Annotated in this window: 47 protein-coding genes and 1 tRNA gene (2 of these 48 only partly in view); 22 read left to right on the top strand and 26 right to left on the bottom strand. The window is 69.2% G+C overall.

Annotation, left to right across the window (positions count from 1 at the left end; translation table 11 throughout):
* The 5 genes from VDQ83_RS09770 to hutI all read right to left on the bottom strand — a co-directional run.
* Nucleotides 1–562, bottom strand: partial view of an acyltransferase family protein gene (locus VDQ83_RS09770; RefSeq protein ID WP_455434761.1) — the 5' portion only. It extends 548 nt beyond the left edge of the window; 562 of the gene's 1,110 nt are visible here — the first part of the coding sequence; it begins with the start codon at nucleotides 560–562; its stop codon lies beyond the left edge, outside the window.
* A gap of 314 nt (nucleotides 563–876) precedes the next feature.
* Nucleotides 877–2,544 carry a urocanate hydratase gene (gene hutU, locus VDQ83_RS09765; RefSeq protein ID WP_455434760.1) on the bottom strand — a complete coding sequence of 556 codons (1,668 nt, stop codon included), beginning with the start codon at nucleotides 2,542–2,544 and terminating at the stop codon, nucleotides 877–879.
* On the bottom strand, nucleotides 2,541–3,389 hold the full coding sequence (hutG, locus tag VDQ83_RS09760) for an N-formylglutamate deformylase (RefSeq protein WP_455434759.1): 849 nt from the start codon (nucleotides 3,387–3,389) through the stop codon (nucleotides 2,541–2,543). Before hutG ends, hutU begins: the two co-directional genes overlap by 4 nt.
* Before the next feature lie 115 nt (nucleotides 3,390–3,504).
* Nucleotides 3,505–5,049: a histidine ammonia-lyase gene (gene hutH, locus VDQ83_RS09755; protein WP_455434758.1), complete on the bottom strand. Its 1,545-nt coding sequence runs from the start codon at nucleotides 5,047–5,049 to the stop codon at nucleotides 3,505–3,507.
* Nucleotides 5,046–6,248: an imidazolonepropionase gene (gene hutI / locus VDQ83_RS09750; RefSeq protein WP_455434769.1), complete on the bottom strand. Its 1,203-nt coding sequence runs from the start codon at nucleotides 6,246–6,248 to the stop codon at nucleotides 5,046–5,048. The genes hutH and hutI overlap by 4 nt, the downstream gene beginning before the upstream one ends.
* 63 nt (nucleotides 6,249–6,311) lie before the next feature.
* On the opposite strand from hutI, the gene VDQ83_RS09745 reads away from it, so the two are divergent.
* The 3 genes from VDQ83_RS09745 (at nucleotide 6,312) to VDQ83_RS09735 (ending at nucleotide 10,636) form a co-directional block, all read left to right on the top strand.
* Nucleotides 6,312–7,709 (top strand): formimidoylglutamate deiminase, encoded by a 1,398-nt coding sequence (locus tag VDQ83_RS09745; RefSeq protein ID WP_455434757.1) that lies wholly within the window; start codon nucleotides 6,312–6,314, stop codon nucleotides 7,707–7,709.
* Between the two features lie 40 nt (nucleotides 7,710–7,749).
* A complete protein-coding gene (hutC, locus tag VDQ83_RS09740) occupies nucleotides 7,750–8,481 on the top strand; it encodes a histidine utilization repressor (RefSeq protein ID WP_455434756.1) in 732 nt (243 codons plus the stop codon).
* A gap of 166 nt (nucleotides 8,482–8,647) precedes the next feature.
* On the top strand, nucleotides 8,648–10,636 hold the full coding sequence (locus VDQ83_RS09735) for an SDR family oxidoreductase (protein WP_455434755.1): 1,989 nt from the start codon (nucleotides 8,648–8,650) through the stop codon (nucleotides 10,634–10,636).
* A gap of 133 nt (nucleotides 10,637–10,769) precedes the next feature.
* On the opposite strand, the gene VDQ83_RS09730 is transcribed toward VDQ83_RS09735, so the two are convergent.
* From VDQ83_RS09730 to VDQ83_RS09720, 3 genes are all read right to left on the bottom strand, one after another.
* On the bottom strand, nucleotides 10,770–11,792 hold the full coding sequence (locus VDQ83_RS09730; RefSeq protein WP_455434754.1) for a restriction endonuclease: 1,023 nt from the start codon (nucleotides 11,790–11,792) through the stop codon (nucleotides 10,770–10,772).
* Between the two features lie 228 nt (nucleotides 11,793–12,020).
* The gene (locus VDQ83_RS09725) at nucleotides 12,021–12,653 is read right to left on the bottom strand and encodes a phasin family protein (RefSeq protein ID WP_455434753.1); all 633 of its coding nucleotides are present in this window, start codon (nucleotides 12,651–12,653) and stop codon (nucleotides 12,021–12,023) included.
* Between the two features lie 85 nt (nucleotides 12,654–12,738).
* A complete protein-coding gene (locus tag VDQ83_RS09720; protein WP_263394695.1) occupies nucleotides 12,739–14,010 on the bottom strand; it encodes a patatin-like phospholipase family protein in 1,272 nt (423 codons plus the stop codon).
* 86 nt (nucleotides 14,011–14,096) lie between these two features.
* On the opposite strand from VDQ83_RS09720, the gene VDQ83_RS09715 reads away from it, so the two are divergent.
* Entirely contained in the window at nucleotides 14,097–14,816 is a 720-nt protein-coding gene (locus tag VDQ83_RS09715) for an FFLEELY motif protein (RefSeq protein WP_317852718.1), read from the top strand.
* Nucleotides 14,817–15,249: 433 nt separating this feature from the next.
* Here VDQ83_RS09715 and VDQ83_RS09710 read toward each other — a convergent pair whose 3' ends face one another.
* Nucleotides 15,250–15,525 (bottom strand): polyhydroxyalkanoic acid system family protein, encoded by a 276-nt coding sequence (locus tag VDQ83_RS09710; protein ID WP_145706328.1) that lies wholly within the window; start codon nucleotides 15,523–15,525, stop codon nucleotides 15,250–15,252.
* Between the two features lie 119 nt (nucleotides 15,526–15,644).
* On the opposite strand from VDQ83_RS09710, the gene VDQ83_RS09705 reads away from it, so the two are divergent.
* Nucleotides 15,645–16,442, top strand: a complete 798-nt coding sequence (locus VDQ83_RS09705; protein ID WP_455434752.1) for an FHA domain-containing protein — start codon at nucleotides 15,645–15,647, stop codon at nucleotides 16,440–16,442.
* On the opposite strand, the gene msrQ is transcribed toward VDQ83_RS09705, so the two are convergent.
* Complete coding sequence (msrQ, locus tag VDQ83_RS09700; protein WP_455434751.1) at nucleotides 16,411–17,046, bottom strand: protein-methionine-sulfoxide reductase heme-binding subunit MsrQ; 636 nt, start codon at nucleotides 17,044–17,046, stop codon at nucleotides 16,411–16,413. The genes VDQ83_RS09705 and msrQ overlap by 32 nt on opposite strands.
* A 94-nt stretch (nucleotides 17,047–17,140) precedes the next feature.
* Nucleotides 17,141–18,109, bottom strand: a complete 969-nt coding sequence (gene msrP / locus VDQ83_RS09695) for a protein-methionine-sulfoxide reductase catalytic subunit MsrP (RefSeq protein ID WP_263394691.1) — start codon at nucleotides 18,107–18,109, stop codon at nucleotides 17,141–17,143.
* Between the two features lie 150 nt (nucleotides 18,110–18,259).
* Here msrP and serC point away from each other — a divergent pair, with 150 nt between their 5' ends.
* From serC to aroA, 3 genes are all read left to right on the top strand, one after another.
* Nucleotides 18,260–19,345, top strand: a complete 1,086-nt coding sequence (gene serC, locus VDQ83_RS09690; protein WP_455434750.1) for a 3-phosphoserine/phosphohydroxythreonine transaminase — start codon at nucleotides 18,260–18,262, stop codon at nucleotides 19,343–19,345.
* 78 nt (nucleotides 19,346–19,423) lie between these two features.
* The gene (pheA, locus tag VDQ83_RS09685; protein ID WP_309920683.1) at nucleotides 19,424–20,599 is read left to right on the top strand and encodes a prephenate dehydratase; all 1,176 of its coding nucleotides are present in this window, start codon (nucleotides 19,424–19,426) and stop codon (nucleotides 20,597–20,599) included.
* Between the two features lie 438 nt (nucleotides 20,600–21,037).
* Nucleotides 21,038–22,351 carry a 3-phosphoshikimate 1-carboxyvinyltransferase gene (aroA, locus tag VDQ83_RS09680; RefSeq protein WP_455434749.1) on the top strand — a complete coding sequence of 438 codons (1,314 nt, stop codon included), beginning with the start codon at nucleotides 21,038–21,040 and terminating at the stop codon, nucleotides 22,349–22,351.
* Between the two features lie 82 nt (nucleotides 22,352–22,433).
* Here the strand turns inward: aroA and VDQ83_RS09675 are convergent, their stop codons facing one another.
* Nucleotides 22,434–22,652, bottom strand: coding sequence for a flagellar basal body-associated FliL family protein (locus VDQ83_RS09675; protein WP_263394687.1), 219 nt, complete (start codon nucleotides 22,650–22,652; stop codon nucleotides 22,434–22,436).
* Between the two features lie 106 nt (nucleotides 22,653–22,758).
* The gene (locus VDQ83_RS09670; protein WP_455434748.1) at nucleotides 22,759–23,418 is read right to left on the bottom strand and encodes an energy transducer TonB; all 660 of its coding nucleotides are present in this window, start codon (nucleotides 23,416–23,418) and stop codon (nucleotides 22,759–22,761) included.
* Nucleotides 23,419–23,572: 154 nt separating this feature from the next.
* Between VDQ83_RS09670 and serS the strand changes: the two genes are divergently transcribed.
* The 4 genes from serS to VDQ83_RS09650 all read left to right on the top strand — a co-directional run bounded on the left by serS (nucleotide 23,573) and on the right by VDQ83_RS09650 (nucleotide 27,837).
* Nucleotides 23,573–24,853 carry a serine--tRNA ligase gene (gene serS, locus VDQ83_RS09665; RefSeq protein ID WP_455434747.1) on the top strand — a complete coding sequence of 427 codons (1,281 nt, stop codon included), beginning with the start codon at nucleotides 23,573–23,575 and terminating at the stop codon, nucleotides 24,851–24,853.
* Between the two features lie 598 nt (nucleotides 24,854–25,451).
* A complete protein-coding gene (locus VDQ83_RS09660) occupies nucleotides 25,452–26,438 on the top strand; it encodes a LysR family transcriptional regulator (RefSeq protein WP_179564979.1) in 987 nt (328 codons plus the stop codon).
* Nucleotides 26,439–26,615: 177 nt separating this feature from the next.
* Nucleotides 26,616–26,705 (top strand) — tRNA-Ser (locus VDQ83_RS09655).
* A gap of 484 nt (nucleotides 26,706–27,189) precedes the next feature.
* On the top strand, nucleotides 27,190–27,837 hold the full coding sequence (locus tag VDQ83_RS09650; RefSeq protein ID WP_145706360.1) for a response regulator: 648 nt from the start codon (nucleotides 27,190–27,192) through the stop codon (nucleotides 27,835–27,837).
* A gap of 539 nt (nucleotides 27,838–28,376) precedes the next feature.
* On the opposite strand, the gene VDQ83_RS09645 is transcribed toward VDQ83_RS09650, so the two are convergent.
* The gene (locus VDQ83_RS09645) at nucleotides 28,377–31,958 is read right to left on the bottom strand and encodes an Rne/Rng family ribonuclease (RefSeq protein ID WP_455434746.1); all 3,582 of its coding nucleotides are present in this window, start codon (nucleotides 31,956–31,958) and stop codon (nucleotides 28,377–28,379) included.
* Nucleotides 31,959–32,353: 395 nt separating this feature from the next.
* Between VDQ83_RS09645 and VDQ83_RS09640 the strand changes: the two genes are divergently transcribed.
* Nucleotides 32,354–33,346 (top strand): RluA family pseudouridine synthase, encoded by a 993-nt coding sequence (locus VDQ83_RS09640; protein ID WP_455434745.1) that lies wholly within the window; start codon nucleotides 32,354–32,356, stop codon nucleotides 33,344–33,346.
* A gap of 50 nt (nucleotides 33,347–33,396) precedes the next feature.
* Here the strand turns inward: VDQ83_RS09640 and VDQ83_RS09635 are convergent, their stop codons facing one another.
* The 4 genes from VDQ83_RS09635 to VDQ83_RS09620 all read right to left on the bottom strand — a co-directional run bounded on the left by VDQ83_RS09635 (nucleotide 33,397) and on the right by VDQ83_RS09620 (nucleotide 37,047).
* On the bottom strand, nucleotides 33,397–35,187 hold the full coding sequence (locus tag VDQ83_RS09635; protein WP_455434744.1) for a DUF3300 domain-containing protein: 1,791 nt from the start codon (nucleotides 35,185–35,187) through the stop codon (nucleotides 33,397–33,399).
* A gap of 132 nt (nucleotides 35,188–35,319) precedes the next feature.
* Nucleotides 35,320–36,141 (bottom strand): zinc transporter ZupT, encoded by an 822-nt coding sequence (gene zupT, locus VDQ83_RS09630; protein ID WP_263394682.1) that lies wholly within the window; start codon nucleotides 36,139–36,141, stop codon nucleotides 35,320–35,322.
* A 115-nt stretch (nucleotides 36,142–36,256) separates the two neighbouring features.
* Nucleotides 36,257–36,700, bottom strand: coding sequence for an energy transducer TonB (locus VDQ83_RS09625; RefSeq protein WP_455434743.1), 444 nt, complete (start codon nucleotides 36,698–36,700; stop codon nucleotides 36,257–36,259).
* 5 nt (nucleotides 36,701–36,705) lie between these two features.
* Nucleotides 36,706–37,047, bottom strand: coding sequence for a 4a-hydroxytetrahydrobiopterin dehydratase (locus tag VDQ83_RS09620; protein ID WP_455434742.1), 342 nt, complete (start codon nucleotides 37,045–37,047; stop codon nucleotides 36,706–36,708).
* Between the two features lie 91 nt (nucleotides 37,048–37,138).
* On the opposite strand from VDQ83_RS09620, the gene VDQ83_RS09615 reads away from it, so the two are divergent.
* Together VDQ83_RS09615 and VDQ83_RS09610 are read left to right on the top strand one after the other, a co-directional pair.
* Nucleotides 37,139–37,735 carry an NfuA family Fe-S biogenesis protein gene (locus VDQ83_RS09615; protein WP_263113380.1) on the top strand — a complete coding sequence of 199 codons (597 nt, stop codon included), beginning with the start codon at nucleotides 37,139–37,141 and terminating at the stop codon, nucleotides 37,733–37,735.
* 16 nt (nucleotides 37,736–37,751) lie between these two features.
* Nucleotides 37,752–39,458, top strand: a complete 1,707-nt coding sequence (locus VDQ83_RS09610; RefSeq protein ID WP_455434741.1) for a hypothetical protein — start codon at nucleotides 37,752–37,754, stop codon at nucleotides 39,456–39,458.
* A 340-nt stretch (nucleotides 39,459–39,798) separates the two neighbouring features.
* Here VDQ83_RS09610 and VDQ83_RS09605 read toward each other — a convergent pair whose 3' ends face one another.
* Nucleotides 39,799–40,260: a c-type cytochrome gene (locus VDQ83_RS09605; protein ID WP_455434740.1), complete on the bottom strand. Its 462-nt coding sequence runs from the start codon at nucleotides 40,258–40,260 to the stop codon at nucleotides 39,799–39,801.
* 7 nt (nucleotides 40,261–40,267) lie between these two features.
* Nucleotides 40,268–40,666 carry a c-type cytochrome gene (locus VDQ83_RS09600; RefSeq protein WP_263394678.1) on the bottom strand — a complete coding sequence of 133 codons (399 nt, stop codon included), beginning with the start codon at nucleotides 40,664–40,666 and terminating at the stop codon, nucleotides 40,268–40,270.
* 216 nt (nucleotides 40,667–40,882) lie between these two features.
* On the opposite strand from VDQ83_RS09600, the gene VDQ83_RS09595 reads away from it, so the two are divergent.
* The 3 genes from VDQ83_RS09595 to VDQ83_RS09585 are packed head-to-tail and all read left to right on the top strand — an operon-like array spanning nucleotide 40,883 to nucleotide 48,608.
* Nucleotides 40,883–42,007: an efflux RND transporter periplasmic adaptor subunit gene (locus VDQ83_RS09595; RefSeq protein WP_455434739.1), complete on the top strand. Its 1,125-nt coding sequence runs from the start codon at nucleotides 40,883–40,885 to the stop codon at nucleotides 42,005–42,007.
* Nucleotides 42,007–45,525, top strand: a complete 3,519-nt coding sequence (locus VDQ83_RS09590) for an efflux RND transporter permease subunit (protein ID WP_455434738.1) — start codon at nucleotides 42,007–42,009, stop codon at nucleotides 45,523–45,525. Before VDQ83_RS09595 ends, VDQ83_RS09590 begins: the two co-directional genes overlap by 1 nt.
* On the top strand, nucleotides 45,522–48,608 hold the full coding sequence (locus VDQ83_RS09585) for an efflux RND transporter permease subunit (RefSeq protein ID WP_455434737.1): 3,087 nt from the start codon (nucleotides 45,522–45,524) through the stop codon (nucleotides 48,606–48,608). The genes VDQ83_RS09590 and VDQ83_RS09585 overlap by 4 nt, the downstream gene beginning before the upstream one ends.
* A 197-nt stretch (nucleotides 48,609–48,805) precedes the next feature.
* Here VDQ83_RS09585 and VDQ83_RS09580 read toward each other — a convergent pair whose 3' ends face one another.
* From VDQ83_RS09580 to ykgO, 6 genes are all read right to left on the bottom strand, one after another.
* Nucleotides 48,806–50,101: a TraB/GumN family protein gene (locus tag VDQ83_RS09580; RefSeq protein ID WP_455434736.1), complete on the bottom strand. Its 1,296-nt coding sequence runs from the start codon at nucleotides 50,099–50,101 to the stop codon at nucleotides 48,806–48,808.
* A complete protein-coding gene (locus VDQ83_RS09575) occupies nucleotides 50,094–50,630 on the bottom strand; it encodes an N-acetyltransferase family protein (protein ID WP_455434735.1) in 537 nt (178 codons plus the stop codon). Before VDQ83_RS09575 ends, VDQ83_RS09580 begins: the two co-directional genes overlap by 8 nt.
* Before the next feature lie 12 nt (nucleotides 50,631–50,642).
* A complete protein-coding gene (locus tag VDQ83_RS09570; protein ID WP_263394672.1) occupies nucleotides 50,643–51,545 on the bottom strand; it encodes a carbon-nitrogen hydrolase in 903 nt (300 codons plus the stop codon).
* Nucleotides 51,546–51,836: 291 nt separating this feature from the next.
* Nucleotides 51,837–52,874, bottom strand: coding sequence for an agmatine deiminase family protein (locus VDQ83_RS09565; protein ID WP_455434734.1), 1,038 nt, complete (start codon nucleotides 52,872–52,874; stop codon nucleotides 51,837–51,839).
* Nucleotides 52,875–52,991: 117 nt separating this feature from the next.
* The gene (locus tag VDQ83_RS09560; protein ID WP_263394670.1) at nucleotides 52,992–53,318 is read right to left on the bottom strand and encodes a hypothetical protein; all 327 of its coding nucleotides are present in this window, start codon (nucleotides 53,316–53,318) and stop codon (nucleotides 52,992–52,994) included.
* 128 nt (nucleotides 53,319–53,446) lie between these two features.
* Nucleotides 53,447–53,572 (bottom strand): type B 50S ribosomal protein L36, encoded by a 126-nt coding sequence (gene ykgO / locus VDQ83_RS09555; RefSeq protein WP_005913193.1) that lies wholly within the window; start codon nucleotides 53,570–53,572, stop codon nucleotides 53,447–53,449.
* A 172-nt stretch (nucleotides 53,573–53,744) separates the two neighbouring features.
* On the opposite strand from ykgO, the gene cmk reads away from it, so the two are divergent.
* The 4 genes from cmk to VDQ83_RS09535 all read left to right on the top strand — a co-directional run.
* On the top strand, nucleotides 53,745–54,416 hold the full coding sequence (gene cmk, locus VDQ83_RS09550; protein ID WP_455434733.1) for a (d)CMP kinase: 672 nt from the start codon (nucleotides 53,745–53,747) through the stop codon (nucleotides 54,414–54,416).
* Nucleotides 54,417–54,654: 238 nt separating this feature from the next.
* Entirely contained in the window at nucleotides 54,655–56,334 is a 1,680-nt protein-coding gene (rpsA, locus tag VDQ83_RS09545) for a 30S ribosomal protein S1 (protein ID WP_263394668.1), read from the top strand.
* 78 nt (nucleotides 56,335–56,412) lie between these two features.
* The gene (locus VDQ83_RS09540) at nucleotides 56,413–56,718 is read left to right on the top strand and encodes an integration host factor subunit beta (RefSeq protein WP_010342890.1); all 306 of its coding nucleotides are present in this window, start codon (nucleotides 56,413–56,415) and stop codon (nucleotides 56,716–56,718) included.
* Nucleotides 56,719–56,802: 84 nt separating this feature from the next.
* Nucleotides 56,803–56,808 carry the 5' end (the start) of a hypothetical protein gene (locus VDQ83_RS09535; protein WP_455434732.1) on the top strand. It continues 294 nt past the right edge of the window, so only the first 6 of its 300 coding nucleotides appear in the window; it begins with the start codon at nucleotides 56,803–56,805; its stop codon lies off the right edge, out of view.

The following is a 56,808-nucleotide window of genomic DNA, read 5'->3' as shown; positions in this document are numbered from 1 at the left end:
CGGTGAAGAAGTAATGGATCTTGGAGCCGACGAAGGTGCCCGGCAGTGCCGCGCGTTGGGTCATCAGGGCGAACACGGCGACCAGCGCCACGATCAGCAGCGCCGCATTGCCGCGGCTGCCGAGCGACCACAGCGCCGCCCACAAGCCGACGAAGACCACGTAGAACTGCACTTCGGGCGGAATGCTCCACAGCGCCGAGACATTGCCGGAGAACAGCAGGTGGCGGGCGAGGTTGCGATGGGTGATCGCGTAGACGAAATTGGAGTCGACCAGGTTGTAGATCAGGTACGACCCGATCACCACCGTGAGATAGGCGGGGGCGATGCGCGAGAAGCGGGAGATGCCGTAGCGCGCCACCGCGGTGTAGTCGAACGGCTTTTCGCCGTAGAGGAACGCCATCAGGAAGCCGCTGAGGGTGAAGAACACCATGACCCCCATCTCGCCGGGGTGCAGCGGGCTGATCGCGAAGAAATGCTCCTCCGCCAGGTGCGCATAGACCACCAGCAGCGCGGCCATGCCGCGGATGCCGGTGAGCGAATCGATCCGTTGTTCCTGACCCATCGAGGGCATCTCCGTGACAATGGCGAGTCAATCGCATCCATGCCCCGCGCCCGCACGCTGCCTCGAGCGGCGCGCGGCCAGAAGGCATAGCGTTATTTCATGAGTCGATCAACGTCGACGCGTTGGCGCGCACCCGGCCAACGCAGACCCGCTTACATCGTGGCCGGATTGTAGGGGATCCAGGCGTAACGGCAAGCAACAGCGGTCGCGCTTCGCGACCGGCGCCCATCGCGGCGCGTGCCGGGCTGGCGATCGATGGGGCCCGGGGCCAGGCGGTGCCTGGCTCCGGACGGCGCGAGCGGCCTTGGCGCGGTTCAGCCCAGGATGCCAGGCAGATCCAGTCCCTTTTCCTTCGCGCAGTCGAGCGCGATCGGGTAGCCGGCGTCCGCGTGCCGCATCACGCCGGTGGCGGGGTCGTTCCACAGCACGCGGGCGATGCGCTTGGCCGCCGCCTCGGTGCCGTCGCAGACGATGACCATGCCGGCGTGCTGGGAGAAGCCCATGCCGACGCCGCCGCCATGGTGCAGCGAGACCCAGGTGGCGCCGCTGGCAGTGTTGAGCAGGGCGTTGAGCAGCGGCCAGTCGGAGACGGCATCGGAGCCGTCGGCCATCGCTTCGGTCTCGCGGTTGGGCGAGGCGACGCTGCCCGAATCCAGGTGGTCGCGGCCGATCACCACCGGCGCCTTCAGCTCGCCGTTGGCGACCATCTCGTTGAACGCCAGGCCCAGCCGGTCGCGATCGCCCAGGCCGACCCAGCAGATCCGCGCCGGCAGGCCCTGGAACTTGATCTTCTCGGCGGCCATGTCCAGCCAGCGGTGCAGATGCGGGTTGTCCGGGATCAGTTCCTTGACCTTGGCGTCGGTCTTGGCGATGTCCTCCGGATCGCCGCTCAGCGCCGCCCAGCGGAACGGGCCGATGCCGCGGCAGAACAGCGGGCGGATGTAGGCGGGCACGAAGCCGGGGAAGTCGAAGGCGTTCTCGACGCCTTCTTCCAGGGCCATCTGTCGCAGGTTGTTGCCGTAGTCCACGGTCGGCACGCCCAGCGCGTGGAAGGCGAGCATGGCGCGGATGTGGTTGGCCATCGAGTCGCGCGCGGCGGCCTCGACTTCCTTCGGCGCGCTCGCGCGCTTTTCGTCCCACTCTTCCACGCTCCAGCCCTGCGGCAGGTAGCCGTTGACCGGGTCGTGCGCGGAGGTCTGGTCGGTCAGCAGGTCCGGCTTGACCCCACGCACCAGCAGTTCGTCCAGCACGTCGGCGACGTTGCCGAGCAGGCCGACCGACAGCGGCTTCTTCGCCGTGCACGATGCCTCGATCAGGCGCAGCGCTTCGTCCAGGTCGTCGGTCCAGGTATCGAGATAGCCGGTGCGCAGGCGCATCTCGATGCTGCTCTTGCGGCATTCCACCGCCAGGCACGAGGCGCCGGCCATCACCGCGGCCAGCGGCTGCGCGCCGCCCATGCCGCCGAGGCCGCCGGTGAACAGCCACTTGCCGGCCAGGCTGCCGGCGTAGTGCTGGCGGCCCATCTCGACGAAGGTTTCGTAGGTGCCCTGGACGATGCCCTGCGCGCCGATGTAGATCCAGCTGCCGGCGGTCATCTGGCCGTACATGGCCAGGCCCTTTTTATCCAACTCGTTGAAGTGGTCCCAGGTGGCCCAGCGCGGCACCAGGTTGGAATTGGCGATCAGCACGCGCGGCGCATCTGCGTGGGTGCGGAACACGCCGACCGGCTTGCCGGACTGCACCAGCAGGGTCTGGTCGTCGTCCAGGCGCCTGAGCGCGGCCACGATCGCATCGAAGGATTCCCAGTCGCGCGCGGCGCGGCCGATGCCGCCGTACACCACCAGTTCCTGCGGGCGTTCGGCCACGTCCGGATCCAGGTTGTTCATCAGCATGCGCAGCGGCGCCTCGGTCAGCCAGCTCTTGCAGCTGAGGGTGCTGCCGGTGGGCGCGTGGATCGTGCGGGTGGTGTCGAGGCGGGTCATGCGGCGCTCCGGGAGTGGGCGAAGTGGAGACAGGACGCGAGCACCTGCTGCAGCGTGCGGCGCAGCGGCGCGGCGTGGTCGGGGTCCAGCGGCGTGGGCCAGGTGCGCTCGTCCACGCGCGCGGGTTCGTGCATATAGCCGCGGCAGGCCAGTTCCATCTGCAGCGTGTGCACGCCGCCGGGAACATCGCTGTAGTGGCGGGTGATGTAGCCGCCCTTGAAGCGTCCGTTGCGCACATGGCCCATGCCGCTCGCCGCGCACAGCCGCTCGACCGCATCGGTGAGCGCAGGGTCGCAGCTGGTATCGGGCGCACCGGAACGGCCGGCGCTGCCGATGTTGAACTGCGGCAGCTCGCCGTCGAACAGGTGCGGGATATGCGAGCGGATCGAGTGCGCGTCGTACACCACCACGGTGCCGTGGATCGCGCGCAGGCGCGCGATCTCCGCGGCCAGCGCGGCGTGGTAGGGCGCGAACCAGGTGTCGCGGCGGCGGGCGATCTCGGCCGCGTCCGGGCCATGCCCGTCGCGATACAGCGACTGGTTGTCGAAGGTGGTCAGCGGGCACAGGCCAGTGGTGTTCTGGCCTGGGTACAGCGAGACGCCGCTCGGGTCGCGGTTGAGATCGATCACCGAGCGCGACACCGCCGAGCGCAGCGTGGTGGCGCCCATGTCGCCGGCGAACGCGTACAGCTCGTGCACCCACCAGTCCGCGTCGCGGCGGGCCAGCCACGGCGAGACGAAACGCGCGGCCAACGCGTCGGGCAGTTCGGTGCCGGTGTGCGGGAAGCTGACGATCAGCGGCGCATCGCCGCGGTGGACGCTGAGCCAGTCGGGCAGGGATGTCATGAAAGCCTCGCTTTGCTTCTTTTGTAGGAGCGGCTTCAGCCGCGACCGGATGTCACTGGTGACGGCCGGTCGCGGCGGATCCCGAAAAGGGGACAAGAGCCGCTCCTACAAGGGGTCATGATCCGGACATTGCATCGGGCAGCGACACATCGACCGCGCCCGCCAGCGCACCATCGCGCACCAGCGCCGTGGCGGCGAGCATGTCCGGATGGAAGTAGCGGTCGTCCTGCAGCGCCGGCACCTGCGCGCGCAGCAGCGCGCGCGCCGCTTCCAGTGCGGCGCTGGAGGTCAGCGGCGCATGGAAATCGCAGCCCTGCGCGGCGGCGAGCAGCTCGATGCCGACCACGTTGGCCGCGTTCTCGGCCATCGCCAGCAGGCGCCGCGCGCCGTGCGCGGCCATCGACACGTGGTCTTCCTGGTTGGCCGAGGTCGGGATCGAGTCGACGCTGGCCGGGTAGGCGCGCTGCTTGTTCTCCGACACCAGCGCCGCGGCAGTGACCTGCGGAATCATGAAGCCGGAGTTGAGCCCCGGCTTGGGGGTCAGGAACGCCGGCAGCCCGGACAGCGCCGGATCCACCAGCATGGCCACGCGGCGCTCGCTGATCGAGCCGATCTCGCACACGGCCAGCGCCAGCATGTCGGCGGCGAAGGCTACCGGCTCGGCGTGGAAGTTGCCGCCGGACAGCGCCTCGCCGGTGTCGCTGAACACCAGCGGATTGTCGGACACGCCGTTGGCCTCGATCGCCAGCGTAGTCGCGGCCTGGCGCATCACGTCCAGCGCCGCGCCCATCACCTGCGGCTGGCAGCGCAGGCAGTACGGATCCTGCACGCGCACGTCGTTGTCGCGATGCGAGTCGCGGATCGCCGAGCCCTGCATCAGCGCGCGCAGCGCCGCGGCGGTGGCGATCTGCCCGTGCTGGCCGCGCAAGGCATGGATGCGCGGATCGAACGGGGTATCCGAGCCCTTCGCCGCCTCGGTCGACAGCGCGCCGGCGACCAGCGCGGCATGGAACACGCGCTCGATCTCGAACAGCCCGGCCAACGCGTAGGCGGTGGAATACTGGGTGCCGTTGAGCAGCGCCAGGCCTTCCTTCGCGCCCAGCGCCAGCGGCTGCAGCCCGGCCTGCGCCAGCGCTTCGTGCGCCGGCAGGCGCCGGCCGCCGACGAAGGCCTCGCCGACGCCGATCATTACCGTCGCCAGATGCGCCAGCGGCGCCAGGTCGCCGGAGGCGCCGACCGAGCCCTGGCACGGCACCACCGGCACCACGTCGTGGCGCAGCAGCGCTTCCAGCAGGGCCAGCGTGGACGGACGCACGCCCGACGCGCCCTGCGCCAGGCTGGCCAGCTTCAGCGCCATCATCAGCCGCACCACCGGCGCCGGCATCGGCTCGCCGACCCCGGCCGCGTGCGACAGCACGATATTGCGCTGCAAGGTGTCCAGGTCCTCGCGCTCGATGCGCACGCTGGCCAGCTTGCCGAAGCCGGTGTTGATGCCGTACACCGGCGCGCCCTTGGCGACGATCGCTTCCACCGTCTGCGCGCTGCGCAGCACCGCCTCGGCGCAGCCGGGGTCCAGGCGCACGCCGGCGCCGCGGTACACGTCGCGCCATTGCGCCAGGCTCACCGCGCCGGGGCGCAGCAGGATCTCGTGGTCGTTCATTGTCCCCTCCAGATGCGCGCATGCAGCGGGTTGAAGCCCATGCGGTAGACCAATTCGGCCGGTTGTTCGATGTCCCAGATCGCCAGGTCGCACTGCAAGCCGGCGCGCAGCCGGCCGACCTGCTCATGGCGTCCCAGCGCGCGCGCCGCCTCGCGGGTGAAGCCGGCGATGCATTCGGCCACGGTCATGCGGAACAGCGTCGCCGCCAGGTTCATCGCCAGCAGCGGGCTGGTCAGCGGCGAGGTGCCGGGATTGCAGTCGGTGGCCAGCGCGCGCGGCACGCCGGCGGCGCGCAGCGCGGCGATCGGCGGCAGCTGCGTGTCGCGGGTGAAATAGAACGCGCCCGGCAGCAGCACCGCGACGGTGCCGGCGGCGGCCATCGCGGCGACGCCGGCGGCGTCCAGGTATTCGACGTGGTCGGCCGAGAGCGCGCCGTAGCGCGCGGCCAGCGCCGCGCCGCCCTGGTTGGACAACTGTTCGGCATGGATCTTCAGCGCCAGGCCGTGGCGTTGCGCGGCCTGGAACACCTGCTCGGTCTGCGCCGGGCTGAAGGCCAGGTGCTCGCAGAACACGTCCACCGCCTCGGCCAGGCCCTGCGCGGCGACTGCGGGGATCATCCGTTCGCAGACTTCGTCGATGTAGGCCTGCGCGTCGACGCCGGGCGGCACCGCGTGCGCGCCGAGGAAGGTCGGCGCCACCACGACCGGGCGCAGTTCGCCCAGCCGCCGCGCCACGCGCAGCAGGCGCAGTTCGTCGTCCAGGGTCAGCCCGTAGCCGGACTTGATCTCCACCGTGGTCACGCCCTCGGCCAGCAGCGCGTCCAGTCGCGGCAGGCTGGCGGCGAGCAGCGCGGTTTCGTCGGCGGCGCGGGTGGCGCGCACGGTCGAGACGATGCCGCCGCCGGCGCGGGCGATGTCGGCGTAGCTGGCGCCGAGCAGGCGTTGCTCGAACTCGCCGGCGCGGTTGCCGGCGTAGACCAGATGGGTATGGCAGTCGATCAGGCCGGGGCCGATCCAGCGCCCGCCGCAGTCGACGCTGTGCAGCGCGGCCAGCGGTGCCGGCAGCGCCGCGGCGGCGCCGGCGTAGACGATGCGGCCGTCGCGGCAGGCGACCACGCCGTCGCGGACCAGCCCCAGGCCGCCGTCCTCGGCGTCCAGCGTCATCAGGTGGGCGTTGTGCCAGAGCGTGTCGCAGGGCATGGTCACGGGCAGGCTCGTCGGTTATTTTGTATATACAATATTGTGGTCGACGGAGGGTGTCCAGTGCAGACCCTGGCGCAGCAACAGGCGGGCGGGAACGAGGCGGCGAGCGGTTTCTGGTGCGCGCAGGCGCTGTTGCCGGAAGGCTGGGCGCGCGACGTGCGGATCGAGGTTCGCGGCGGGCGCATCGCCGCGGTGCAGGCCGGCGTGGCCGCGGTGCCAGGCGACTCCACGCTGGCGATCGCGGTGCCCGGGCTGGGCAACCTGCACAGCCACGCCTTCCAGCGCGGCATGGCCGGGCTGACCGAACTCGGCGGCCGCAGCGGCGACAGCTTCTGGAGCTGGCGCGAGCTGATGTACCGCTTCGTGCAGCGGCTGGATCCGGACAGCATGCAGGCCATCGCCGAGCAGGCCTACGTGGAGATGCTCGAGGCCGGCTTCACCCGCGTCGGCGAATTCCACTACCTGCACCACGCCGCCGACGGCCGGCCGTATGCCGACCGCGCCGAGATGGCGCAGCGCCTGGCTGCCGCGGCGCAGACCAGCGGGATTGGTTTGAGCCTGCTGCCGGTGTTCTACGCGCATGCGGACTTCGGCGGCGCCGCGCCGAACCCGGCGCAGCGGCGGCTGATCCACGACGTGGACGGCTACGCCGACCTGCTGACCGCCAGCCGCCGCGCCTTGCGCGGCCTCGACGACGCGGTGCTCGGCATCGCCCCGCACAGCCTGCGCGCGGTCACCCCGGACGAACTGGCCGCGCTGCTGCCGCTGTGCGACGGCCCGGTGCACATCCACATCGCCGAGCAGACCCGCGAGGTCGACGCCTGCCTGGCCTGGAGCGGGCAGCGGCCAGTGCAGTGGCTGCTCGCGCACGCGCCGGTGGATGCGCGCTGGTGCCTGGTCCATGCCACCCATGTCGATGCCGGCGAAGTGCAGGCGATCGCCGCCAGCGGCGCGGTGGTCGGCCTGTGCCCGATCACCGAGGCCAACCTCGGCGACGGACTGTTCCCGATGCGCGCGTTCGTCGATGCCGGCGGGCGCTTCGGCGTCGGCTCCGATTCCAACGTGTTGATCGATGCGGCCGAGGAACTGCGCCTGCTCGAATACGGCCAGCGCCTGCAGCTGCGCGGACGCAACGTGCTCGCCGGCGACGCCGCGGCCTCCAGCGGCCGCTTCCTGTTCCAGTCCGCGGCGCAGGGCGCGGCGCAGGCATTGGGCGTGGAGCAGGGCCTGCGCGTGGGCGCGCCGGCCGACCTGGTCGAACTGGATCCCGCGCACCCGGCGCTGTGCGCGCGCAACGGCGATGCTTTGCTCGACAGCTGGATCTTCGCCGCGCGGCGCGGTGCGGTGCGTTCGGTCTGGCGCAACGGCCGCGCGCTGGTGCGCGACGGCCGCCATCATCGCCGCGACGCGGTCGCCGCGGCCTACGCGCGGGCGCTGACCGCGCTGTTGGACGCATGATCCGGCGCCGTCCGCTGCGCGCCGCAGCGCAGGCGCGCCGATGAGCCAGCCCCGGCCCGCGGCGACGCTCAACCACCGCATCCGCAGCGACATCGAAGGCCGCATCCGCAGCGGCGAATGGCCGCCGGGCCATCGCATCCCGTTCGAACACGAACTGATGGCGCAGTACGCCTGCTCGCGGATGACGGTCAACAAGGTGCTGGCGATGCTCGCCGACGCAGGCATGATCGAGCGCCGGCGCCGCGCCGGCTCGTTCGTGGCGCGGCCGCATCCGCACATGGAACAGGTGGCGCTGGAGATCCCCGACATTCCGGTCGAGGTCGCCGCGCGCGGCCACGCCTACCGTTTCGAACTGATCGAGCGGCGCCAGCGCGCGCCGCGTTCCGAGCTGCCGCAGGAGGCCGAGGTCGCTGCCGCCGGCACGCTGCTGTCGCTGCACTGCCTGCATTTCGCCGACGGGCGCCCGTTCGCGCTGGAGGAGCGGGTGATCAATCCGGTGGCGGTGCCGGAAGCGCTGCAGATGGATTTCGCGGTGACCGTGCCCGGCAGCTGGCTGCTGCAGCACGTGCCGTGGACCCGTGCCGAACACCGCATCAGCGCGGTCGGCGCCAACCCCGCGCAGGCGGCGCGCTTGCTGGTCGCGGCCGGCACCGCCTGTTTGCTGATCGACCGGCAGACCTGGCGCGGCGAACAGGCCGTCACCTTCGTGCGCCAGGTGTTCCTCGGCGACACCTACGACCTGGTCGCGCGGTTCTCGCCGGGCGCGCGCTGAGCCCCCGCGGCGCGGCGTCGATCGGCTGCGTCGGCGGCGTCCGATGCTGCGCCGCCGCACGCTCGCGCCGCAGCACGCGTTTGTCCTGCCTGCCGCACTCTGGCAAGTTAGCGTCCAGGACGGACGCGGCGAGGGGCCACGGCCGCAGAACGAGGGATGGTTCGGCATGACGTATTTCGTTACGGGCGCCACCGGTTTTATCGGCCGTTATCTGATGGCCAACCTGATGCGGCGCAAAGGCCTCATCCACGTCCTGGTCCGCAAGGAGTCGCAACGCAAGTTCGATGCGCTGGTGCGCGAGCAGGGCTGGGACGCCAAGCGCCTGGTGGTGCTGCACGGCGATGTCGGCGCCGATTGCTGCGGCCTGGGCGAGGCGCAGCGGCAGGCGCTGCGCGGCAAGGTCAAGCACTTCTTCCACCTGGCGGCGCTGTACGACCTCACCGCCAAGGCCGAGGCGCAGCGGGTGGCCAATCTCGACGGCACCCGCAACGCGCTGGAACTGGCCGCGCAACTCGATGCCGGCATCTTCCACCACACCAGCTCGATCGCGGTGGCCGGGCTGTATCCGGGCATCTTCCGCGAGGACATGTTCGAAGAGGCCGAAGGCCTGGACGATCCCTACCTGCGCACCAAGCACGACGCCGAGGCGCTGGTGCGCGCGGAAACCCGGATCAAGTGGCGCATCTACCGCCCTGGCATGGTAGTCGGCGATTCGCGCACGGGCGCGATCGACAAGATCGACGGGCCGTATTACTTCTTTCCGCTGATCAAGAAGCTGCGCCAGTTGTTGCCGCCGTGGGCGCCGATGCTCGGCATCGAGGGCGGGCGCATCAACCTGGTGCCGGTGGATTTCGTCGCCGACGCGATGGACCACATCGCGCACAAGCCCAAGCTCGACGGTCACACCTTCCACCTCACCGATCCTGAGCCATTGCGCGTTGGCGAGGTGCTCAACGTGTTCTGCCGCGCCGGCCACGCGCCGGAGATGACCTTGCGGGTGGACGCGCGGATGTTCGCGTTCGTGCCGTCGGGCATCCGCGCCGCGCTCGGCGGCCTGCCGCCGATCCGCCGCTTCACCGGCATGCTGCTGCGCGATTTCCGCATCCCGCGCGAGGTGCTGAAGTTCATCACCTATCCCACGCGCTTCGACAGCCGCGAGACCGAGCGCGCGCTGAAGGGCAGCGGCATCGCCGTGCCGCGCCTGGAAGACTACGCCTGGCGCCTGTGGGACCACTGGGAACGGCACCTGGATCCGGACCTGTTCGTCGATCGCACGCTCAAGGGCAAGGTGCGCGGCAAGGTGGTGCTGATCACCGGCGGGTCCTCCGGCATCGGCCTGGCCACCGCGCAGCGCGTGGCCGAGGCCGGCGCCACCACGATCATCGTCGCCCGCGGCGAGCAGGATCTGTTCGCCGCGCGCGATGCGATGAACGCCAAGGGCGGCAAGGTGTTCGCCTATACCGCCGACCTGTCCGACCTGGCCGGCTGCGACGCGCTGCTCAAGACCGTGCTGGAGGCGCACGGCCACGTCGACGTGCTGATCAACAACGCCGGCCGCTCGATCCGCCGCTCGATCGAACTCAGCTACGACCGCTTCCACGATTTCGAGCGCACCATGCAGCTGAACTACTTCGGCAGCCTGCGCCTGATCATGGGCGTGCTGCCGGGCATGACCGGGCGGCGCAAGGGCCACATCATCAACGTCAGCTCGATCGGCGTGCTGGCCAATTCGCCGCGTTTCTCCGCCTACGTGGCGTCGAAGGCGGCGCTGGACGCGTGGAGCCGCTGCGCGCAGGGCGAACTGTCCGGCAAGGGCATCAGCTTCACCACGGTCAACATGCCGCTGGTGAAGACGCCGATGATCGCGCCGACCAAGATGTACGACAGCGTGCCCACGCTGAGCGTGGACGAGGCCGCGGACCTGATGGTCAAGGCGATCATCGAGCGCCCGAGCCGGGTGGCCACGCGCCTGGGCATCTTCGCCGCGCTGGTCAACGCGGTCGCGCCGAAGGCCTACGAGGTGGTGATGAACACCGCCTTCGAACTGTTCCCCGACTCGGCCGCGGCCAAGGGCGACCGCAAGGCGCTGCGCGAAGCCAAGCCGAGCCAGGAGCAGATCGCGTTCGCCGCTTTGATGCGGGGGGTGCATTGGTGATGAGCCGGGATTTGCGCGTCGGGATCGGGGATTCGCAAGAGCGTGGCGCCTGCGAATTCATCGTCCCGCTGTCTGCATCCGGCGCGGCGAATCCGCTTTTACCAATCCGGAATGCCCAATCCCGAATCTCGGCTCAGAACGTTCTACATTGCCGCCAGCGGACCGGCTCGTCGTGGCCGGGACGCGGATTGAGTTGGATGCGCACGGTGCGCAGCGCGGGATAGCGTTCCACTTCCTTGCAGATCAGCGGCAGCACCTGTGCGTCGTCGCCGCTGCGGTCGATCACCAGCGTCATCTGGGTCTGCCAGATGCCGCGGATCACCCCGGGTGTCCTGGCCATGGCCTTGGAAACCGCCCGGCGATGGCCGGCTTCGGTGGCGGCGTCGGGTTCTGCGGCCGACGGCGCGGCCTCGGGCGCTGCGGTGGGGTGTGTTGCGGCGGCGACCGGCGCAGGGCCTGGCGTGGCGACCGGTGTCGGCTTGGGCGCGGCGGACGTGGCCGCAGCAGGCGCGGGCGCTGCAGGAGCGGTAGGAGCCGGGGTGGTGCCAGGCGCGGGCAGGGCGGCGCTGGACGCGGCATCGGCGTTGCGCTGCTGCAGCGCCAGCCCGCCCAGTCCGACCAGCAGACCCAGGGTCAGCGCGGCCAGGGCGGCGATGGCGGTATGCCGCTGCGCGCGCCGGCGGGAAGCGCCGATCACGCCGTCCTCCAGTTCGCTGGGCAGGTAGCGCTTGAGCATCGGCCAGATGCGGCGGCCGTCGAGGATCTCCACCGACTGCTTGTCGGCGGCGGCGATGCCGTCGCGCTGCACCTTGCCCTCGGTGACCAGGATGCCGCCCTGCGCGCCCATCAGCCGCGCCGCCGCGCCCAGTTCGTTGACCGCGGCCGAGCCGATCCGGTAGGCGCGGCCGTGCTTGCACGACAGCAGCCAGCGCGCGTCGCCGCGGGTCATCACGAAATCGCTTTGCGGTTCCAGCGCCGCATCTTCGTCGACCGCGTCGTGCAGGTCGCGTTGCTCGCGCATCGCGCGGCGCACCATGCGCGAGAAGTCGCGCCAATGCAGTCCGGCCAGGGCGTGCAGTCCGGCGGTGGTCTCGTTCTCGCGGCGGCGGACCAGCCACAGGTAGAGCGTGGCAGCGAGCCATGCTCCGACTGCCAAGACCGTTGCCACTATCCAGGAAACCATGCTCGTACCCGCGTAACGCTATTCGATGACGCCAGTTTATCGCCAGCGTGTCACGGCGCCGGCAAGGCGACAGCGGGGAACGGCGGACAGGAGAAGACCCGCCAGTCCGAAGCCGTGAGGGGAGGGGAGCAAACGGTCTTCAGGTGGACTGGCGGGCCCGCTCCGATTGTCGGAAAAAATCTGCTGCTTTGCAACAAAACGTCATTCGGACGTTGCAGGTGCCGCCGCGCGCTTGCGGCTGGCGCGTTTCGGCGCGGGGGCGGCGCTAGCGACGACCGGACCGGCGCGGCGGCGCGCCGGTGCCGGCTGCTTGGCCGCACGGGGCTTGGGTGCGGCGGTCTTCGCCGCTTTCTTGGCCGCCGGCGCCTTGCTCTGGGCCTTGCGCGCGCTGCGACCGCCGCCGAGGTTGCGCAGTTCGGCATTCAGCGCGTCGACGCGCTCGACCAGCGTGCCGAGGTCTTCGCGGCTGGGCACTTCCAGCCGGCGCAATGCGCGCTGCACTCGGTCCTCGAACACCTTTTCCAGCCGGTCCCAGGTATCGGCGGCGCGTTCGCGCGCCTGGCCGACCCGGTTCTCCACGACATCGCGCACCGCCTCCACGCCGCCGCCGGCCAGCTTGCGCGTGCTCTGTTCCAGGGTCAGGCCTTCCTTCACCAGGGTCTCGAACAGCTTGCCGCCTTCGGCCTGGGCGCGGCCGAACGCGCCGACGCCGGCCAGCCACACCTGCTGCGCCGATTCGCCCAGGCGCTTGGACAGCTTTTCCGCCTGCGCCTGCAGGCCCTCGTCGCTGGCGGCAGTCTTCTTCTTGCGTGCGGACTTCTTCAGGGTGGCCATGGCGGTGCGGTTCCTTCGGCAGTTGGGTGGCTGGGTTCGAGACTCACGACGTTGGTTAGAGTAATCACACCAGCGTCGCGACGTGTCAGTCGGCGGGCGGCGATGGGCGCCGCGTGCGGCGGGTGGCGCGGCGCTTGGCGATGACCTGGTCGACGTCGTCGAGCGCGCGGCGCAGGCGCGCGGTGGTCTCGGTCATGCGCCGCGGCTGCACGTCCACGCCATCGGTGAAGGTGCGGTGGCGATCGTTGAGGATCTGGTGGCGCAGGGCGATGCCGTGCGCGGCCAGCATCGGCTCCAGCACTTCGGCGTTGCGGCGCAGGTCGGCCAGGGTGTTGCGGTAGGCCAGCTGGCAGACGCGATGGCGCGCGGCATAGCTGAACAGATTGGTGAAGAACAGTTCGCTGTTGTCGGCATTGGGCTCGAACACCAGTTGGTCCACCCGCGGGTATTGCCGCGCGTACTTCTCCAGCCCGACCTGCATGCGCGATTGCAGTAGGGTGCGGAAGGTCTGCGACAGCACCGCCGGCAGGCCGCCGCTGAGCAGGCGCGCGCGGTCGATCTGGCCGTTGCGGCGCGGCGCGTGGGTGGCGTCGTAGGGCACCAGCGGGTTGATCCCGATCATCAGGTCGATGCCGCGCTCCAGCAGCGTGGAGGCGTGCATCGTGCGCCGCAGCGCGCCGTCGACGTAGTGGTGGCCGCCGATCTCCACCGGCGGGTACAACCCCGGCAGCGCGGCGCTGGCCTGCACCGCCAGCGAGATCGGCACCTGGTCCAGGCCCGGCTCGCCGAAGCGCACGGTGCGGCCGCTGTCCAGGTCCACCGCGACCACGAACAGGTCGGCGTCCAGCGTGCGGAAATCGTTGCTGCGGCCGCGCCGGCTGAACACGTCCTGCATGAAGCGCTCGACCCCGGCGTTGTCGAACAGCCCGCTCGGCACCAGGCCGCCGAAGCGGGTGATCAGGTCCGACCAGCGGGTCTTGCGCGGCTCGGTCAGCAGGTCGTGCCACCAGCCGTAGGCGAGCTTGGGCAGGGTCGCGGCGCGGCGCAGGTATTCGTAGACGTTGGGGCGCAGGAAATCCTCGGGCCGGAAATGCGCATCGTCGCTGTTGCCGGTGACGAAGATCCGGCAGATCTCGGCGCTGCTGATGCGATTGGCCAGCCCGGCGGTCAGGAACGCGCCGGAACTGACCCCGACGTAGCAGTCCAGCCGGGTCAGGTCGAGCCCGTCCAGGGCATCGTCCAGCGCGCGCAGCGCGCCGAGTCCGTACATGCCGCCGATCGGGCCGCCGCCGGCGATGGCCAGGCCGATGCGGCCATGGGAACGAGGGCGTGGCGAGGCGCTGTGGAGGGAAAGCATGCGCGGTCCGCAAGAGGCGTTGGCTGGAGTGTAGCCGAGCGCATGAAGCTTGCGGTCGCGCGCGGCTGCCACCATCATCGGCGCCCATGGCGCGCAGCAATCCCGTCCTCGAACGACTCGGTCGCCGCTTGGCGTGGCACCAGGCCGTGCACGATCCGGTGCACGAGCCGCGCAATGCGCTGCGCTGGCTGCAGGAACTGCGGCGCTGGCAGTCGCAGCGGCTGGAGCGCAGTTTCGAGCACTTCCTGGAAGACCCGCAGCGGCGCCCGGCGGCGATGTTCTTCCTCACCGATGTCTATGGCGACCGCGATTTCAGCCGTCGCGACGCCGACATCGTCAAGGTGCTGCCGATGATGCAGCGGCTGATGCCGGCCACGCTGCTGGACACGGTCGCCGACGGCATCGAGCTGGGCGTGCTGACCCACGCGCTGGACCTGCGCATGGCCGAGGCGCTGCAGGCGCTGGCGCCGCGCCGCAAGCGCCTGGACGATGCGCTCTACGCCGAGGCGTACCAACAGACCGGCCTGCGCCGCCTGCGCCTGCATCAGATCGACCTGATCGCCAGCGTCGGCCTGGGCCTGGCCAACGCGGTGCACACTCCCGGCGTGCGCATGCTGCTGCGCTTCGCGCGCGGCCCGGCCAAGGCGGCGGGCCTGTCGGAGCTGCAGGGATTCCTGGAGCGCGGCTTCGACGCGTTCTCCAAGCTCGGCGATGCCGAAGGCTTCATCGGCGACATCGAGGGCACCGAGCGCGAGGTGTCGCGGCGCCTGTTCGCCGGGCACCCGCAGCCGTTCGCTTTCGACTGAGCGGGGCGCTGCTGTTCCTTCTCCCACCGGGAGAAGGTGCCCCGCAGGGGCGGATGAGGGTACGGGCGAAGCCACGTGCACCCAAATCAGCGAGACGCTTTCGCGCCATACCCTCACCCCAACCCCTCTCCCGGTGGGAGAGGGGCTAGCGCTGTTCCTTCTACCCTTGGGAGAAGGTGCCCCGCAGGGGCGGATGAGGGTACGGGCGCAGCCTCGTGCACCCAAACTCAGCGAGTCGCTTTCGCGCCGTACCCTCTCCCCAACCCCTCTCCCGGAGGGAGAGGGGCTAGACGGTCCCTTCTCCCATCGGGAGAAGGTGCCCCGAAGGGGCGGATGAGGGTACGGGCGCAGCCACGTGCTCCCAAATCAGCGAGACGCTTCGCGCCGTACCCTCACCCCAACCCCTCTCCCGAGGGGAGAGGGGCTTCGCGGCTCAGCCCAGCTTCTCGGCCAGCACGCGGCGGATCTCGCTTTCCACCGTGCCCTTCAGCGCCGACAGCAGGAAGCCCAGCTCGGCGGTGACATGCACCTGCTTTGGCAGCAGCTCGATGCGCCCGTCCACGCCGGAGCGCGAGAACAGCAGCGCGTCGCCGTCCCAGCGCGATTCCAGGTCGAAACGTTCGGACAGCTTCTTGGCGGCGGTTTCGATCGCCTTGCGCGCCTGCGCAGGGGTCTTGTCGTGGTCGTGGCGGATGTCGATGCTGGACATGCTGGCTCCTGTGCGGGCATGCGGCCCGCGTAAACGATCAGGCATTGTGCGTATGCGCGGAGTGTTGTCCAGGTGCGGCGCGCTTCTTCAAGCGCGGGCAACCTGCTAGGCTCCCCGCCGTGCCCGACCTGCAAGTCCATTTCAGCAACCGCCAGCAACCCGACCGACCCCTGCGCGCGGGCGTGCACCGCATCGTGCGGCAGGCGTCCGGGCATGTGCGCGTGGTCGACGACACCCAGGGCGCGCTGCTGCTGGCGCAGTTCTGCCTGGACCGGCGCGGGCTGTGGCTGCAGGTGGCCAACGGCGCTCGCGGCATCCATGTGAACGGACGTCCGGTGCGGCGCATGGCGCTGTTGCGCGCCGGCGATGCGGTCTATGCCGATGGCGTGGAAATGGTGGTGCAGGGCGTATGCGAGCCGTTGCAGCGGCTGCCCGACGTGGCGGAAGGCGAGGGCGACGATCCGCGGCTGGTGCTGCGCGGCGTCGGCGGCCAGCACCATGGCCGCAGCTACACCCTGGACCGGGTGCGCAGCATCGGCCGCCTGCGCGACTGCGACATCTGCATCGACGATCCCGCCTTCGCCGAGCGCCATGCGCGCCTGGAGCGGCATGGCGAGCGCGTGCTGCTGCGCGGGCTCGGCGATGCGCAGACCCAGGTCAACGGCAATGCGGTACGCGATTGCTGGCTGCAGCCGGGCGACCAATTGGTGTTCGACGCGCAGCACCGCTTCGTGCTGGAAGTGCCGCAGGCCGCGGTCGGCGAGCCGCTGAAGCACGATCCGGCGAGCGCCGCGTCCGCCGCCGCGCCCGAAGCCGCGCCGCGCGCGGCCACCGCGTTGCGCTGGCCGTGGCTGCTGCTCAGCGCCCTGCTGCTGGCGGCCGCGCTCAGCGGGCTGCTGTGGTTCGGCGCGCGCTGAGCGCTCGCCAGACCCGCCAGCCCAGCAGCAACGCCAGGATCGCCGCGTACAGCAGCGGTTCGCGGATGTCCGACTTCACCAGCCACCAGAAATGCAGCACCGCCAGCACGCCGATCGCGTAGATCGCCTTGTGCAGCTTGCCCCAGTTGCGCTTGAGCCGGCGCATCCAGCCCTGGGTGGAGGTGATCGCCAGCGGGATCAGCAGCAGCCAGGCGGTGAAGCCGACGGTGATGTAGGGGCGTTTGACGATCTCCTCGAAGATCTGCGCCCAGTAGCCGCGCAGGTCCAGGCCCAGGTACACGCCCAGGTGCACGCAGGCATAGAAGAACGCGTACAGCCCTAGCATGCGCCGGAAGCGCAGCAACGCCGACTGCCCGGTCAACTGCCGCAACGGCGTGATCGCCAGGGTCAGCAGCAACAGGCGCAGCGCCCACAACCCGGTGCGGTGCTCGATCTCTGCCACCGGATCGGCGCCCAGCGCATCGCTGCCGGCCTGCCACACCTGCCAGAACTGCCAACCCAGGAACGCCAGCGGCGCCAACGCCAGCGCATGGACCACGCCCTTGGCCGCGATCAAGCCAGCCGAACCGGACTTCACGGCCATATCGCGATCGCCCAAGGCAAGCAACGCAGCTGCTCAACTCCTGAATCGCCTGCTTTTCCCGGGTCCCGAGTCCCGAGTCCCCAGTCCCGACCGTTCAATACCATTTCTTCAGATCCATCCCCGCATACATCCCCGCCACCTGCTCCGCATAGCCATTGAACGGGCGGGTCGGGATGCGTTCGGCGAACAGCTTGCTGGCCTTGCCGGCGATGCGCCGTTCGGTCTTCTGGCTCCAGCGCGGATGGTCCACCGCCGGATTAACGTTGGAGAAGAAGCCGTACTCGGAGGCCTGCAATTCGTGCCAGGCGGTTTCCGGCATGCGCTCGACGAAGCGGATCTCGACGATCGACTTGATGCTCTTGAAGCCGTACTTCCACGGCACCACCAGCCGCAGCGGCGCGCCGTTCTGCTGCGGCAGCGGCTTGCCGTACAGGCCGGTGGCGAGCAGGGTCAGCGGGTTCATCGCCTCGTCGATGCGCAGGCCTTCCTTGTACGGCCAGTCGATCGAGCGATAGCGGATGCCGGGCATCTGCTGCGGGTCGGCCAGCGTGGTGAAGGCGACGTACTTGGCCTTGGATGTCGGTGCGAAGCGTTTGAGCACCGCAGCCAGCGGTACCCCCAGCCACGGGATCACCATCGACCAGCCCTCCACGCAGCGCAGCCGGTAGATGCGCTCCTCCGGCGTGTTGCCCTTGAGCAGATCGTCCAGCGCCAGCGTGCCGGGCTTGTCGCATTCGCCGGACACCTTCACCGACCACGGTGCGGTGCGCAGGGTCTTGGCCGCCTTCGACGGATCGGTCTTGTCGGTGCCGAACTCGTAGAAATTGTTGTAGCTGGTGACGTCCTCGTAGCGGGTCAGTTCTTCGCTGGTGCGGAAGCCGCTGCGTGCCTGTTCCGGGGTCACCACGGTCTTCGGCGGGGCCGGCGGTTCGGCGTCGGCGCAGCCGGCCAGGCCGATCGTCGGCAACAGCGCCAGGGCCTGCAGCAGGCGCCGCCGGTCGCGGTAGACCGCCTCGTCGGTGATCTCGCGGCTGGGAATGTTGAGTGCATCGCGCAATGACATGGCTGACTCCTGGGGGGCGGGCGACCGCTGGCCGCTTCTTGGCAAAGACTACGCTTGCGCCGGGCCAATGGATGCAAATGCAACCTAAATTGCCCGGGCCGCAAGCTGGTGCACTGCGGCATACTAGGCGTCTTGTCCGATAGGTGTCCCATGACGCGCGCGTTCAATTTCAGTGCCGGCCCCGCTGCATTGCCGGAATCGGTCCTGCGCCAGGCGCAGGCGGAGATGTTGGAGTGGAACGGCGTGGGCGCCTCGATCGTGGAGTTGAGCCACCGCGGCGCCGAGTTCATGGCGGTGGCCGCCGAAGCCGAAGCCGACCTGCGGCGCCTGATCGGCATTTCCGACGACTATGCGGTGCTGTTCCTGTCCGGCGGCGCCACCACCCAGCAGGCGCTGCTGGCGCTGAATTTCGCCGCGCCCGGGCAGACCGTGGACTACGTGGTGACCGGGCACTGGGGCAAGACCGCGATCAAGCAGGTCGCCCCGTACGCCAACGTGCACATCGCCGCCAGCAGCGAGGCCGGCGGCTTCCATGACATCCCGCCGCGCGCCAGCTGGCAGCTCAGCGCCGATGCCGCCTACGTGCACATCACCGCCAACGAGACCATCCACGGCGTCGAGTTCCGCGACGCGCCGGACGTGGGCGAGGTGCCGCTGTTCGCCGACTTCAGTTCCAGCATCGCCGCCGAGCCGATCGACGTGTCCAGGTACGCGGTGATCTACGCCGGTGCGCAGAAGAATCTGGGGCCGGTCGGGGTCGCGGTGGTCATCATCCGCAAGGATCTGTTGCAGCGCAGCGGCCAGCCGCGCGCGGACATCTTCGACTACCGCTCGCACGCCGCGCGCGATTCCATGCTCAACACGCCGCCGACCTGGAACTGGTACCTGGCCGGGTTGGTGTTCAAGTGGATGCTGGCCGAGGGCGGGGTGGAGGAGTTCGCGCGCCGCAACCAGGCCAAGTCGGCGCTGGTGTACGCGGCGATCGACGGCTCCGGCGGCTTCTATCGCAATGAGGTGGTGGCCGATGCGCGCTCGCGGATGAACATCCCGTTCTTCCTGCCGGACGACACCCTGACCGCGCGCTTCGTCGCCGAGTCCAAGGCGGCCGGACTGCTGGCGCTGAAGGGCCACAAGGCGGTCGGCGGCATCCGCGCCTCGCTGTACAACGCGATGCCGGTGGCCGGCGCGCAGGCGCTGGTCGCGTTCATGCACGACTTCCAGCAACGCAACGGCTGAGCCATCCCCCCATGTAGGAGCGGCTTCAGCCGCGACCGGATGCTTCACAGGCTCCGGAACATCGAGGAACCACGATCCATGGCCGCAAAGCCGAAGAAATCCCCAGCCGCAGATGCGCAGCCGACCAAGCCGGCCAAGCCGAAATCCAGCGGCGCCGCCAAGCCCGCGGTGGCCACGCCGGCGCTGTCCGACGTGCGCGCCAAGATCGACCAGATCGACCGCACCATCCAGGCATTGATCGCCGAGCGCGCGCAGTTCGCGCACCAGGTCGGCAAGGCCAAGGGCAAACTCGCAGCGGCGGTGGACTACTACCGTCCCGAGCGCGAGGCGCAGGTGCTGCGGATGGTGGTGGACCGCAACCAGGGCCCGCTCAGCGACGAAGTGCTGGTGCACGTGTTCCGCGAGATCATGTCCGCCTGCCTGGCGCAGCAGGAGCCGCTGAAGATCGGCTATCTCGGCCCGGAAGGCACCTTCAGCCAGCAGGCGGTGCTCAAGCACTTCGGCCGCTCGGCGGTGGGCCTGCCGATGGCGACGATCGAGGAGGTGTTCCAGGAAGTGGAGAGCGGCAACGCCGATTTCGGCGTGGTGCCGGTGGAGAACTCCGGCCAGGGCACGATCCAGGTGACCCTGGACATGTTCCTGACCTCGAACCTGAAGATCTGCGGCGAGACCGAGCTGCGCGTGCACCAGTACCTGCTGTCGCGCACCGGCCGGCTCGATGCGATCGAGCGGATCTATGCGCATCCGCAGTCGTTCGCGCAGACCGCGGGCTGGCTGCGCGCGCATCTGCCGAAGGTGGAGAAGATCCCGGTATCGAGCAATGCGGAAGGCGCGCGGCGCGCGCGCAATGCGGAGGATGCGGCGGCGATCGGCGGGGAGAGCGCGGCGCATGTGTATGCGCTGAAGAAGGTGATCATGAAGTCGATCGAGGACGACGACGACAACACGACGCGCTTTCTGGTGATCGGGCGGCAGATTTTCCCGCCGTCGGGGCACGATCGGACGTCGGTGTTGGTGTTCATCCACGACAAGCCGGGTGCGCTGTTCGATGTGCTCAGTCCGTTCGCGCGGCATGGGATCAGCATGAACCGGATCGAGTCGCGGCCTTCGCATCAGGCGAAGTGGGAGTATGGGTTCTTCATCGATCTTGCCGGGCATGTGGAGGACGAGGCGATGAAGCAGGCGTTGGCGGAGTTGAAGGCGCATTCGGCGCAGATCAAGGTGTTGGGGTCTTATCCGGTGGCGGTGCCTTGATCTTGCTGTGTAACTGCGACCGCTGATGCAACAGCAATAGCAACAGCAGATGCAAAGGCAAAGGCTTTCGCGCGTTGCGCGACTTACTTTTCTTTGAACGGCCAAAGAAAAGTAAGCAAAAGAAAGGCCGCCCCAGTCGGGTCGCCCCGCGCTGCGCGCGGGGTCCGCGAGCAACCTGGGATTTTTCGATGGCACATCCATGTGCCAGCGAAAAACGACGCGCATCCTGCGCGCCGCCCCTGCGGGGTTTTTCCCAGGTCGCTCGCCGACCCTCAATGGGGGCCCCTGAAGAGCGCATGCAACAGCAGTGGCAACAGCAAGATCAACAGCAAGATCAAGATCAACGGCAACGGCAACGGCAACGGCAAGATTGACGGCGATGGCAAGAGCGACAGCGGAGCCCGCTTGCGGGTGGCGACGGATATCTCAGGAACGGTGATGAGCAACGAGCAGTACTGGATCGCGACGAAGGGCTCTGCTTTGCAGGGGACGTTGAATGTGCCGGGCGACAAGTCGGTGTCGCATCGGGCGGTGATGTTCGCGGCGCTGGCCGATGGGGTGTCGCGGATCGATGGGTTCCTGGAGGGCGAGGACACACGTTCGACCGCGGCGATCTTCGCCAGGCTCGGGGTCAGGATCGAAACGCCGTCGCCGTCGCAGCGGATCGTGCATGGCGTCGGGGTCGATGGCTTGCAGGCGCCGCAGGGCGAACTGGATTGCGGCAATGCCGGGACCGGCATGCGGCTGCTGGCCGGGTTGCTGGCGGCGCAGCCGTTCAACAGCGTGCTGGTCGGCGACGCGTCGCTGTCGAAGCGGCCGATGCGCCGCGTGACCGAGCCGCTGGCGCTGATGGGCGCGCGGATCGAGACCGACGCCAACGGCGTGCCGCCGCTACGCATCCACGGCGGGCAGCCGCTGCGCGGGATCGATTTCGTCTCGCCGGTGGCCAGTGCCCAGGTCAAGTCGGCGGTGCTGTTGGCCGGGCTGTACGCCGATGGCGTCACTACGGTGCAGGAACCGCATCCGACCCGCGACTACACCGAGCGCATGCTGTCCGCGTTCGGCGTGGAGATCGACTTCGCGCCGGGCCAGGCGCGGCTGCGCGGCGGCCAGCGCCTGCATGCCACCGATATCGCGGTACCGGCCGATTTTTCTTCGGCGGCATTCTTCATCGTCGCGGCCAGCATCATTCCCGGCTCGGAGATCACCCTCAAGGCGGTCGGCCTCAACCCGCGCCGGACTGGCCTGCTCGCCGCGCTGCGGCTGATGGGCGCGGACATCGTCGAGCACAACCACAGCGAACATGGCGGCGAGCCTGTGGCCGATCTGCGGGTGCGCTATGCGCCGCTGCGCGGGGCGCAGATTCCCGAGGCGGTAGTGCCGGACATGATCGACGAGTTCCCGGCGCTGTTCGTCGCCGCCGCCGCGGCGCAGGGCCGCACCGTGGTCACCGGCGCCGCCGAACTGCGGGTCAAGGAATCCGATCGCCTGGCGGCGATGGCCACGGGCCTGCGCAGCCTGGGCATCGTCGTCGACGAGACGCCCGACGGCGCCACGATCCATGGCGGTGCGCTGGGCGGCGGGGTGATCGAAAGCCACGGCGACCATCGCATCGCGATGGCGTTCGCGATCGCCGGCCAGCTGGCCGATGGGCAGGTGCGGGTCAACGACGTGGCCAACGTCGCGACTTCGTTCCCGGGCTTCGACACGCTGGCGCGCGACGCGGGATTCGGATTGGTCGCTGCCGATTGAGGGGCGACCGCGGCCCGCAGGGCGCAGGCCGCGCGGTGCGTGAATCGATCGCCGCGTCGCGGCGAAGCTGGCGGGCGCGCCGCTACGGCGCGCGCGGCGGATCGTTGGCGGGCGTCGCCGGAGCCGGTGCGTTGGAGGGAACGTCGTTTGCGCGATCGCGGCTCAGCCACCAGCCGCCGGCCGCCACCACCAGCGCGACGACAAGAATCCATGCCCACGGCGATCCGCGATGGGCATGCGAACGTGCCTCGGCATGGTTTTTCCGCGCGTACAGCTCCTGGGTATCGTGCGGTCTGGACATGGTCGTGCTCCTGCGTCTTTAGGACGCGACCAGTCTTGCCTCGATCCGGTTCGCCGTGTGTCAGCCGCCCGTGAATGCGGGGCGCGTGCCGCAAGCGTGGTTCAGCTTACTGAGCCGATTTGAAATCGAACGGAATCTCGAGGCTGCCGGCCACCGCCTGGCCCTTCTGTTGCGCCGGACGGAAGCGCCAGCGGCGCACGGCCTCCATCGCCGCACGGTCCAGTTCGCGCGAGCCGCTGCGCTTGACCAGGGCCACGCCACCGGGGTTGCCGCTGGCGTCCACCTCGACCCGCACCACCACCGTGCCGCTGTCGCCGCGGCGCAAGGCTGCCGACGGATAACGCGGCGGCGGTTGCCCTTCCAGCGGCACCGGACGATCGCCGGGTGCCAGCGCGGTGGCGTTCGTCCCCGCACCTGCGCCTTCGGCGCCACCGGGCACCGGTGCCATCGCATCGGCGGGGGGCGGGGCAGGCGGTGCGGTCTCGACCAGCTTCGGCGTGTCCTCCGCGGCGGCCGGCTTGACCTGCGGCATGTCGCTGGCGCCGCTGCCGGCGGGCAGCGGCTCGGGCAGCGGCTTGATCTCCGCCGTGTCCTGCTGCACCTGTGCCGGTTGCGGCTTGTAGAAGTCGTTGTCCTTGCGCCCGGCCAGCCACACCGCCAGGAACAGCAGCAGCCCGGCGCAGAACGCGATGCCGACGATCAGCAGGAGGCGCCGCGGCAGGCGCAGCACGATGCCGGTGTTGGAGGAGGGAGGCGACGTGGACATGGGACTCACCGTAGGGAACCGCTGGATTCTGGCATAGCCGCGGTTAATCGGTCGCGCAGCGCCTGCGCGTGGCCGGCGGCGGCCTCGCCGTTTCGGCAAAAGCGCGGCCGACAGGCGATAATGCGCGGCTCCGATCCATCCACGTGCCGCGCCCATGCTCGATCCCGTCCTGCTCCGCCAACAGCCCGCCGACCTCGCCGAGCGCCTGCGCACCAGCCGCGGCTACGCGCTGGACGTGGCCGCCCTGGAAGCCCTGGAGGCCGACCGCAAGCGTATCCAGGTGCGCACCCAGGAACTGCAGAGCCTGCGCAACAGCCGCTCCAAGGCGATCGGCCAGGCCAAGGCCAAGGGCGAGGACGTGGCCGCGCTGATGGCCGAAGTGGCCGGATTCGGCGACGAACTGAAGGCCTCCGAGCAACGCCTGGACGAGATCCGCGCGCAGCTGGAGACGCTGGCGCTGGAGATTCCCAACCTGCCGCAGGCCGACGTGCCGGCCGGCAAGGACGAGGCCGACAACGTCGAAGTGCAGCGCTGGGGCACGCCGCGCGCCTTCGATTTCGAGGTCAAGGATCATGTGGAACTGGGCGCGCGGCATGCCTGGCTGGACGGCGAGACCGCGGCCAAGCTGTCCGGCGCGCGCTTCACCGTACTGCGCGGGCCGATCGCGCGCCTGCACCGCGCGCTGGCACAATTCATGCTCGACCTGCATACCGGTCCGCACGACTACCAGGAAACCAACGTGCCGGTGATTGTCAACGCCGATAGCCTGTACGGCACCGGCCAGTTGCCTAAGTTCGAAGAGGACATGTTCGCCACCCAGCTTGGCGAGCAGAAGCGCTACCTGATCTCCACCTCGGAAATCTCGCTAACCAACCTGGTCCGCGACGAGATCGTGGAGGCCGAGCGCCTGCCGCTGCGCATGACCGCGCATTCGCTGTGCTTCCGCTCCGAGGCCGGCAGCGGCGGCCGCGACACCCGCGGCATGATCCGCCAGCACCAGTTCGAGAAGGTGGAACTGGTCAGCATCTGCCGCCCCGAGGACAGCGCCGCCGAACACGAGCGCATGACCCGCTGCGCCGAAGTGGTGCTGGAGACGCTGGGGCTGCCGTACCGCAAGGTGCTGCTGTGCACCGGCGACATGGGCTTTGCCGCGACCAAGACCTACGACCTGGAAGTCTGGTTGCCGTCGCAGCAGACCTACCGCGAGATCTCCTCGTGCTCCAACTGCGGCGACTTCCAGGCGCGGCGCATGCAGGCGCGCTGGCGCAATCCCGCCACCGGCAAGCCGGAACTGCTGCACACGCTCAACGGCTCCGGCACCGCGGTCGGCCGCGCGATGATCGCGGTGGTGGAGAACTACCAGAACGCCGACGGTTCGATCAGCGTGCCCGACGCACTGCGCCCGTACATGGGCGGCCTCGACCGCATCGGTTGAGCCTCAGCCCTCGACTGCGCACACGCAGCGGGGGCGGTTCGCAGAATTGGCGGCAGACCACCGGTTCGATCGCTCCGGCGCATTCGGCCCGGATTCGCCTTTTGTGGGAGCGACTTCAGTCGCGACGGGCTCTACTGAGACACCCGCCGCCTGCACCCGCTCCCACAATGCACCAGCTGAAAAGCCTCTGCCGGGTGTCCAGAACCATGGCCGCTGTCCGGCAGCTCCGGGCATACCAAGCGCAGCGCGGACTCCGCGGCCAGCCTGATATATCCGATCGCATTGGCGCACCGTCGACCAAGACGCCGCTGCCGCCTGATGCTTGAATCGCTTCGATCTCGTCTCTTCCAGGCCAGCCGTTCCAGCCAGCAAGGCACGACCAGTGCGGAGAGTCGCGCACCGTCAGCTCAGGCAGATCCCGCCGGCCGATGTCGAACACGGGTGTAGAGCGACTCGGGCAGTCGCCGCGCTCTTGTCCACCCAAGCTGCAGGGTAGGGCGGGCAATACGACAAGAGCCCCGGTTGCACAGCCAGGATCGTTGTGGGAGTAGAATGAACCCAATGCGATTTCATTCATCGTTCTAAATATCGAAAGAACATGCACGATCTCAACGACCTGTACTACTTCGCGATGGTGGTCGACCACGGCGGTTTCGCCGCCGCCGAGCGCGCCCTGGGCATTCCCAAGTCGCGCCTGAGCCGCCGCATCAGCCAGCTGGAAACCGACCTGGGCGTGCGCTTGCTGCAGCGTTCCACACGCCGCTTCGCCGTCACCGACCTGGGCATGAGCGTGCATCGCCACGCGCAGACGATGCTGGCCGAAGCGCAGGCCGCGCGCGAGGTGGTGGACCGGCTCAGCGCCGAGCCGCGCGGCCTGGTGCGGGTCAGCGTGCCGGTGTCGCTGGCGCAGATGCAGCTGCCCAAGCTGCTGCCGATGTTCCTCGACCAGTACCCGAAAGTGCGGTTGCAGTTGAACATCAGCAACCGCCGCGTGGACATCATCAACGAGGGCTACGACGTCGCACTGCGCGTGCGCTCGCGCCTGGACGACGACGGCAGTCTGGTGATGCGCAGCTTCGGCCAGGTGCAGGAACTGCTGGTGGCCAGCCCCAAATATCTGGACCGCGCCGGTCGTCCCAAGGATCCGGAAGAACTGGCCTCGCACGTGACCTTGAGCATCAGCGAGGACGAGGCGCGGCAGCGCTGGGAACTGCACGGACCGGCCGGCGAAGTGCGCCGCGTCGACCTGCAACCGCGCGTGGCCGGCTTCGATTTCCCGCTGCTGCAGTCGATGGTCAAGGACGGCTTCGGCATCACCCTGCTGCCGGAAACCGTCTGCGCCGACGCCGTGCGCAATGGCGAGCTGGAAGTGGTGCTGCCGGAATGGTCTCTGCCGCAGGGCATCTGCCACGCCGTGTTCGCCTCGCGTCGCGGCCTGTTGCCGGCGGTGCGCGTGTTCATCGACTTCCTCGCCGAACACCTGCCGCGGCAGATCGAGGCTTCGCGTCTGGATTGCAGCGGCTGCCCGGAGCGGATCAAGGTCAAGCATTCGACCCTGGGCGCGATGGCGGTCGAAGCCGGCTGAGCAAAAACCACGCGGGCGTGCGAAAATGCGCGCGTGCAGCGACGCTGGCGCGACATAGCGTGGCGATCTTCGGCAATGGTGGTATCGCGGCCAACGGCGACGATGCATCGCTGCCGAAGTGCAGGGCGGAGACGTTTGGCGCATGCCCGCACAGGCTGATGCGGTCTGGTTGCAATCGGAGAGATGGCCGAGCGGTTTAAGGCACCGGTCTTGAAAACCGGCGAAGGGTCAAACCTTCCGTGGGTTCGAATCCCACTCTCTCCGCCATTCGGTTTCGACCTGTTTCTTCGACAAGCGCCGAGCGCGTTCTTCGCATGTGCGATTGCGCTGGATGCATGCGCCATGCGCGCCTGAAATGTGGTCGTTGTGGAGCGTCAGAAAATTACGCTTCGGTACGGCGTACAAGTGATGCATTGAAACTCGGATTTCGGATCGCGCGAGGTCAGGGAAATCTGACCCGACATCAGGCTTTGTCCTGATAACGTTGTCGCCGGCAGGTCGCGATACTGCACCTGCCTGACGCAGGTACCGCCGCGCTTTCCTAGAGGAGCGAAATAGGCTGGTCACTCGCCCTGCGTGCCGAGCCTTGAGTAAGCTCGGCGTGGTGTTTTTTTCGCCATGATGACAGCGCCCTGCTGCTTACTTAGCGTGGTGTGAAATCTGGATGATTTGTCTACAGATTCTTGTTGCCCTGAACAATTCACGCCGCTAGTCTGATTGCGTGGCGTTCGCTGCGTTGGGGTTATACGAGATGGCCATCAGGGTTTTTCTGGTCGACGATCACGCTCTTGTCCGTACCGGGATGAAGCTGATCCTTTCGAATCAAACAGATATCGAAATCGTCGGCGAGGCCGAGAGCGGCGAGGCCGCGATGCCGCAGATCCGTCAGCTGAAGCCCGACATCGTGCTGTGCGATCTGCACATGCCCGGGGTCAGCGGGCTGGAAGTGACCGAGCGCATCGTCAAGGGCGATCACGGCACCAAGGTCATCATCGTTTCGGTGCTGGAGGACGGTCCGTTGCCCAAGCGCCTGCTCGAGGCCGGCGCGTCCGGCTACGTGGGCAAGGCCGGCGACGCGCAGGAACTGTTGCGCGCGGTGCGCGACGTGGCGATGGGCAAGCGCTATCTCGGTGCCAATATCGCGCAGAACCTGGCGCTGGCGAACCTGGAGGGCGGCGGTTCGCCGTTCGACGCCTTGTCCCCGCGCGAACTGGAAGTCGCGCTGCTGCTGACCCGCGGGCTGCGCCAGGAAGACATCGCCAAGCGCTTGAGCCTCAGTGCCAAGACGGTCAACACGCACAAGGCGCGGCTGTTCGAGAAGGTCGGCATCCACGACAACATCGCGCTGGCGCGCCTGGCGACGCAGTACGGATTGCTGGATCCGGCGCATCCGTTGTAACCGTAGCCGGCGCGCTTGCGTCATGCACAAAAATAAAGCGACCCGACCGGTCGCTTTTTTTGTGCCGCGCCATATGCGTCCGGCGCGGCTTGGCGGTGCCATGGTGATCGTATCCCTTGGATCGACTGGACGAGGGCGCTACCTGTTCAAGATGGTGCAGGCCCGATTTTTCGGCCGCGGTGGGCGCGATGCAGGAAGCCGTCGCGACTGAAGTCGCTCCCACAAGTGCAGGTGTCGGTTCCTGATCGAATGCCTGCAAGGCAGCGTGCGGATGGCGCCTGTCGCGACTGAAGTCGCTCCTACAGGGAGCGGGGTCGGGATCTTTGGCTGGCTTGTGTATCGGGCAGTTGTGCGGCGAGTTGCCCGGCGAAACGATTGTCGTCCGGATGCCTGTGAGGTCGAGCCCTGGGGCGCGTAGGCGGGGATCGTGCGCGGACCACGTCCGCATCGTCTTGCGTAATAGCTGCAAGGCGCGCGGACGACAGGCAAAAAAAAGCGGCCCGAAGGCCGCTTTTTTCTGCTGCGAAGAACGGCGCCGATCAGCTGGCGCGTTCCTTGTGCTCCTTGTCGTCGTCGCCCTCGCTGTCGTCGCTCTTGGGGCGCGGCGGCTGGTGCTGGGCGACCGCGACCGGCGCATCCGCCGGAGGGGCGGGCGGTGCGTCGAACAGGCCGTTGCTGGTCGTATCGGCAGGCGCCGGTTCTGCGCTGCCGACATGGTTGCTTTCGGCGGCGTTCGACTGCGGGGCTGCCGCGATCGGCGCAGGTGCCGGTGTCGTCGGTTCGACGGGGGCAGGCTGCTCGGGGAAGGCGTCCAGCAGCGTGGTCTGCACCGGCATGTAGGCCGGCTGCTTGCTGGGTTCTTCCTCGGCGAGCGGCTGCGCTGCCGGCGCGGCGTCCTGCTGCGGCTCGATAGCCGCCGTTGCCGGTTGCTCGGCCGGCGCGGCCGACGCCGCAACAGTTTCCGTGCCGGCGGCGCTTTGCTTCGTGGCGACCGGGACGGGCTGCTCGACGATCGGCGCAGGTGCCGGCTGCAGTGCGTCCTCGATGGTCTCCGGCGGTGCCGCTTCGGAAGCGGCCGACTCGGTGACGATCGACGGAGCAGGCTCCGCGGCAGGCACTGCCTCGGAACGCGCCGCTAGCGCCTCGCGGACGGGCGGCAGCGGTGCTGCCGCTGTCGGCGGCACCGTTTCTGCCTGCACGGTGCCGACCGATGCCGCGTCGACCGTTGCCGTCTCGGCAACGGAGGGCGGAGTTGCGATCGCTGCGACTGGCGCGGCCTGCACCTGCGCGGTGCCGTCCTCGGTCTGGGGCGCTGCGGTTGCAACCACCGGTGCGGCCTGCTGCGCCGGCGCGGTATCGCCCTCGGCCTGCGGCACCACGGTTGCAGCTGCGACGGCCGGCGCGGGGGCGTTAGCGGCCTGCTCGTGCCGCGGCGGACGCGGCTCGCGCTTTTCCCGCGGCGCGCGCGGTGCCTGCTGCGGCTTGGCCTCGGCGGCTTCGGCCGGGGCGGCGTCGTCGTCGAAGTCGAACTCCGGCTGGCTGCGGCTCGGCGCCGGCGCGGTTTCGCCGTCGCTGTCGCTGTCGCCGGCATCCAGTTCGTTGTCGTTGTCGTCGAACCCTGCGCCCTCGCTGCCGCTGCCGGCTTCGCCGTTGCCGCGACGGCGGCGACGGCCGCCACGACGGCCGCGACGGCGGCGGCCGCCGGCCTCGCCGTTGGCGTCGTCGGCATCGCCGCTCTCGCCAGCCGGCACGGCCTGTGCGGTTTCCGCGGCGCTCTCGCGTTCATCGATGGTCGTCTGGACAGCATCCGGCTGCGACGCAACCGGTGCCGGCGCGGTGGTGGTGACCTCGCTGGTCGGCGCATCGTTGCTGAGCGCGGCGGCACCGCCGGCCACGGCGGCTGCCGCGATCGTGGTGGCGTCCTGCGCAACGGCGGGCTGTGCGGTGGCGGGCTTGGTTGCGGCCTCGTCCTGGCGCGGCTGGCGCTGCGGCCTGTCGCCCTGCAGCGCGGCCTGTGCCGGCTCCTGCTGCGGCTTGGGCTGGCGCGGCGGGTTCTGCGGCTGCTGCTGCTTCGGCGCCTTGGGCTGCTGCTGCGGGTTCTGCTGCTGCGGCTTGGCCTGCTGCGGCGCCTGCTCGTTGCGCGGCGGCTTGGACGCCAGGTTCTGCTGGCCGCCCTGTGCGTTGCCACCGCCATTGCCCGGACGGCGCTCGTCGCGGCGCACGTTGCCGCCGTTGCCGCGCGTGGCATTGCCGCCCTGGCCGCCGCGGCTGCCGTCGCGACGCGCATTGCGGTCGCCGCGGTCGTTGCGGTTGCGGTTGCCGTCATGGGCGCGCTGGCGCTGCGCCGGTTCGCTGGCGGTCGGCGCCGGGGCCGGGCTTTCGCCGGCACCGAAGATCCGCTTCAGCCAGCCGACCACGCCGGTGGCCGGGGCCGGGGCCGCGACCTGGGCGGGCGCCGGGGCCTGCACCTGCACGGGCGCGGCGACCGGTTCCTGCACGTCGGCCACTTCGCGCACCGGGGCCGGCTGCGAGTGCTTCACATTGGTCACCGCCGGCGCCGGAATGTTCAACTGCGCCTTGGTCAGCGCATGCACCGGCAGCTTGCGCGGGGTGTTGCGCTGGTAGCTGGGCTTGGCGCTTTCCTCGCCGAGCTCGTTCTCGCGCAGGCGGGTCACTTCGTAGTGCGGGGTGTGCAGCTGTTCGTCGGCGACGATGACGATCGGCGCGTCGTGGCGCTTCTCGATCTCGCTGAGCGCGCGGCGCTTCTCGTTGAGCAGGTAGTTGGCGATCTCCACCGGGGCCTGCACCAGCACCTGTCCGGTGTTCTCCTTCATCGCGTGCTCTTCGGCGACGCGGATGATCGACAGCGACATCGACTCGACGCTGCGCATGCGGCCATGGCCGTCGCAACGCGGGCACACGATCTGGCTGGACTCGCCCAGCGACGGACGCAGGCGCTGGCGGCTCATCTCGAGCAGGCCGAAGCGCGAGATGCGGCCGATCTGCACCCGCGCACGGTCGTACTTGAGCGCGTTCTGCAGGCGGTTCTCGACCTCGCGCTGGTGCTTGTTGGAGGCCATGTCGATGAAGTCGATGACCACCAGGCCGCCGAGGTCGCGCAGGCGCAGCTGGCGCGCCACCTCTTCGGCGGCCTCCAGGTTGGTCTGGAACGCGGTGTCCTCGATGTCGCTGCCCTTGGTCGCGCGCGAGGAGTTGACGTCCACCGCGGTCAGCGCCTCGGTCTGGTCGACCACGATCGAGCCGCCGGAGGGCAGGCGCACGCTGCGTTCGTAGGCGGCCTCGATCTGCGATTCGATCTGGAAGCGGTTGAACAGCGGGATGTCGTCGGTGTAGTGCTTGAGCTTGCGCAGGCTCTGCGGCATCACCTGCTGCATGAACTCCTGGGCATCGCCGTACATCTCGGGCGTATCGACCAGGATCTCGCCGATATCGGCGCGCAGGTAGTCGCGCAGGGCGCGGATGATCAGCCGCGATTCCTGGTAGATCAGGAACGGCGCCGGCTTGGCCAGCGCGGCCTCGGCGATCGACTTCCAGACCTGCAGCAGGTAGTCCAGGTCCCATTGCAGCTCTTCGGCATCGCGGCCGACGCCGGCGGTGCGGATGATCACGCCCATGTCGTCGGGGATGTTCAGCTTGTCCAGCGCTTCCTTCAGCGCGGCGCGGTCCTCGCCCTCGATCCGGCGCGAGACGCCGCCGGCGCTGGGCGAGTTCGGCATCAGCACCATGTAGCGGCCGGCCAGCGAGATGAACGTGGTCAGGGCGGCGCCCTTGTTGCCGCGTTCTTCCTTGTCCACCTGGACCACCACTTCCTGGCCCTCGCGCAGCAGTTCGCGGATCGTCGCCTTGTTGTGGTCGACGCCGGCCTGGAAGTAGTCGCGGGAGATTTCCTTCAGCGGCAGGAAGCCGTGGCGCTCGCCGCCGTATTCGACGAAGGCGGCTTCGAGCGAGGGTTCGAGTCGCGTGATGCGGCCCTTGTAGATGTTGGACTTCTTCTGTTCCTTGGACGGCTGCTCGATGTCGATGTCGTACAGGGTCTGGCCGTCCACGATGGCCACACGCAGTTCTTCCGCCTGCGTGGCGTTGATCAGCATTCGCTTCATTAGTTGCGTTCCTCGCGCTGCTACCGCGCGGAACGCCATGGGGTTTCGCTTCTGGTCACGCTTCGCCGCCCATCGCGCAGGCGCGGGGAGGGCGGCTTGGGTTTCCAGCGCTACGACACCACGGCGAGCCGCGGGAGCGCTTCTTTCTTTTAGGTGGTTCAGGACCGGCGGCGACTCCAGCCAGGCTGGGCGCCGCACGGGGCATGTTCAGCGCGGACGCTTGTGGCGTCCGGCGATGGCCGGGTAGGCCGGTGAGCCGCTAACATGGCCGCCCCGGGGGCGGTGGTCGCGCACTGTGCCGGAATCGTCGCAAGCCGGGCTTCTGGCCCTTAGCTAACTTCCAACGAAATCAAACCCTTATCTCGCCCCCCGAGTGTAACAGAATAAACTGCCCGATGACTTCCTCCCCGATCCCCCCCAAGCCGCGCGATGTCGCGACCAGCGCGGTGCGCATTCTCAAGGTCCCGGAAGACAGGGCTGGACAGCGCGTAGACAATTTCCTGCTCGGCCAGCTCAAGGGCGCGCCGCGCAGCCTGATCTACAAGCTGATGCGCAGCGGCCAGGTCCGGGTCAACGGCGGCCGCACCAAGGCCGAGCGCAAGCTGGAGGCGGGCGACGAGGTGCGCATCCCGCCGGTGAAGCTGCACGAGGAGGGCGAGAAGACCGCCCCGCCGGACGCGTTCATGGCCCGGCTGGAGGCGGCGATCGTCTACGAGGACGCGCGGCTGCTGGCGCTGAACAAGCCGTCCGGGGTCGCCAGCCATGGCGGCAGCGGGATCAGCTTCGGCGCCATCGAGACCCTGCGCGCCCTGCGCCCGAACCAGACCCTGGAGCTGGTGCACCGGCTCGATCGCGACACCTCCGGGCTGCTGATCGTGGCCAAGAAGCGCTCGGCGCTGACCGAGATGCAGGCGCTAATGCGGGAGGACGACCGGGTCGAGGGCCGCGGCATCAGCAAGCGCTACCTGACCCTGCTGGTCGGGCGCATGCCCGACGGGGTGATGAGCGTGGACGCGCCGCTGCACATCGGCCTGCGCCAGGGCGGCGAGCGCCATGTGCAGGTGAATGCGGCCGGCAAGGCATCGCTGAGCCACTTTCGGGTGCTGGAGCGGCGTGGCGGGCATTCCTATTGCGAGGTGCGGATCGAGACCGGCCGCACTCACCAGATCCGCGTGCATGCCCAGCACCTGGGGCATGCGGTCGCCGGCGACGACAAGTACGGCGATGAGGCGGTCAACAAGCGCCTGCGCGAGCAGATCGGGCTCAAGCGCCTGTTCCTGCATGCCGCCTCGCTGGAATTCACCCTCGACGGCGGCAAGACCCCGTACCTGCTGAATGCGCCGCTGGCCGACGAACTGGCCGAGGCGCTGAACCGCCTCGGCGGCTGAACCAGGCGCGGCCGGGCGGCGGAGACGCGCGCCGCCGCGGCCGACGCCTTCTATCCGTTGTGCTTGTCGTGGTCGTGCGCGTGGTGCGGCTCGGGGTGCGCTGGCGCCGGCCGCGGGGCAGGGCGCGGCGCGGCCGCGTGCATCGGCTGCGGCCGCGGCGGCGCGATCCGGGCCATGCGCTGCTCCTGCATCGGCGGCCGCTGCTGTTGTTCTTGTCGCGGTATGGGCTGAACGCGCTCAGGGAACTCCCGCATCGGCGCCTGCCGGTGCGCCGGCGCCGGCTGCGGGGCATTGGAAGCGGCGAACGCGTGCGGCGCCGGCCGTGGCGGTTCGGACTGGGCGAAGCGGGCCTGCGGCGCGCGCGGATCCTCCCGGTGCGGCGCGGGCATGGACATCGCGTGCTGCGGCGCTGCATGCGCCATCTGCATGTTCCCCATCGGCATCGGCGCGTTGGCGTGTGGTGCCTGCGGCATGTCGCGCCGTCGCGCTGCTGCGGCGTCGGCCATCGGCATGGCGTGGCGGGAATCGGCCGCGGACATCGGCATCGGCGGGTGCGGCGCTTGCGCCAATGGCGGCTGCGCATGCGCATCGCGTGCGGCGCCGGCTGCACTGGGGCCGCCAAGCCCGGGCTGCGGCGGCCGCGGCGCGGCGGTCGTCACCACCGGACGGCCCGGCTGCAGCATCCGTTTGTTGAAGTGCGGCGTGGACAGCTGCGCATAGTCGAGCGTGTGGCGTGGCGCCGTCGCCGGCGCGACCTGCGGCGCAGGGCCGCGCGGGTTCTGCGCCAGACGCGGCGCCAGTGCGGCGGCCGCCGCCGCAGGCATCGCCGCCAGCGCCGCCCGCTGCGGGAAACTGCGGTTGTCGTTGTGCACGAAGCTGCGCGCATCGATGCGGTTGTTGGTGATGGTGTTGTTGATGATGGTGGTGCGCGGCGCGTAGACATGGTTCTGGTAGACCACGTAGTGCGGTGCCGAGGGCGGGGCGTTCCAGTTCATGCCCCAGCTGTTCCAGCCCCAGCGATGCCAGGTCGGTTCCGGCTCCAGCCAGGCCATCGGACCATGGTGGCGATGCTCGAGCGCGTCGCCGACCAGCACGCCGACGCCGAAGGAAACGATGCCGGCGGTCACCAGATCGCCTTCGCTGTAGTAACGCGGGCGGTAGCGATACTCGCGATAGACGTCGACCGGTGCGCCATAGACCACGTCCGGATCGTAGCGCGGGACGTAGACGACATCCGGCTGCGCCGGTTCGATGACGATGGTCTGCCGCGGCGGCGGGATCCGCGCGTCGGCATAGGCCGGTTCCACCAGCGTGCGTTGCACCACCTGCACCCGTTGCTGTGGCGTGCTGCGCAGGTGGCCCTGCGCCTGCGCGCGTCCGCGCATGACCTGGATCGCGTCGAGGACCTCGTTGGGATCGTGCGCATAGGCATCGCCGAGCGCGCGGGTCCAGTCGCCGTTGCCGGCCAGTTGGTCGATCACGTCGGGAAACGCGATCAGCGCCTTGACGCTGGGATCCCACGGCTGCGCCGCGGCGGCCTGCAGACGGTCGGCCGCCGCCAGGCCGCTGTTGCTGCGCAACCAGCCCTGTGCGTCGGCGACCTGGTCCGGGTAGACCGAAGCGGCCAGGGTCTGCGCGAGCAACTTGTCGGGAAACAGCGCGATCGGCGCCACCAGCTTGTACAACTGGTCGGCGCTGGGCGGCACGTAGGGTGCGGCCACAGATGTGGCGGGTGCGGGCGTTGGTGTCGGTTGCTGCTGGCATGCACCCAGCGCCAGCACGCTCATGGCGGTGGCCAGCGCCAACGCCGACCTCGTTGATGGCAGGGAGCGGAGATCCATGCGGCACCTCTTCGACGTGGCATTGCTGAAGACGCGCGCAGCATGCTCCGGGTTGCATGTCTGCCAGCTTTCTTCGCCGCATCGCCACGACGACGTGCCTGGTGTCCGTTCAGCCAGTGCGCGACAGCCGGCTCAGGGCGTGGTGGACAGGCGGAACAGCACCAGGCTCAGCGCCAGCGTGGCCATGCCGGCGACCAGGCCGTACACGGTCTCGTGGCCCTTGGCGTAGCGCTTGGCCGCGGGCAGCAGTTCGTCCAGGGCCAGGAACACCATCACTCCGGCGATGACCCCGAACACCGCGCCGAAGATCGCTTCGGACAGGAACCGCGACAGCACCGCATAGCCGATGATCGCGCCGATCGGCTCGGCCAGGCCGGACAACAGGCTGGCGGCGAACGCATAGGACTTGCGCCCGGTGGCGTAGTGCACCGGCACCGCGATGGCGATGCCTTCGGGGATGTTGTGCACGGCGATCGCGAACGCCAGCGGCATGCCCACGGTGGGGTTTTCCAGGGTGGCGAAGAACGTCGCCAGGCCCTCCGGGAAGTTGTGCGCGGTGATCGCCACCGCGGTCAGCAGGCCGACCCGCTTGATGTAGGCACGGTTGTCGTCGCGGAACAGCGGATCCTTGGCGTTGAGGCTTTCGTGGGGATTGGGCACCAGCCGGTCGATCACCACGATCAGCGCCATGCCGGCCAGGAACGCCAGCGTGGCGTAGGCGTAACCCAGGTTCGGATCGAAGGCCTTGGTGAACGAGGTGATCGACTTGCCGAGGATTTCGGTCAACGACACGTACACCATCGCACCGCCGGCGAAGGCCAGGCCGAACGCGAGCAGGCGCGGGTTGGGACCCTTGGTGAACAGCACCAGCACGCTGCCCAGGGCGGTGGCCAGGCCGGCGGCCAGGGTGACCGCCAAGGCGATCCAGACGTTGTGCGACGAAATTTCCAGCATGCGCCAGGCGGCTCCTGTGTCGGGACAGCGATGAAAGCGGGCGCGAGGCTGGCGGAGTGTGAAGACGGCGCGCCGCCGCGTCGGCGGTGCGTTCGGGGGCGGCCGGCGGCTTGGCTCAGCCGGCGCCGTGCGCCTGCGCGTCGAGCGCGAAGCAGCGGTCCGGGCGCGGTTGCGGCACGGTGAAGTTGACCGGCACCTGGATCGTCCACGGCACCGCCTGGCCATTGCGGGTGGCGGGCTTGAACACCCATTCACGCACGCGCTGCTGCGCCGAGGCGTCGAGCTTGGGCTGGCCGCTGCTGCTGACCAACTGCACGTCGGTCGGCCTGCCTTCCACGCCGACCACCACTTTCAGCACCGCCTTGCCGCCGAGCCCGGCGCAGGCCAGCTCGATCGGATAGTCCGGCGGCGGGGTCTGCACCGCGGCGACCTCGGTCGGCGGCGCCGCCACGGCCTGGGTCTGCGACTGTTCGGACTTGCCGCAGCCGCCCAGCAGCACGGCGGCAGCGAGGCCGGCGAGCGCCGGCAAGCGGGTGCAACGAGGGGACACGGTGGGCATGGCGTTCATTCCGGAAGGGCCGACGCCTTGGCGGCGCAGATGAAGTCGTTTTCGCTGAGGCCGCCGACGTCGTGGGTGGAATAGCGCACCACCACGCGGTCGTAATGCACGCCCAGGTCGGGGTGGTGGTCCTCGCGGTGCGCGATCCAGGCCAACGCGTTCACGAACGCCAGCGTGCGGTAGTAGTCGGGGAAGCGGAACGTGCGGCTGATCGCCATGCCGTTCTCGACCAGGTCCCAGCCGGGCACCTGCGGCAGCAATTCGGCCAGGCGCGCCTGGGTGAGCTTGTACTCGCTGCCCCTGCAGGGGGCGCAATGGGCCTGTTCGAGCGGGATCAGGTCGTTCATGTTCGGAGCCTCCGCGGCGGGGCGGCTGAACGCGCCGCCGATGGGGAAAGTTCGCGATGAGCCGATCGCGTGGAAGCGCTAGAATAACCGCATGATCCAGATCTCCGACAACGCGCAGACCCATTTCCGCAAACTGCTCGAACGCGAGGCCGTGCCCGGCATGGGCGTGCGCCTGAGCGCGGTCGACCCCGGCACCGCACGCGCCGACGCGCGGCTGGAGTTCGCCGAGCCGGCGGACCTGGCCGGCGACGAATGGGCGATCGATTGCGCCGGCTTCACCCTGTACGTCGCCGCCGACAGCGTCGGCTGGCTGGACGGTGCCGAGATCGACTACGTCACCCAGGGCACCGGCCAGCAACTGACGATCAAGGCGCCGAAGATCAAGGGCGAGGCGCCGGGCGAGGCCGCATCGCTGGTCGAGCGGGTGCGCTGGGTGGTCGAGAACGAGGTCAATCCGCAGCTGGCCCAGCATGGCGGCCGGGTGGCGGTGCAGGAAGTGTCGGCCGAGGGCGTGGTGCTGCTGCGCTTCGGCGGCGGCTGCCACGGTTGCGGCATGGCCGACGTGACCCTGAAGCAGGGCATCGAGAAGACGCTGATGGGGCGCGTGCCGGGCATCACCGCCGTGCGCGACGCCACCGACCACGACAGTGGCAGCGCGCCGTACATCCCGCGCGACACCGCGGCCTGATTCCTCCGCGACGCCGGTGACGCGCGCCACCGACATCCTCGACGCGCTGTTGGCGCGCTCGCCGCGCAAGCTGTTGCGCGATCGCCGGACCGGCCTGCCGTATGGCTGGGCGCATTGGATTGCTTCGCAGCCGGTCAGGCCGCGCCCGTTCGTCTCCTCCGAGCTGATCGCGGCGCTGCCGGCGCCGGCGCCGGCACCGACCGCGCGCCTGCCGGCACTGGGCGCATGGCAGGCATTCCGTCGCCTGTGGTGGCAGGACTGGGATCCGGCGCCGTACGACCAGCGCTGGTGGCGGCGGATCGCGGCGCTGGTCAGCCTGGCGTTGCATCTGTTGTTCGCGCTGTTCCTGTTATGGGTGGCGTTCGTGCGCCTGCTGCCGCCGCGTCCGGACGCGGGCGAGGCCGGGCGCGTGCAGGTGGAATTCGTCGGCCGCGGCACGCCGGCCGAGACCGGCGGCGGCGCGGCCGCGCAGGACGCCGCTGCCGCCGCGGCCGCACAGCAGGCCGCCGCGGCGGCAGCGCGCCAGGCCGCGGCGACCGCCGCAGCGCAGACCGCCGCCGCGGCGCGTGCCGCGTCCGCCACGCCGGCGAGCGCGGCACAGGCGGTGGCCAGCCCGCCGCCGCCGCCGCCGGAGCAGCCGCTGCAGGTCACCGAGACCGCGCAGCCGCGCAGCGATTTCGTGCTGCCGCCGCCCAGCGTGCGCGAACCGGCGCTGACCCCGCGCGAGATCGCGCCGCCGAGCGTGCAGGTGACCGAGCGCCAGATCGACGTGGTCACCGAGGTCCCGATCGTGGCGCAGATCCGTCCGCGCGAGGTGGCGGTGCCGCGCCCGCCGGCGCCGCAATTGCAGGTACGCGAGCGCGAAGTGCCGGCGCCGCTGCCGCAGGTCCAGGTGCAGGTGCCGCAGATCCGTCCGCGCGAACCCGCGCCGACGCTGCGCACGGCCGAGGCGCCGCAGGTGCGGCAGATCGAACTGCCGACGCCGGCCACGGCGGCGGCGCCGGTCGTGGCGCCGTCCGTGCAGCCATCCGACGCGACCGCAAGCGCGCCCGCGAACGCTGCGGCTGCGGCTGCGGCTGCGGCTGCGGCGCAGTCTGCGACCCCGACCAGCACCGCCGCACAAGGCAAGGCGGAGACCCAGACGCCAGCCGGCACCGGCGCTGCGCCGCCGGGCAGCCGGGCGGCCGCGCCGGGCAGCGGTCCGGCCGCGGTCGCGCACGACGGCGGTTGGGCGACGCCGCAGCGCGGCGACGACTGGGGCGCATCGGCGCGCAACCGTGCCGGCGATGCCGGGGCCGGCCAGCGCAATGGCCTGTTCAACGGCGATGGCAGCGTGCGCGTGCCCGGCGGCGAAGGGCAGGGCAAGGCACCGCCGCGCGGCGCGCCCGGCACCGAGACCGACAGCTGGTCGCGCGACCAGATCGCCAAGGCCGGTGAGTGGCTCAAGCGCCCGCCGTACGACTACAAGCCGACCTCGTTCGACAAGTACTGGCTGCCGAACGCGACGCTGCTGGAAGAGTGGGTGCGGCGCGGCATCAAGACCGTCAACATCCCGATTCCCGGCACCACCAGCAGCATTTCCTGCGTGGTCTCGATCCTGCAGCTGGGCGGCGGCTGCGGCATCACCGATCCGAATCTCAACGACCAGCCCGCCAGCGCGCGACCGCCACCGGACGTGCCGTTCAAGCCGGGCCTGCAGGAAGACAACGGCAGCGTGAAGTAGGCGCCGAGTGCGCGCGCATTTGCGCTGCTGCGGCATCCAGGCAGCCATGTTGCGGCATGGATGCGATAGCGATCCGCCGCATGCAGACGCCTGTCTCCTGTAGGAGCGGCTTCAGCCGCGACAGAAGCTATCGGTAACGCGTGTCGCGGCTGAAGCCGCTCCTACAGAAGAGCGGCTCGCCGCCGACATGCGGGCGATCGCGCCCGATTCGGAGGCGCGTGCACCCTCAGTCGATCGCGGCCGGCGGCGCGAAGCCCGGCACCTGAAGCCGGCGACGCCGCGTTTGCCGCACACGGACTGGCGGTGGGACCCGGCGCTGGCGAGACGCCAGCGCTCGCGGTTACTTCAGGCCGTGCATGTCGCGCAGCTGGGTGGCGCGCGAGCCGAAGTACGCCGCCAGGTCGGCGACATCCTGGTCGCTGAGCGGCGTCGCCTGCGGAGTCATCAGCGGATGCTGGCGATCGCCGGCGCGGTAGGCCTGCAGAGCGTGCGCAAGGTAGTCGCCGTACTGGCCGCCCAGCTTGGGATAGGTCGGGTCAATCGGCGCGTTGCCGTCGGCACCGTGGCAGTCGATGCAGCTCTGCCCGGTGGCCTTGCCCTTGGCGTTGGCCAGCTTCTCGCCGGCGGCGACACGCCCGGTGGGCAGGCCGGCGGACGAGCCGGAACCGTGCTCGCCGCTGGCATGGCCGGGATCGCCGGCGGACTGGCTGGTGGATTCAACCTGCGATTGCGAACATGCCCCCAACCACAGGGCAGCAAGCAGGACGATGGCGGGACGCAGTGCGTGCTCGGCTTTCGGCATGGGAAGGCTACTTGAGGGTGGTCAGGAAAGCGGCGATGTCGGCGATATCCTGGTCGGAGAAGCTTTCCGCCTGGGCCTGCATGGTCGGGTGCTTGCGCTTGCCGAGCCGGTATTCGGTCAGCGCCTGGGTCAGGTACTGCGCCGATTGGCCGCCGATCTTGGGAATGCGGTAGCTCGGATAGGCATTCTTGTAGCCGGTGACGCCGTGGCAGCCCTGACAGGTATAGGTCAGCAGCTTGCCGTTGGCGGCATTGCCGGCGGCGGGAGCAGCGGAGGCTGCCGGAGCCGGAGCGGTGGCTGGAGCGGGAGCGGCGGGCGCCGGCACGGTCTGCGCCGCTGCCGGGGTGATCCCGAGAGAAGCGAGTACGGCCAGAGCAAAACAAGCGGCTAGCGGCTGCGTGCGCATGGTTTCGTGGTCCGGAGGACGGGACTGGGGGTTCCGGCGTGGGGGAACACGGAACGACCCGAGTATAGCCTGGCCTTTCGCGGCTCCGAAACAGTCCCCTGTCTCCGCACATGGCACGGAGGGCGGGCACCATGACCTTTGGCTCATTCACCTTGGCGTCATCAGGTGATCTACTTACCTACAACACCATTCACGCCATCCACCAGGGACACGACGATGACGCGATATTCCACGCGCCGACGCACCGCCAGCTGCGCCGCCGCGCTGTTGATCACCTCCACGCTGCTGCTCGGCGGCTGCAAGCCGGGCGCCGGCGACGCCCAGGCCAAGCAGAAAGAGGCCGAGAAGGCGCCGGACGCGGTCCCGGTCGAGGTGGCCAAGGTGACCCGTCGCGCGGTGGCGGCCAGCTACAGCGGCACCGCCGCGCTGGAGGCGCGCGCCGAATCGCAGGTGGTGGCCAAGACCTCCGGGGTGGCGCTGGCGGTGCTGGCCGAGGAGGGCCAGCAGGTCCGCGCCGGCCAGCCGCTGGTGCGGCTGGACCCCGACCGCGCGCGGCTGGCGGTGGCGCAGAGCGAGGCGCAGCTGCGCAAGCTGGAGAACAACTACCGGCGCTCGCAGCAGCTGGTCGGCCAGCAACTGGTCAGTGCCGCCGACGTCGACCAGATCAAGTACGACCTGGCCAACGTGCGCGCGCAGCACCAGCTGGCGTCGCTGGAACTGTCCTACGCCACGGTGGTCGCGCCGATTTCCGGGGTGATCGCGTCGCGCTCGATCAAGACCGGCAACTTCGTGCAGATCAACACCCCGATCTTCCGCATCGTCGACGACTCGCGCCTGGAGGCCACGCTCAACGTGCCCGAGCGCGAGCTGGCCACGCTCAAGGCCGGGCAGCCGGTGACCCTGCTGGCCGATGCGCTGCCGGGCAAGCACTACCTGGGCAGGGTCGATCGCATCGCGCCGGTGGTGGATTCGGGCAGCGGCACGTTCCGCGTGGTGTGCGCGTTCGAAGAGGGCGCCGAGGCGTTGCAGCCGGGCATGTTCGGGCGCATCCGCATCGACTACGACCAGCGCGCCGATGCGCTGGTGGTGCCGCGCCTGGCGTTGCTCGACGACGGCGAGCCGGCGGTGTTCAAGGTCGCCGCCGGCAAGGTGGCGCGGGTACCGGTGACGCTGGGCTACTCGGAAGGTCCGTGGGTGGAGATCCGCGCCGGGCTGCAGCCCGGCGATCAGGTGGTCACCGCCGGCAAGGTGGCGCTGCGCGACGGTAGCCGCGTGCAGGTGATCGCGCCGCAGCGCGAGGCCGCCGGCACCGGCGGCGGCGCCGCGGTCGGAGCGCGCTGATGACCAGCGCCGGTTCCGATCACGGCAGCGATCCGCACGAACACACGCCGCCCGGCGTGCATGGCGGCGGGCTGGTCGAATTCGCCACGCGCCGCCGCGTCACCATCGCCATGGCCACGGTGACGCTGCTGCTGTTCGGCGTGATCGCGTTGAACAGCCTCAAGGTCAACCTGCTGCCCGACCTGAGCTATCCGACCCTGACCGTGCGCACCGAGTACACCGGCGCGGCGCCGTCGGAGATCGAGACGCTGGTGACCGAGCCGGTCGAAGAAGCGGTCGGCGTGGTCAAGAACCTGCGCAAGCTCAAGTCGGTGTCGCGCACCGGACAGAGCGACGTGGTGCTGGAGTTCGCCTGGGGCACCAACATGGACCAGGCCAGCCTGGAGGTGCGCGACAAGATGGAGGCGCTGGAACTGCCGCTGGAAGCCAAGGCGCCGGTGCTGCTGCGCTTTAATCCGTCCACCGAGCCGATCATGCGCCTGGTGCTGGCGAGCAAGGCGACGCCGGCCAGCGACGCTGACGCGGTGCGCGCGCTGACCCAACTGCGCCGCTACGCCGACGAGGACCTGAAGAAGAAGCTGGAGCCGGTGGCCGGGGTGGCCGCGGTGAAGGTCGGCGGCGGCCTGGAGGATGAGATCCAGGTCGACATCGACCAGCAGCGCCTGGCGCAGCTGAGCCTGCCGATCGACAACGTCATCACCCGGCTCAAGGAAGAGAACATCAACATCTCCGGCGGGCGCCTGGAACAGGGCTCGCAGCGCTACCTGGTGCGCACCGTCAACCAGTTCGCCGACCTCGAGGAGATCCGCAACCTGCTGCTGACCACCCAGGGCGCCGGCAGCAACGCCGCCGACGCGGCGATGCAGCAGATGTACGCGATCGCCGCCTCGACCGGTTCGGAAGCGGCGCTGGCCGCGGCCTCGGCGGCGCAGAGCGCCTCGTCCAGTTCCACCACCACCATCGCCAACGGCATGCCGGTGCGGCTCAAGGACGTGGCCGAGGTGCGGCAGGGCTACAAGGAGCGCGAGGCGATCATCCGCCTGGGCGGCAAGGAAGCGGTGGAACTGGCGATCTACAAGGAGGGCGACGCCAACACCGTGTCCACCGCGGCGGCGCTGCGCAAGCGCCTGGAACAGTTGAAGACGCAGATCCCGCCGGACGTGGAACTGACCACGCTGGAAGACCAGTCGCGCTTCATCGAGCACGCCATCGGCGACGTCAAGAAGGACGCGGTGATCGGCGGCCTGCTGGCGATCCTGATCATCTTCCTGTTCCTGCGCGATGGCTGGAGCACGTTCGTGATCAGCCTGTCGCTGCCGGTGTCGATCGTGGCCACGTTCTTCTTCATGGGCCAGCTCGGCTTGAGCTTGAACGTGATGTCGCTGGGCGGGCTGGCGCTGGCCACCGGCCTGGTGGTGGACGACTCGATCGTGGTGCTGGAAAGCATCGCCAAGGCGCGCGAGCGCGGCCTGAGCATCCTCGATGCAGCGATCGCCGGCACCCGCGAGGTGAGCATGGCGGTGGTCGCCTCGACCCTGACCACGATCGCGGTGTTCCTGCCGCTGGTGTTCGTCGAGGGCGTGGCCGGGCAGCTGTTCCGCGACCAGGCCTTGACCGTGGCGATCGCCATCGCGATCTCGCTGGTGGTGTCGATGACCCTGATCCCGATGCTGAGCTCGCTGAAGGGGCGCCCGCCGCTGGCGTTCCCGGCCGAGCCGGAGCAGCCGCAATGGCAGCCGCAGCGCGGCTGGCTCAAGCCGGTGGCGATGGGTCGGCGCGGCGCCGCGGCGGCGGTGCGCGGCAGTTTCTTCGGCGCGGCGTGGCTGGTGGTGCGGCTGTGGCGCGGCGGCGTGGCGGTGGTCGCGCCGGTGATGCGCAAGGCCAGCGACCTGGCGATGGCGCCGTATGCGCGCGCCGAACGCGGCTATCTGCGGCTGCTGCCGGGCGCGCTGGGGCGGCCGTGGATGGTGCTGGGCCTGGCCGCGCTGGCGTTCGCGGCGACGCTGGCGATGGTGCCGATGCTCGGCGCCGACCTGATCCCGCAACTGGCGCAGGACCGCTTCGAGATGACGGTGAAGCTGCCGGCCGGCACGCCGTTGCGGCAGACCGATGCGCTGGTGCGCGAACTGCAGGAAAAACACGGCAAGGACGCCGGCGTGCAGGCGCTGTATGGGGTCAGCGGCAGCGGTACCCGGCTCGACGCCAGCCCCACCGAGAGCGGCGAGAACATCGGCAAGCTGACCATCGCCATGGCCGGCGGCGGCAGCGAGCAGTTCGAGGCGCAGCAGAGCGACCGGATGCGCGCGACGATGCGCAACCACCCGGGCGTGCAGGTCGGTTTCAGCCGCCCGGAGCTGTTCAGTTTCTCCACGCCGCTGGAAATCGAGCTGCGCGGACAGGACCTGGAGACGATCCAGCACGCTGGGCAGAAGCTGACCGCGATGCTGCGCGGCAACGGCCACTACGCCGACGTCAAGTCGACGGTGGAAGAGGGTTTCCCGGAAATCCAGATCCGCTTCGATCAGGAGCGCGCCGGCGCGCTGGGCCTGACCACGCGGCAGATCGCCGATGTGGTGGTGAAGAAGGTGCGCGGCGACGTCGCCACCCGCTACAGCTTCCGCGACCGCAAGATCGACGTGCTGGTGCGCGCGCAGCAGAGCGACCGCGCCAGCGTCGACAGCATCCGCCGGCTGATCGTCAATCCGGGCAGCAGCCGGCCGGTGACGCTGGACGCGGTCGCCGACGTCGTCGCCACCACCGGTCCCAGCGAGATCCACCGCGCCGACCAGATCCGCGTGGCGATCGTGTCGGCCAACCTGCGCGACATCGACCTGGGCGGCGCGGTGCGCGAGGTGCAGGACATGGTCGCGCGCGAGCCGCTTGGCGCCGGCGTCGGCATGCACATCGGCGGCCAGGGGGAGGAGCTGGCGCAGTCGGCCAAGTCGCTGCTGTTCGCGTTCGGCCTGGCGATCTTCCTGGTGTACCTGGTGATGGCCTCGCAGTTCGAATCGCTGCTGCACCCGTTCGTGATCCTGTTCACCATCCCGCTGGCGATGGTCGGCGCGGTGCTGGCGCTGCTGCTGAGCGGCAAGCCGGTGTCGGTGGTGGTGTTCATCGGCCTGATCCTGCTGGTCGGGCTGGTGACCAAGAACGCGATCATCCTGATCGACAAGGTCAACCAGCTGCGCGAGGAGGGCGTGGCCAAGCGTGAGGCGCTGATCGAAGGCGCGCGCTCGCGGCTGCGGCCGATCATCATGACCACGCTGTGCACGCTGTTCGGCTTCCTGCCGTTGGCGGTGGCGGCGGGCGAGGGTGCCGAGGTGCGCGCGCCGATGGCGATCACCGTGATCGGCGGCCTGCTGGTGTCCACGCTGCTGACCCTGGTGGTGATCCCGGTGGTCTACGACCGCCTGGACCGCCGCGCCGACGGCTACTACGCCGAGCGCGGTCAGCGCGCGCGCAAGCGCCTGCAGGGCCTCGCCGGCAGCGCCGGCACCGACGCGGGCGAACCGGCATGAGCGTCGCCGAGTTCAGCATCCGCCGTCCGATCACCACCATCATGTGCTTCGTGTCGCTGGTGGTGGTCGGCCTGATCGCCGCGTTCCGGCTGCCGCTGGAGGCGCTGCCGGACATCTCCGCGCCGTTCCTGTTCGTGCAGTTGCCGTACAGCGGCTCGACCCCGGACGAGGTCGAGCGCAACCTGGTGCGGCCGACCGAGGAAGCGCTGGCGACGATGACCGGGATCAAGCGCATGCGCTCGACCGCCACCGCCGACGGCGCCAACATCTTCATCGAGTTCTCCGACTGGGACCGCGACATCGCCATCGCCGCGTCCGACGCGCGCGAGCGCATCGACGCGATCCGCGCCGACCTGCCCACCGACCTGCAGCGCTACCACGTGTTCAAGTGGTCCAGCAGCGACGAACCGGTGCTGAAGGTGCGCCTGGCCGGCGCGGCCGACCTGACCGGCGCCTACGACATGCTCGACCGCGAGTTCAAGCGGCGCCTGGAACGCATCCCCGGCGTGGCCAAGGTGGAGGTGTCCGGCGCGCCGCCGAACGAGGTCGAGATCGCGATCGCGCCGGACCGGCTCGGCGCGCACAACCTCAGCCTCAACGACCTCAGTGAGCGCCTGGGCAAGCTCAATTTCTCGCTGTCGGCCGGGCAGATCGACGACCACGGCCAGCGCCTGCGGGTGCAGCCGGTCGGCGAGCTGCGCGACCTGCAGGAACTGCGCGATCTGGTCATCGACAACAAGGGCCTGCGCCTGGGCGACATCGCCGACATCCGGCTCAAGCCGACCCGGATGAACTACGGCCGGCGCCTGGACGGGCGCCCGGCGGTGGGCCTGGACGTGTACAAGGAGCGCAGCGCCAACCTGGTCGAGGTGTCGCGCGCGGTGCTGGCCGAGGTGGAGCAGATCCGCACCCAGCCGGCGCTCAGCGACGTGCAGGTCAAGGTCATCGACAACCAGGGCAAGGCGGTGACCTCGTCGCTGACCGAGCTGGCCGAGGCCGGCGCGGTCGGCCTGCTGTTGTCGGTGACGGTGCTGTTCTTCTTCCTGCGCCACTGGCCGTCGACGCTGATGGTGACGCTGGCGATCCCGATCTGCTTCACCATCACCCTGGGCTTCATGTATTTCGCCGGGGTGACCCTCAACATCCTGACCATGATGGGCCTGCTGCTGGCGGTGGGCATGCTGGTGGACAACGCGGTGGTGGTGGTGGAGAGCATCTACCAGGAACGCGAGCGCATGCCCGAGCAGCCGCAGCTGGCCTCGATCATCGGCACCCGCAACGTCGCCATCGCGCTGTCGGCCGGTACCCTGTGCCACTGCATCGTGTTCGTGCCGAACCTGTTCGGCGAGACCAACAACATCAGCATCTTCATGGCGCAGATCGCGATCACCATCTCGGTGTCGCTGCTGGCCTCGTGGCTGGTGGCGGTGAGCCTGATCCCGATGCTGTCCGCGCGCATGCGCACGCCGGCGCTGGTGCGCTCCGAGCGCGGCCTGATCCCGCGCCTGCAGCGCCGCTACGCGCGCGTGCTCAGCTGGTCGCTGGCCCATCGCGGCTGGAGCGTCGCCGCGATCGCGCTGATCACCGCGCTCAGCGTGATCCCGATGCTGCAGACCAAGAAGGACATGTTCGGCGGCGATGGCGGCGAGCAGATCTTCATCAGCTACGCGTGGAAGGGCTCGTACACGCGCGAGCAGCTGTCCGAGGAAGTGGCCAAGCTGGAACGCTTCATCGACGCGCGCCGCCAGCGCTACCACGTCACCCAGGTGTATTCGTGGTTCAGCGAGGTCGAGGGCAGCAGCACCACGCTGACCGTGGACCTGAAAAAGGTACGCGACCTGCCGGCGCTGATCGAACAGATCCGCAAGGAGCTGCCGCGCTCGGCGCTGACCGACTACAGCGTCGGCAGCAACGGCAATGGGCAGGGCGGCGGCAGCGGCGCGCAGAGCGTGCAGGTGCAACTGGTCGGCGATTCCACCCAGGCGCTGCGCGCGATCGCCGACGACGTGGTGCCGCTGCTGGCGCGGCGCAAGGAACTGCGCGACGTGCGCGTGGACACCGGCGACCGCACCACCGAACTGGCGGTGCGGGTGGACCGCGAGCGCGCCGCGGCGTTCGGCTTCAACGCCGAGCAGGTCGCCAGCTTCGTCGGCCTGGCGTTGCGCGGCGCCTCGCTGCGCGAGTTCCGCCGTGGCGACAACGAGGTGCCGGTGTGGGTCCGCTTCGCCGGTGCCGAGGAGACCACACCCGAGGACCTGGACAGCTTCAACGTGCGCACCAAGGACGGGCGCAGCGTGCCACTGCTGAGCCTGGTCGACGTGCAGACGCGGCCGGCGGCGACCCAGATCGGGCGCACCAACCGCCAGACCACGCTGACCATCACCGCCAATCTCGGGCTCAAGGTCACCCCGCCGGAGGCCAAGCAGGCGATGGAGGAGACGCTGAAGGGCGTCAGCTTCCCGGCCGGCTACCACTACAGCTTCGACGGCGCCGACGGCCAGGACGACGACCAGGCCGGGCAGCAGATGATGTTCAACCTGCTGATCGCACTGCTGATGATCTACGTGGTGATGGCGGCGGTGTTCGAATCGCTGCTGTTCCCGGCGGCGATCATGAGCGGGGTGCTGTTCTCGATCTTCGGCGTGTTCTGGCTGTTCTGGCTCACCGGCACCAACTTCGGGATCATGGCCTTCATCGGCATCCTGGTGCTGATGGGCGTGGTGGTGAACAACGGCATCGTGATGATCGAGCACATCAACAACCTGCGCCGGCGCGGCCTCGGCCGCACCGAGGCGCTGGTGGAGGGCTCGCGCGAGCGGCTGCGGCCGATCATGATGACGATGGGCACCGCGATCCTGGCGATGGTGCCGATCTCGCTGACCACCACCCAGATGTTCGGCGACGGCCCCGCCTACTACCCGATGGCGCGCGCGATCGCCGGCGGCCTGGCCTTCTCCACTGTGGTCAGCCTGCTGTTCCTGCCGACCATCTACGCGATCCTCGACGACCTCAGCGGCGGCGTGACGCAACTGGTGCGCCGCGCGCGCGGCGGCCGCGGCGTGGCGGCGCCGTCGGTGTCCTGACGAAAGGAGCGGTGCCCGCGCCGGAATGGCCGGCGCGCGCTTGGCGCCTGCTGCGTCGCGCGGGAAAAGTTGTGGGAGGGGCTTCAGCCCCGACGCCTTATCGATCACGCGTCGGGACTGAAACCCCTCCCACAATGTTCAACGACATGGCGGCCATGCGATGGGGCAGGGCGCATGGCCGCGCCGCCGCGGTGCGCTCAGCCGGCCAGCTTGCCGAAGATGCGGAAACCGGCCAGCCACACGCCGACCATGCTGCCCAGGTTGGTCAGCAGGAAGGTCAGCACCACCCGCGAGACGCGGTTGCGGTACCAGCCGCGCAGGTTCTGCGCGTCGTCGCGCAGCGCCAGGAAGTCGCCGTAGGCCGGCTTGCGCATGTGCACCTCGACCAGCGCGCTGAACGCGCCGGCCGGCACCCCGGGGCGGAACGGCTTCAGCGGCGCGGCGATGGCGCCGGCGACGATGCTCAGCGGATGGCCGCCGGCCAGCAGGCAGCCCAGCCCGGCCAGGCCGCCGGTGAACAGCACCCACTGCAGCAGCAGGTCGGTGCCCAGCGCGAAGCCGCCGCGCCAGTAGCCCCAGGCGACGCCGCCCAGCACCAGCGCGGTCAGGGTCAGGGTGATCCACGGAACCTTCTTCTTGGTCGGCACGTCTTCCAGTGCCTTGCGCAGCGATGCCGGATCGTCCTGGTCGTCCTGCAGGTGCCTGGCCAGGCCGGCCAGATGGCCGGCACCGACCACCGCCAGCACCTCGCGGATGCCGCCGGCGCGCGCGGCGTCGACGAAGTCCGGCGCCGCGATCGGCGTTTGGCTGGGCGCGGTCCGCTGCGCGTGTTCCTCGCGCAGGCGCGTGGCCATGTAGCGGTCGCGTTCGGCGATGATGGTGTCGTACAGCGCCGGGCTTTCGCTGGCGAAGTCGCCGAAGCTGGCTTCGAGCATGTCGCCCTGCTTGAGCTTCTCGATCTCCGCCTCGCCGACCTCGTCGGAGGCGAACAGGCCGCCGAGCAGGCCGCTGCCGAGCTTGAGCTTGCCGAAGAAACCGAGCCGGCCGGAGGCGCGCTTGAAGGTCAGCCCGACCTCGCGGTCGATCAGGTACACCGGCAGTTGCCGTTCGCGCGCCAGCAGCACCGCGCGCTTGAGCTCGGCGCCGGGCTCGATGCCCAACTGCTCGGCCAGGCGCCGCTGGTAGGCCGCCAGCGCCAGGTTGGCCGCGAACAAGGCCACGCGGCCCTTGCGGATCACCTGCACCAGGTCCAGCTTGGTCAGCGCATCCGGGTCGGTCAGCGCCTGCAGCCGTTGCGGGTCCAGTTCGACCGCGACCGCATCGAAGCGGCCGCTGTCGATCGCCCGTTCCACCGCGGCGACGCTGGCCAGCGAGACGTGGGCGGTGCCGAGCAGGGTATAGCGCACGCCATCGCGTTCGACGATGCGGTACGGCTGGCCGGCGAACAACGCGTCGTCGCCGGCCTGGGAAAGTTCGTTCATTCCATCACTCATCGAAGGGCGCCTCATCGGCGCCGGGGCCCAGCGGGCGTTGCATCTGTAGCGTGTCCAGCCAGCGCCCGTGCTTGCGGCCGAGCCCGCTGAACACGCCGACCGGCCTGAAGCCGAAACGCTGGTGCAGGCGGATTGAAGCGTGGTTGCTCGACTCGCCGATCACCGCCACCATCTGCCGGAAACCGCGCGCCTCGCAGGCCGTGATCAGCGCCTGCAGCAGCGCAGAACCGACACCGCGGCCGTGCAGCGACGGGTCCACGTAGACGGTGTTCTCCACGGTCCAACGGTAGGCGACGCGGGCCCGGTAGCTGCTCGCGTAGGCGTAGCCGGCCAGGCGGCCGTCGGCGGCATGCGCGACCAGGTAGGGATAGCCGCGCGCGATCACGTCCTGCATGCGCCGCAGCATTTCGACCTCATCCGGGGCGTCGTACTCGTAGGTATTGACCTGGCTGCGCACCTCTTCGGCGTACAGCGCGGTGATCGCGGGGATATCGGCGGCCTCGGCGGCGCGCAGTTGCAGGTCGTCCAAGGCGGTGGCGGCTCAGTCGATGTAGCGCTTCAGCAGATCGCCGTAGGCGTCGATGCGGCGGTCGCGCAGGAACGGCCAGATCCGCCGCACGTGCTCGCTGCGCTGCAGGTCCACGTCGCACACCAGTACGGTCGGCTCGGCGCCGGCCTCGGCGATGAACTCGCCCTGCGGGCCGAGCACGTGGCTGTTGCCCCAGAACTGGATGCCGGCGGCGCCGACCACGCCATCGGCGGCCAGCGGCGAGGCTTCGTGGCCGACCCGGTTACAGCTGAGCACCGGCACGCCGTTGGCCACGGCATGGCCGCGATGGCTGAGGATCCAGGCGTCGCGCTGGCGCTCCTGCTCGGCCTGCTCGTCGCTGGGGTCCCAGCCGATCGCGGTCGGGTACAGCAGCAGTTCGGCGCCGGCCAAGGCCATCAGCCGCGCCGCTTCCGGATACCACTGGTCCCAGCACACCAGCACGCCCAGGCGCCCGACCGAGGTCTGGATCGGGGTGAAGCCGAGATCGCCCGGGGTGAAATAGAACTTCTCGTAGAAGCCCGGATCGTCCGGGATATGCATCTTGCGGTACTTGCCGAGCAGGCGGCCGTCCTTCTCGAACACCACCGCGGTGTTGTGGTACAGGCCGGCAGCGCGGCGCTCGAACAGCGACGCGACCAGCACCACACCGTGACGCTTGGCCAGCGCGCCCAGGCGCTCGGTGCTGGGACCGGGAATCGGCTCGGCCAGGTCGAACTCGTCCACCGACTCGTGCTGGCAGAAATAGGCGCCGTTGTGCAGTTCCTGCAGCAGCACCAGCTGCGCGCCCTGCGCCGCGGCCTCGGCCACGCGCGATTCGATGACCGCCAGGTTCGCCGCGGCATCGCCATGGTTGCGCTCCTGGATCAGCGCGACGGAAAGAGTGTTTCGGCTCATTGCGGGAAGGATGATCGGCGAAAGCAGGAATGGTAGCGCGGATGGCGCCGCGGCAGGTTCCCGGCAGATGAATGCCGCGTTGGGCGCTTGAAGGCGCGCTGAGCGGAGCGGGGCGCAAGCGGCGTCCGTCGCTCGTGCAGCGGGCAGGCGTGACGTCGGCGCCGCTACTGCCGGCGCGGCGCCGGATCGAAGTCCTGGCACGGCGGCACGGCCGTTCCCGGGGCAATGCGGGTAACGGACGTCTCGGCGAGGCCGCGCCCGTTCCGGTCGCGGCACGGACCCGCCGAAGCGTCAGGCTGCCAGCACGCCCTCGGGCAACTGCATGGTGATGCAGTGCAGGCTGCCGTTCTGCCAGATCAGCGCGCGGCACGGAATCGGCACGATCTCGTGCCGCGGGAATGCCTGCGCCATCACCGCCTGCGCCTGCGCATCGGCGGCATCGCCATAGGCCGGCATCAGCACCGCGCCGTTGACGATCAGGAAGTTGGCGTAGGACGCGGCCAGGCGCCGGCCGTGGTCGAGCACCGGCTGCGCCCACGGCAGCGGGAACAGCCGATACGGCTGGCCATCGGCGGTGCGCAGCGCGGCCAGTTCGGCGCCCATCGCCTGCAGTTCGGCGTAGTGCGAATCGCCGGCGTCGTCGCAGGCCTGGTAGACGATCGCGTCTTCGCTGGCGAAGCGGGCGAGGGTGTCGATATGCGCGTCGGTGTCGTCGCCTTCCAGGTAGCCGTGGTCCAGCCACAGCACGCGCTGCTGCGCCAGCCAGTCGGCCAGGTCATGGCTCAGCGATTCGCGCGAGCGCTGCGGATGGCGTTCGTGCAGGCACTGCCAGGTGGTCAGCAGGGTGCCGGCGCCGTCGCTGTCGATCGCGCCGCCTTCCAGTGCGAAGTCGATGCTGCGTACATCGCTATCCGCAAACAGCTGCTGCGCCGCAAGCGCGCTCACCAACTGGTCGTCGCGGCTGGCCTGGAACTTGCCGCCCCAGCCGGTGAAGCGGAAGTCCAGCAACTGGAAACCGCCGCCATCGCGGGCCAGTGTGATCGGACCAGAGTCGCGCAACCAGGTGTCGTCGTATTCGGCCTCGACGAACCGCACGCGCTGTATGTCCACCCGCGCCGAGCGCAGCCGCGCCTCGGCGTAGATCTGCAGGTCGGCATCGGCGACGCAGATCAGCACGCGCTGGTAGCGCACGATCGCCGCGACCAGCGCGATATAGGTCTCCTCGACCTCGGCCAGGCGCTCGGCCCAGTCGGTGCCGGCATGCGGCCAGGCGATCAGGATGGCGGACTGGGGCTCCCATTCCGCGGGAAGGCGAAGGCGATCAGTCATTGCAACCACTACTCATGTGCTGCCTGCCGAAGCCAGGCTGTTATTTAAATCCCGCACATGGATGTGCGGGCTCTTGCGAGGGATTCGCATAAACCAGGCTCTTGCGAGGGACTCGCACTAACGAATGGCAGGCTTGGGCCCGACCTCGTTGGCATCGGCCTTGTTGGCGACCACGTCGACCACCTTGTGCTTTTCGAAGTACACGGTGAAGGCTGGATACACCCAACGGTTGATGGTCGGCCATTGCCGCTTCTGTCCGCCGCGCGGTTCCAGCTTCGACTGCGGGGCGCCGTAACGCGCTTCGACCTCGCCCATGCTCAGGCCGCGCGTCGGCAGCGCCGCGACGGGTTCCTGCTTGACCCGCTCGACCAGCAGGGTCTCGGCGTGGGCGACGCCGGCAACCCCCAGAACGACCAGCAGCAATGCGGACAGACGGTGCTTCATCACGGTGTACTCCCCAGAGGACGAACGGCGATTACAGCAAACTTCGGCAACAAAAAACCGCCCGAAGGCGGCTTTTGTCGATGACCGGCAACCGTGCGCGCGGAGCCGCAGGGCGGGCCGTCGTCGGATCAGCGCTGGCGAGCCTTGAAACGCGGGTTCGACTTGCAGATCACGAAAACCTTGCCGCGGCGGCGGACCACCTTGCAGTCGCGGTGACGGGTCTTCGCCGACTTCAGGGAGGACAGGACTTTCATGGCACACCTCGGCGTAAACTTGTGGATTAGAGAAGGATACGGCGTGGCGAAACCACGTCGCTGGATCAGTAAGCCGGCGATTGTAGCCTGGTTTTCTTCATGGTTTCAACTGCTTGCGCCAGCGCGGCCTGCACCGGGGCTACAATGCGCCGCCCCCCGTCCAAGGAACCGCATGAACGACCCCGCTCCCGTCCTGACCATCGATGGCCCGTCCGGGGCCGGAAAAGGCACCGTCAGCCGCATCGTGGCCGCCAAGCTGGGCTGGCACTACCTGGATTCCGGGGCGCTGTACCGGGCCGTCGGGGTGGCCGCCAGTTGGGCCAACCTGGACATTTCCGACGCCGCGGCGCTGGTGCGCTGCACCTTCGACACCCGGGTGACCTTTGAGGACGTGGCCGGCGGCGGCCTGCGGGTCAGGATCAACGACGTCGACGCCACCGACGAGCTGCGGCTGGAGACGACCGGCGCGGTGGCCTCGGCGATCGCCGCGATTCCGGAGGTGCGTACGGCGCTGAAGCAGCGCCAGCGCGCGTTCCGGCGCCTGCCGGGGCTGGTCGCCGACGGCCGCGACATGGGCACGGTGATTTTCCCGGACGCCCCATACAAGGTGTTCCTGACCGCCAGTGCCGAGGAGCGCGCCATGCGCCGGCATAACCAGTTGAAGGAAAAAGGAGTTTCCGTTATATTCGACGACCTGCTGCGCGAGATCATGGCCCGCGACGCACGCGATGCCCAACGTTCGGTGGCGCCCTTGAAGCCGGCAGACGATGCCGTCCTCCTCGACACCACCGGCATGGACATCGACCACGTGGTCGGCCGCGTCCTGGAATTGCTGCCCGCCTGAGGGTCGCACCGTGAATCGGTGGCAGCATGGTGCCGGTCCGGCGCCGTGGAGGCGAGTTGCACCGCAGTGGGCTTCACCGTAATGCCGCAATACCGTTGTTCCAAGCTCCGCCGCGCAATCCCGCGCTGTGGTTTTTCCCATTTCACACCCGGCCGCGGTTTGGGCCGACTAACAGGTGGGCAGTTCGCCGTTTCCAGAAGAAACGCACTGTCCGTGTGTCCACTAGAGTAATTTCAAAATGACCGAATCTTTTGCCGAACTGTTCGAAGCCAGCCAAAACAATCTGGCCAAGCTGAAGCCGGGCTCCATCGTCACCGGCGTCGTCGTGGAAGTCCGCGGCGACGTGGTGGTGATCAACGCCGGCCTGAAGTCCGAAGGCATCGTGCCGATCGAACAGTTCCGTAACGACGCTGGCGAGATCGACGTCGCCGAAGGCGACCTGGTCAAGGTCGCCCTCGACTCGCTCGAGAACGGCTTCGGCGAAACCGTGTTGTCGCGCGAGAAGGCCAAGCGCGCGATGGTGTGGGACGAGCTGGAAGAAGCGTTGGAAAAGAACGAGACCATCACCGGCCGCATCAGTGGCAAGGTCAAGGGTGGTTTCACCGTGGACATCAAGGATGTCCGCGCGTTCCTGCCGGGTTCGCTGGTCGATGTGCGCCCCGTGCGCGACCCGGCCTACCTGGAAGGCAAGGAGCTGGAGTTCAAGCTCATCAAGCTGGACCGCAAGCGCAACAACGTGGTGGTCTCGCGTCGTGCGGTAGTCGAGAGCGAGCACTCGGAAGAGCGCGAGCAGCTGATGGACAAGCTGCAGGAAGGCGCGATCCTGAAGGGCGTGGTCAAGAACCTGACCGACTACGGCGCGTTCGTGGACCTGGGCGGCATCGACGGCCTGCTGCACATCACCGACATGGCCTGGAAGCGCGTGCGCCATCCGTCCGAAGTCGTGAACGTCGGCGACGAGCTGGACGTGCGCGTGCTGAAGTTCGACCGCGAGCGCAACCGCGTTTCGCTGGGTCTGAAGCAGCTGGGCGAGGATCCGTGGGACAACATCGCGCGTCGCTACCCGGCCAACAGCCGCGTGTTCGGCAAGGTCTCCAACGTCACCGATTACGGCGCGTTCGTCGAGATCGAGCCGGGCGTGGAAGGCCTGGTGCACGTCTCGGAAATGGACTGGACCAACAAGAACGTCAACCCGTCCAAGGTCGTGCAGGTCGGCGACGAGGTCGAGGTCATGGTCCTGGACGTGGACGAGGAGCGTCGCCGCATCTCGCTGGGCATGAAGCAGGTCGCCGCCAATCCGTGGGAGACCTTCGCGGCCACCCACAAGAAGAACGACAAGGTGTCCGGCCAGATCAAGTCGATCACCGACTTCGGCATCTTCATCGGCCTGGACGGCGGCATCGACGGCCTGGTGCACCTGTCGGACATCAGCTGGAACACCACCGGCGAAGACATCGTGCGCAACTTCAAGAAGGGCGACACGCTGGAAGCGGTGGTGCTGGCAGTGGACCCGGAGCGCGAGCGCATCAGCCTGGGCGTCAAGCAGCTGGAGCAGGATCCGTTCGGCCAGTACATGGCGGCCAATCCGAAGGGTTCGAAGGTCGAGGGCGTGGTGCGTGAAGTGGACGCCAAGGGCGCCACCATCGACCTTGCCGACGGCATCGAGGGCTACGTCGCTGCGCGCGACATCGCCAACGAGCGCGTCGACGATGCGACCCAGCACCTGAAGGTCGGCGACAAGATCGAAGCCAAGTTCGTGGGCATGGACCGCAAGGGCCGCACCCTGCAGCTGTCGATCAAGGCCAAGGACGATGCCGAAATGCGCGAAGTGCTGGAGGAATACCAGTCCGCGTCGGGCGGCACCACCCAGCTGGGCGCGCTGCTGCGTGCGCAGTTGAACGGCAACAAGTCCGAGTAATCCGCCACACGCAGCGTTACTGGCACGGCCCGGTCATCCGGGCCGTGCCGGGTTGCGACCCCACCGCACGAATCCGTAATGACCAAGTCCGAACTGATCGAAATCCTGGCGCGCAAGCAGGCGCATCTGAAGTCGGACGACGTCGATCTGGCGGTGAAATCGCTATTGGAGATGATGGGCGGCGCGCTGTCCGGCGGCGACCGCATCGAGATCCGCGGTTTCGGCAGTTTTTCCCTGCATTACCGGCCGCCGCGCCTGGGACGCAATCCCAAGACCGGCGAATCCGTCGCGCTTCCCGGCAAGCACGTGCCGCACTTCAAGCCAGGCAAGGAATTGCGCGAGCGCGTCAGCGGCGTCGTTCCGGTCGAGTCCGACACGCCCTGAGCCAACCGAAGCCCTGACTCCGGGTTTTTTCCGGAATCCCAGTCCGTTCGGCTAATCTAGCGTCTCCCGACGTTGGAGACCTTCATGAAA

The sequence above is a fragment of the Xanthomonas sp. WHRI 7945 genome, from assembly GCF_035026585.1.
Note: the sequence above shows the minus strand (reverse complement) of the source record. Positions and strands in the feature narration are given on the sequence as shown.

Coding starts and splice junctions, on each gene's coding strand:
- hutU (WP_455434760.1), bottom strand. CDS start 2,544: ATGACCCGCCTCGACACCACCCGCACGATCCACGCGCCCACCGGCAGC.
- hutG (WP_455434759.1), bottom strand. CDS start 3,389: ATGACATCCCTGCCCGACTGGCTCAGCGTCCACCGCGGCGATGCGCCG.
- hutH (WP_455434758.1), bottom strand. CDS start 5,049: ATGAACGACCACGAGATCCTGCTGCGCCCCGGCGCGGTGAGCCTGGCG.
- hutI (WP_455434769.1), bottom strand. CDS start 6,248: ATGCCCTGCGACACGCTCTGGCACAACGCCCACCTGATGACGCTGGAC.
- hutC (WP_455434756.1), top strand. CDS start 7,750: ATGAGCCAGCCCCGGCCCGCGGCGACGCTCAACCACCGCATCCGCAGC.
- VDQ83_RS09735 (WP_455434755.1), top strand. CDS start 8,648: ATGACGTATTTCGTTACGGGCGCCACCGGTTTTATCGGCCGTTATCTG.
- VDQ83_RS09725 (WP_455434753.1), bottom strand. CDS start 12,653: ATGGCCACCCTGAAGAAGTCCGCACGCAAGAAGAAGACTGCCGCCAGC.
- VDQ83_RS09720 (WP_263394695.1), bottom strand. CDS start 14,010: ATGCTTTCCCTCCACAGCGCCTCGCCACGCCCTCGTTCCCATGGCCGC.
- VDQ83_RS09715 (WP_317852718.1), top strand. CDS start 14,097: ATGGCGCGCAGCAATCCCGTCCTCGAACGACTCGGTCGCCGCTTGGCG.
- VDQ83_RS09710 (WP_145706328.1), bottom strand. CDS start 15,525: ATGTCCAGCATCGACATCCGCCACGACCACGACAAGACCCCTGCGCAG.
- msrQ (WP_455434751.1), bottom strand. CDS start 17,046: ATGGCCGTGAAGTCCGGTTCGGCTGGCTTGATCGCGGCCAAGGGCGTG.
- msrP (WP_263394691.1), bottom strand. CDS start 18,109: ATGTCATTGCGCGATGCACTCAACATTCCCAGCCGCGAGATCACCGAC.
- serC (WP_455434750.1), top strand. CDS start 18,260: ATGACGCGCGCGTTCAATTTCAGTGCCGGCCCCGCTGCATTGCCGGAA.
- pheA (WP_309920683.1), top strand. CDS start 19,424: ATGGCCGCAAAGCCGAAGAAATCCCCAGCCGCAGATGCGCAGCCGACC.
- aroA (WP_455434749.1), top strand. CDS start 21,038: ATGAGCAACGAGCAGTACTGGATCGCGACGAAGGGCTCTGCTTTGCAG.
- VDQ83_RS09675 (WP_263394687.1), bottom strand. CDS start 22,652: ATGTCCAGACCGCACGATACCCAGGAGCTGTACGCGCGGAAAAACCAT.
- VDQ83_RS09670 (WP_455434748.1), bottom strand. CDS start 23,418: ATGTCCACGTCGCCTCCCTCCTCCAACACCGGCATCGTGCTGCGCCTG.
- serS (WP_455434747.1), top strand. CDS start 23,573: ATGCTCGATCCCGTCCTGCTCCGCCAACAGCCCGCCGACCTCGCCGAG.
- VDQ83_RS09660 (WP_179564979.1), top strand. CDS start 25,452: ATGCACGATCTCAACGACCTGTACTACTTCGCGATGGTGGTCGACCAC.
- VDQ83_RS09650 (WP_145706360.1), top strand. CDS start 27,190: ATGGCCATCAGGGTTTTTCTGGTCGACGATCACGCTCTTGTCCGTACC.
- VDQ83_RS09645 (WP_455434746.1), bottom strand. CDS start 31,958: ATGAAGCGAATGCTGATCAACGCCACGCAGGCGGAAGAACTGCGTGTG.
- VDQ83_RS09640 (WP_455434745.1), top strand. CDS start 32,354: ATGACTTCCTCCCCGATCCCCCCCAAGCCGCGCGATGTCGCGACCAGC.
- VDQ83_RS09635 (WP_455434744.1), bottom strand. CDS start 35,187: ATGGATCTCCGCTCCCTGCCATCAACGAGGTCGGCGTTGGCGCTGGCC.
- zupT (WP_263394682.1), bottom strand. CDS start 36,141: ATGCTGGAAATTTCGTCGCACAACGTCTGGATCGCCTTGGCGGTCACC.
- VDQ83_RS09625 (WP_455434743.1), bottom strand. CDS start 36,700: ATGCCCACCGTGTCCCCTCGTTGCACCCGCTTGCCGGCGCTCGCCGGC.
- VDQ83_RS09620 (WP_455434742.1), bottom strand. CDS start 37,047: ATGAACGACCTGATCCCGCTCGAACAGGCCCATTGCGCCCCCTGCAGG.
- VDQ83_RS09615 (WP_263113380.1), top strand. CDS start 37,139: ATGATCCAGATCTCCGACAACGCGCAGACCCATTTCCGCAAACTGCTC.
- VDQ83_RS09605 (WP_455434740.1), bottom strand. CDS start 40,260: ATGCCGAAAGCCGAGCACGCACTGCGTCCCGCCATCGTCCTGCTTGCT.
- VDQ83_RS09600 (WP_263394678.1), bottom strand. CDS start 40,666: ATGCGCACGCAGCCGCTAGCCGCTTGTTTTGCTCTGGCCGTACTCGCT.
- VDQ83_RS09595 (WP_455434739.1), top strand. CDS start 40,883: ATGACGCGATATTCCACGCGCCGACGCACCGCCAGCTGCGCCGCCGCG.
- VDQ83_RS09590 (WP_455434738.1), top strand. CDS start 42,007: ATGACCAGCGCCGGTTCCGATCACGGCAGCGATCCGCACGAACACACG.
- VDQ83_RS09585 (WP_455434737.1), top strand. CDS start 45,522: ATGAGCGTCGCCGAGTTCAGCATCCGCCGTCCGATCACCACCATCATG.
- VDQ83_RS09580 (WP_455434736.1), bottom strand. CDS start 50,101: ATGAGTGATGGAATGAACGAACTTTCCCAGGCCGGCGACGACGCGTTG.
- VDQ83_RS09570 (WP_263394672.1), bottom strand. CDS start 51,545: ATGAGCCGAAACACTCTTTCCGTCGCGCTGATCCAGGAGCGCAACCAT.
- VDQ83_RS09565 (WP_455434734.1), bottom strand. CDS start 52,874: ATGACTGATCGCCTTCGCCTTCCCGCGGAATGGGAGCCCCAGTCCGCC.
- VDQ83_RS09560 (WP_263394670.1), bottom strand. CDS start 53,318: ATGAAGCACCGTCTGTCCGCATTGCTGCTGGTCGTTCTGGGGGTTGCC.
- ykgO (WP_005913193.1), bottom strand. CDS start 53,572: ATGAAAGTCCTGTCCTCCCTGAAGTCGGCGAAGACCCGTCACCGCGAC.
- cmk (WP_455434733.1), top strand. CDS start 53,745: ATGAACGACCCCGCTCCCGTCCTGACCATCGATGGCCCGTCCGGGGCC.
- rpsA (WP_263394668.1), top strand. CDS start 54,655: ATGACCGAATCTTTTGCCGAACTGTTCGAAGCCAGCCAAAACAATCTG.
- VDQ83_RS09540 (WP_010342890.1), top strand. CDS start 56,413: ATGACCAAGTCCGAACTGATCGAAATCCTGGCGCGCAAGCAGGCGCAT.